The organism is Robertkochia sediminum (assembly GCF_016786255.1).
Lineage (GTDB): Bacteria > Bacteroidota > Bacteroidia > Flavobacteriales > Flavobacteriaceae > Robertkochia > Robertkochia sediminum.
In genome coordinates, this window is the sequence record NZ_JADMKT010000069.1 from 57,672 (window position 1) to 115,342 (window position 57,671).

Here is a 57,671-nt window from a genome sequence, read left to right on the forward strand (position 1 = left end):
CATAAACAATCCGCGTGTATATATGCGAAGCCTGGCCACCCGGCAATCGAATCTCGCCCTTTCCAGACATGTGGCCGAAGCCGTAGAGGTGTTAAAAGCTGCGGGTTATGACCTGATCATCCTGGAGACTTCGGGTATCGGACAAAGCGATACGGAGATCCTGGATCACTCTGATGTATCCCTTTATGTCATGACCCCTGAATTTGGGGCTGCTACCCAGCTCGAAAAGATCGATATGCTTGATTTTGCCGATCTCGTAGCTATCAATAAGTTTGATAAAAGAGGTGCGCTTGACGCCCTGAGAGATGTGAAAAAGCAATACCAGCGCAATCATAACCTATGGGATGCAGCTGCAGACGATATGCCTGTTTACGGAACCATAGCTTCTCAGTTTAACGATCCGGGAATGAACAGCCTGTACAAGGCGATCATGGAGGTGTTGGCGACAAAGACCAATACACCACTGGAGTCGCATTATCGCCTGGGCGACGGGATGAGCGAAAAGGTATTCGTGATCCCGCCAAACAGAACCCGATACCTTTCGGAGATTGCAGAGAATAACCGTGCTTATGACCGGGAGTCTGAAAAGCAAAAAGAGGTGGCTCAAAAGCTCTATGGGGTATACACGACCCTCTGTTCGGTTTGTGATAAGAAAGTGCGTCTCGATGCCTATGGTATTGACCGGGATGATATAACGGCTGCCGAAGGCGAGAAGGCCGATTTCATCAAGCTCTTATTGGGTGAATTCGACCGCGTTAAAATGGATCTTCACCCCAGAAACTGGGAGCTTATCTTGCAGTGGAATACAAAGGTGCAGGCCTATAAGGATCCTATATACAGCTTCAAGGTTCGCGGTAAGGAGATACGTATCGAGACTCATACAGAATCCCTGTCCCACAGCCGGATCCCGAAGGTGGTACTTCCGGGATATGAGGCCTGGGGAGATATCTTATACTGGACATTACAGGAGAATGTTCCCGGGGAATTTCCTTATACAGCCGGACTTTATCCGTTTAAACGCACAGGAGAAGATCCTACCCGTATGTTTGCGGGAGAAGGTGGACCGGAACGTACCAATCGCAGGTTTCATTATGTGAGTCAGGGTATGCCTGCCAAACGTCTTTCTACGGCTTTCGATTCGGTAACCCTTTATGGTAACGATCCGGATTATCGTCCGGATATTTACGGAAAGATCGGAAATGCCGGCGTATCCGTATGTTGCCTGGATGATGCTAAAAAATTGTATTCAGGATTTGACCTTGCCGATGCCCTTACCTCAGTGAGTATGACCATTAACGGTCCGGCACCCATGTTATTGGGCTTTTTTATGAACGCGGCTATCGATCAGCAATGTGAGAAGTATATTCTCGAACACGGGCTCGAAGAAGAGGTGGAAAAAAAGATCGATGCCATTTATAAGAAAAAAAGGGTGGAGCGTCCTGTTTATCACGGGTATGCCAAGGATGGAACCACAGGAGTCAATGTGCTTCCGGAGGGGAATAACGGACTCGGACTTATGCTTCTCGGGGTTACCGGCGATCAGGTATTGCCCGAAGAGGTGTACCGTGAGATCAGGGAGAAGACCCTGGCCCAGGTGAGAGGTACGGTGCAGGCAGATATTCTCAAAGAAGATCAGGCACAGAATACCTGTATCTTCTCTACAGAATTTGCCCTGCGTCTTATGGGTGATGTTCAGGAGTACTTTATAAACAATAATGTAAGAAACTTCTATTCTGTGTCTATTTCGGGGTATCATATTGCCGAAGCAGGGGCCAACCCGATCACCCAGCTGGCGTTTACCCTGGCTAACGGATTTACCTATGTGGAGTATTACCTGAGTCGTGGGATGGATATCAACCAGTTTGGTCCAAACCTGTCGTTCTTCTTCTCGAATGGGGTAGATCCTGAATATGCGGTTATTGGCCGTGTAGCCAGAAGGATCTGGGCCAAGGCACTAAAGCATAAGTATGGAGCTAATGATCGTGCGCAAATGCTCAAGTACCACATACAAACTTCCGGTAGGTCCCTGCACGCTCAGGAGATCGATTTTAATGATATTCGTACTACGCTACAGGCACTGTACGCCATCTATGACAACTGTAATTCGTTGCATACCAATGCCTATGATGAGGCGATCACCACGCCGACAGAAGATTCAGTGCGCAGGGCTATGGCGATACAGTTGATCATCAATAAGGAGCTTGGATTGGCAAAGAACGAGAATCCGCTACAGGGAAGCTTTATCATTGAAACCCTTACCGACCTGGTCGAAGAAGCCGTGTTGACCGAGTTCGATCGTATCACCGAAAGAGGAGGCGTACTGGGGGCAATGGAGACCATGTATCAGCGTTCGAAGATCCAGGAAGAAAGCCTGCATTATGAAACGCTCAAGCATACCGGTGAATATCCTATTATCGGGGTAAATACCTTCCTTAGCAGTAAAGGCTCTCCAACAGTGATCCCGGAGGAGGTAATACGTGCCACACCGCAGGAAAAGGAACAGCAAATAGGAACCCTTAAGCGTTTGCACACGGCCTATGAAGAAGAGGCGGCAATTGCCCTGAAGAACATTCAGGAGGCAGCGCTTCACAATGAGAATATGTTCGAGCAGCTTATGGCGGCAACCAAGGTTTGCTCCCTGGGGCAGATCACCAAGGCCCTGTTCGAGGTTGGTGGTCAGTATCGCAGAAATATGTGATGTTCGCCTTTATGACCATAAAAAAAAAGCTGCTCCATTTTGGGAGCAGCTTTTTTTATTGTGTAGCGATAGCTAATGCTTTATTAATTCAGTTCACATAACCTGCCAGCCCAACGACTTTGCAGGTTTCGGAAATGGTCGATCTCTGTACGGAGCTTAGCTAAAAGCGTACCCGATGAAGAATTTCTGCTTTCCAGGTGATCACAGTATTGTTTTAAACTGCCTGTGGCATGCTGTATGGCGCGTAGACTATCTATACGAACTCTCGGGTCTTTAGTGCTTTCAACCATGGCAATGCGTGGAGCAAGACCCAGGGAGGTTGAAAGCATATGAGCAGATAATTTTTCCAACCGGTCCTTAGAACGACCCAGTTCAAGAATGCCCTTGTCTTCGGCGATCTTGTGTACCAGCTCACGGCTAAGTGTAAAGAGCTCTATGGCCTTTTTATAGACCGCCAACTCGTTAACCGGCTTGCGTTTAATTTGATATGTGGGGTATACTTTTTTCATCAGCGCAATTTTCTATTTCAAAATTACGGTAGAAAAAGCCATCATGAATTTAATAATAAAGGCAAAATTATTATTTTAGTTTAAATTGTAATGAAATATTCACACAAAGACTTAATATATGAGGCTTGATAAGCTTAATTGGGAAATTCTCGATCTCCTGCAGAAAAATGCGCGTGCATCTAATGCGGAGATCGGAAGAAAAGTGGGGCTATCCTCTCCGGCAGTAGCCGAGCGCATAAAAAAAATGGAAGACCTCGGGGTGATCAACGGCTACAGAACCGATGTGAATTATACGGCCGGGGGATACCAGTTACGGGCGATCATTACCGTACGTGCCTTTATGGGTAAATTAAAGCCATTCCTGGATAAGGTGTCTGATTTTAAGGAAGTGCTTAACTGTTATCGTATCACGGGCAACGAGAATATTATTATGGAAGTGGTCTTTCACGATCAAAAGCATTTGGAAGGGTTTATCGATACCTTGATCACCTATGGTGAGACCCGAACACATATTGTGCTATCTGATGTGATCAGTAATAATCCTATTCCCAGAAAGATGGCATAATACTTGTAAGTTTTTTTTTAAAACGTTGCTCAATTTGGTTAATTTTATGATAATGAGATTAAAGAAAGAATTACACAGCATTTTTTGGTCGGTCTTGATGTTATTTCCTTTGGTACTTCCTGCTCAGGATGGTGCCGCTCAGGCGGGGGAGATCAGGACTGCACCCCTTGATTCCTTGTTTACCATGACGTATTACCTGCCTTCTCAATACGATAGTTCAGCCTCGTGGCCTGTGATCTTCGTATTCGATCCTTCGGGGCGGGGAGATGTTGCAGTAGACCGGTTTCGGACTGCAGCCGAGAAGTACGGCTATATCGTAGCCGCCTCAGACGGCATTATGAATGGTAGCTACCAAAGAAATTACCAAAGGGCACGGACGCTTTTTGAAAAGGCCAAAACCAAGTTTCATTTAGACAGCATCAACCAGTTTACTGCCGGCTTTTCCGGTGGGGCGCGATTAGCCTCTGCTATTGCCGGTCTTTCTAAGAATATTCGTGGTGTTCTTTCTGCAGGTGCCGGGGTCAACTCGAGATATCTGGCCGTAGATCAGATCGAACCTTTTGTTTTTATTGGCATGGCTGGTGATAAGGATTTTAATTTTGCCGAAGTGAAGGCCAGTGAGGTGCTGTTGCGCTCTATTAAATATCCGCATGAGATGATCTGGTTCGAGGGAGAGCATGATTGGCCTCCTTATGAGGTTATCGAAAAGGCGGTACGAGACCTTTCGGTAAGGATGCATAGCCGTGGTCAGCAGAAGCGAAGTGCAGAAGAATTGAACGTTATGTACAATGAAGAAATTGCCTATAATCAGAAGCTACGACAGGAAGGGAATATGGTTTGGGCCTATGAGAATCTGGAAAAGATGAGGAGTTGGTACGGATTTTTGGATAAAGACCGGGATTTGAAAGATGAGATGAAGGAGGTAAAGCGCTTGAAGGGCTTCAGGTCGCAGCGCAGTGATCTGGACTATATCGATGAGATCGAACAGTTGTACCTCCAGGAGTATCTCAAATTTTTGATGGACGATATTGGAGTGGGTGAGTTGGAAGCTTTAGGGTACTGGGACCAGGAACTCAAGCATATTGAGAAATCGTTCGTTGATCATAAGGAAGAGGCCTATCGTAAAATGGCCTTCAGGATCATTGCAATGCTAAGGCTTGTGGGAGATAAGGCGAATAAAGAGTTAAAAGAGCCTGAACATTTTAAGCAACTACTGTTTACCAATATCTTTCTCACCCTCACCGATAAAAAGGATTACGATGCTTACCTGGAGTCTGTTCGTTTTGCGGTAGCATTGGGAGAATATGAAATAGCACTGTACTATACCGATAAATTATTGGAAAACGAATTTAAGGATATTGAACGCCTGAGAAACTATCCCGGGATTACCTTATTGAGGATCCAACCGGAGTTTGGAGAGGTGCTTGAAAAGTACGGATTTGACCCTCGGTTTTAGTTCCTTCTGATCTCGTAAAACGAATTCACTTAATCGATTTTTTTAACTAAACACCTTTAAAATGTTTCATATGTAACAATTGCAACTACTTTCACCCTAGTATTTTTGTTATTAGAATTGTTTAGTTAGTAAGGTTTGTTAAAAGGGAAGAACGTGTTTCTTCCTTTTTTTTTGCTCCGTGCTAACAAGGTGTTCATCTATTCCGGGTAGATCACCTCTGTTGCTGGAATCCGGGTAGGCAAAGTAGAAGAGGGGATAGCCTTTTGGGGGCGATCAAATAGCTTCTGCGGGAATTTCTATTTCCTGTACTTCACTTTCGTATTTCTCAAGGGTAAAGAAAAAGCTACTTCCCAGGCCGACGGCCGATTCGATATGGAAATCTCCGCCGCTTTTGGTGATCATTTCGCGACATAGATTTAATCCGATCCCGGTCCCTTTTTCATTATTGGTGCCGTAAGTAGACTCCATATGTGAGTTTTGATTCAAGATCTTATTGATGGTCATATCATCCATGCCGATCCCGCTATCTTTGACCTCAACTTCCCAGGATCCATCTTTTTCTTTCGCTCTAAGAATGATCGCGCCGTCGCTTTCGGTGAATTTAATAGCGTTAGAGATAAGGTTTCTGAAAATGATCATGATCTGGTCTGCATCGCCATAGATCTCTGCCTTTTGGGAGATCTCGTTTCGAATGGTAATTTTTTTACTGCTGGCTTGATGCATGAGCAGATCTATGGATTGATCAGCTAGCCATATTAATTGATGTCTTTTAGGGTTGTTTCTAGCGCCCTTCATTTGTTGTTGCGACCATAAAAGAAGGTTGTTAAGCGTAAAGGAAACATTCTTTACCTGGTTGCTTAGTTCCGGGGCGTAGTTGGTAAATTCCTCAGGGTCTATCTGTTTGTCGTTAAGGAGGTCTATGAGATTGTTAAGCGATGCGATCGGGGCCCGAAGGTCGTGGCTAATGATCGAAAACAATTTTATTTTGGTCTCGTTCATTCGTTTTAACTGAACCTCTCTTATTCCTAAGATCTTATTCTTTTTACTTAGCAGGTCGTTAAGCTTGCGTTCCAGGTTACGATTCTTTTGAGTTAGGAAGAGTACCGAAAGCAAAATAAGGATCCCACCGAAAGAAAGGAATATAAGCAGACGTTGCTTGCTAATGGCCTTTTGTGATTCTAATTGACTTTTGGCTTCCTTGCGCTCATGTTCCATCTGGATCTCCTGAATGGCCAGACTCTTTATATTCTTTTCATTGAACAAACTGTCGTTGTACTTTTTGTTCAGCTTGTGGTAGAAAAGAGCAGAGGCAAGGTCTCCTGCCTCTTCGTAAGTTTGTGATAAGACCTCTGTACTTTCTGTGATTACGGTGAATTCATCAAGATTTTCTCCCTTTTTGAAGGCTTTTAGGGCATACTGTTTGGCTTTGTTATGATCGCCCCTGGCGAAATATACCTTCGCCATGGCGTTTTCTAAAAAGGCTTTTTCCCTGGAATCATCCAGCTGTTCTTGCAATACCATGGCGTTGTTATACGCTTCTAAAGCCTGGTAGTGGAAACCTTGTTCGTAAAAAATGTCCCCTTTTACCCGTTGGGCGAATGCCAGCCAATCAGGGGTGTCCTTTTCAATGAAGAGATCAATACTTTCACTGATATGTACAAGGGCGTCTTCAAAACGATCCATATTGAGCAGGATCTCGGCCTTGTTGGCAAGCGTTTGGCCTGTGAGCAGATCGTTCCCTATTTTCACATTCAGGCTGTCTGCTCTATTGATATAGTCAAGGGCTTGCTGGTGAAAGTTCAGGGTAAAATAGTTTAACGCTAGTCCTTCGTAAGCCAGAGATAGGCGGTATGTGTTCTTCTTACCATCTTTTTCCCGCTGGCTGAACATGGTAGCGCTCTTCTTTTCACCCAGAGTAATGACTTTGTTGAGGTACTCGTTAGATGTTTTGATATTGCCATTATAGGAGTGCAGGTCACCCATATTGAGGTAGGTGATCATGAGCAGACCTTTACTGTTGAAACCTAGTGCTATGCGCTCTGATTCATTAACTAGTCTTATGGCTTCTTTTAGTCTTCCCGTTTCTGAAAGGTATATGGCACGGAGGTATCTGGCATTTATTTGTCCTTCTTCGTATCCCAGTCTATCGGCCAGGGCTATGGCCTGAAGCGAATAGACTCCTACACTGTCCATATTTCGGTAGAGGTACTTCTCGGCCTGTTGGGTGAGGTGGTCTGCCCGCAAAGTATCACCCTGACGAGGCACCGTAGGTAACTTTTCATTCTTTACCCGGTAGGCAAGAGAAAATTCATTCTGAGGCTCCTGGGTATATCCTATGCTGCACATCAATAGCAGTATGTAGAGGTACTTTAGGTTCATTCATAGCGGATAGGGTACTCAAATTTAGTAAATAATTTCACTTAACCTAACACTGGTCGAAATTTCCTTACCTTTTAACGAGCAAAACCCGACAGTGTCGGGCTTTGCATGCATTATTTGGTAATGATCTTGTGCTTAAATCGCTTTGATCTCCTTTAGCTTGGCCTTCCAGATGGCAAGATCGTCCTTATGTATCTGAATGTTTTTTCTAACCTCCTTCACGATCGGATTATTATCGTCTGCATTGATAAATTGAAGGTTGTTTTCCAGCTGTCGGATCTCATTTTTTACTTCATCGATCTTTTTGCGAATAAAGATCCTTTCGTTTCTGATGAGTTTCTCATTATCGGCATCGGCAAGTGACTGAAGCTTGTTGCCGTATTTGATCATTTCGGCCTCTTTGCGGTCCATGTTCATTTTTCGGAAGAGTGCATCGAGGATCTTGTTGAACTTGGTCTCGATGTTCTTCTTGTTGAAGGGAACTCTTCCTATAGCTTTCCAGTTTTCGATAAAGGTTTTTACCTGTTCGAGGTCTTTAGGCTGATCTCCGGAAAGTTCGAAGACCTTGATATCTTCCATGTATTCCTTTTTCTTTTCGTAAGCCTGGTTCTCTGCTTCGAAGTCTTTGTTCTTGCGGGCGTGAAGCCTGTCGAAATAGTGGTTACAGGCAGCCTTGAAATCGGCCCATACCCTATCGGAATGCTTTCTTGGCACATGACCGATCTTTTTCCAGTCTGACTGGATCTTTTTCATGATCGGTGTGGTTTCATTCCAGTCTTCACTGTCTTTTAGCGATTCGGCTAAGGCTACGAGTTCCAGCTTCTTTTCCAGGTTTTTGTGTTGTTCCTTTTTGAGGCTTTTATAGAAGGTGTTCTTGTTTCTGTTGAAACGTCTTACGGCATTCTTAAAGCGAGACCATACTTCTTCATTTACCTTATATGGCACTTTTCCTGCCTGAAAAAATTCTTCGCGGAGACCTTCGATCTCTTTGATCTGTTTTTGCCAGAGGTTGTGATTTCTAACCGGCTTGTCGGCAATGGCATCGATCTTTGAAATAATCTCCTGCTTTACCTTCAGGTTGTCTTCGTAAATAGCGTCTTGATTCTTAAAGAACTCCTGACGCTTTTTGTGAATGGTCTTGGTAGCCGCACTAAAACGATTCCAAACATCTTCACGATGTTCACGATCTACCGGGCCTATTTCTTCTTTCCAGATCTTGTGAAGTATCTGTAGCTCTCTAAAGGCCTTCTGTATGTCTTTTTCTGCTGTAAGGGCCTCTGCACGCTCGATAAGCTTTTGCTTCTCTTCGAGGTTGTGTTTGAAATCCAGGTCTCTCAGGTCGCGGTTCAGGTCAAGAAAATCGTAAAAGATCTCTACATGGTGGTGATAAGTTCTCCAGACGTCGTTATAGTTCACCCTTGGAACAGGTCCGGCATTTCGCCATTTGTCCTGCAGATCCTTAAAATGTTTGTAGGTCTCATTAATGTTCTCCTCTACATTGATGAGGCTTTTGAGCTCTTCTATGATCTCGAGGCGCTTCTGCAAATTATCCTGTAAGCGGTGCTCGAGGTTCTTGTAGTAATCGTTACGTTTTGATTTATATGAAGCATAGGCTTCGTTAAAACGGCGTTTAACAGGGGTGGTAAAGTGAAAATCGATCTCATTTCCTCCACCTTCGAGAAATTCTTCCTTCTTCTCTTCCAGAAGCTCCTGGAATTTCAGATCGAACTCCGATTTGATGGCGTCCACATGGGCTTTGATAGCCTGGATCTTTTTATCTGTAATAAGCTGATCTAATTCCTCGACCAGGGCCTCCATACTCATGGAGTGGTAGTCGAGCATAGGAATTTCATGACGGTCTTTATGACCTTCATCCTCGGCGTCTTCGGCATTAGATGCGTCGATCTCATTGAGCGTTTGCTCGTGATCGTCGTCATCTTCTTCTTTCGGGGCTTCAGGTGCCGGAGCAGCCTTTGCTTCTTCGCCTTGTTGTTCCTGTAGATTTTGATCTTGTTCCTTTCCATCTGCATCTTCATGCAGGTTATCACTTTTATTTTCCAACATTCTAAAAATGTTTAAGGTTCATCACTGCTTTTAGACTTGAAATATACTAACAAGAAAGAAATTAGCCAAGACTTTTTAGCAGTGGTTACCACCAGTGCAGACGGGAGTTGAGCAAGAATTAACTATTCCAGATCTCCCAGGATTTTTCGGCCTGTTCCACAAGCATCCGGTATCCGTTAGCGATACGTGCCTTGCGCGTCTTACCTTCTTTTAAAAATGCGGTCTCTTCGGGATTGTAGATCAGGTCGTAAAGGAGGTGTTTTTCGGTGATCAGATCATAGGGGAGGTCCGGTTTTTGGGAAACTTCCGGGAAGGTCCCCAGGGGGGTGCAATTTACGATGAGCAGATGAGCGTCTATGATCTCTTTGTTTAGCGCGCTGTAGGCGATCTGTCCGGGGTGTGGGTTTCGGCTTACAGAAACGGCCTCGATCCCCAGTTTGTTCAGCGTATGCATCACTGCCTTTGAAGCGCCACCTGTGCCCAATACCAAGGCCTTTTTGATCCCTGTATGGAGGTGCGGTACCAAGGAAACTTCAAAGCCATGGGCGTCGGTGTTATAGCCGTGCAGTTTGCCGTTGTTTACTTTGATGGTATTTACTGCTCCTATGGCCTCTGCTACGGGGTCGATGGCGTCCAGTTGTGCAATAATCGCTTCCTTATAGGGTATGGTCACATTCAAACCGCAAAGGCCCGGCGTGTTCAGCGCCATTGCTTTGAAGCCCTGAAGATCGGAAAGATCAAAGTTTTCATAGGAATACCCTTGTAATCCCTGTGTCTTGAACTTTTCAGCAAAATACCCCCGTGAAAAGGAGTAAGCGATGTTTCGACCTACGAGTCCGAATTTCTTATCCATGCCTTTTATTTCTTTTACCATACCATTCCAGTACTAATAAAATACCGATACCTACCAGGATGAAGCCCGTTGCGATCCAGGTTTCAGGAGATGCCGGGTCGGGCAGGTAGCGTTCGTAGTTCCTGATGATGGGGTTTCCGGCAGAGTCAATGAGTATGGCTCCGCTCTCTGATGTACGGTATATGGTTTTTTTCCATGGCCAAACCACACCCAGGGATCCTGCAATGAATCCGATAATGGTTGCCAGTGTTATATTCTTGTAATGCTTGAGTACATAGCTAAGTAAGTGGCTAAGGGTTACCAGGCCCGTAGCCGAGCCCAGAGTGAATACCGCAAGGATCTTCAAGGTGTGTAATCGTCGGGTATTATCGATAAAGCTCAGGTCACCGCGCATAACTTCGGCCATGGTGTCGTATAGGGCATTTACACTGTCTACAAGTAAAAGTACATAGTTGCCCAAAAGGATCAGGATAAAAGAGCCCGAAAGACCGGGAAGGGTCATTCCTGAAACACTGATGATCCCGCAGAAGAAAACAAAGATAAGATTGTCGTTCTCCCTGGCCGGACTCAAAAAGCTTATGGAGATACCTGCTATGGTTCCCATGACCAGGAAGGATAGCGTTTTTCGGTTCCAGTGATGAAAATCTTTGGCGATATAGTAGATCGACCCGATGATCATACCAAAGAAAGCCGCCCAAACGTAGAGTTCCTTTTTTTCGATAAAGTAGTCGAGTAATTTAGAAACACTAAAATAGCTCACCACCATCCCGGATAAGAGGAGTACGAGAAACTTCCCGTTTATGTATTGGTAAAATACGTTGAAGCCTCGTTTTACAAGAAGCATGAAGGCTTTGGCATTGACCTTTTGTAGCGAATAGATAAATTCTTCGTAGAATCCGGTAACAAAGGCAACCACACCTCCTGAAACTCCGGGAACCTTATTGGCTGCTCCCATGGCAAGCCCTTTAATGAAAAGGAAGAGCTTGTCTGAAAAGTTTCTGGTGGGTTGATACATGTGTTATGACTGTTTTGCTGCGAAACGCTCCAGAATGTAAATAAATAAAAATCCGCCTATCGCCAAAATACAGGCAGTAAGGAGTTGCGGATTTCCGTCAAACTGAAATGGTGATATGCTTTGTTCTACAGTAATGGTTTTTTCGCCAATTGTCCTGCTGCTTATCACTTCTTTCCAGGGCCATATCTTATTCAGGGATCCGAAGATGAAACCGGTAAGTACGGCCAGGGTGATGTTCTTATAGTGCTGGAACAGGTATTTAAGGAGGCGCGAAAAGCTCAGGAGTCCGAAAACAGCCCCAACAGCTACAATAGCCAGGGTCTTCAGGTCTTTGTCGTTAATAGCGCCCAGTACGGTCTCATAAGCACCCAACAACACCAGGATGAATGCTCCGGAAATACCGGGAAGGATCATGGCACAAATGGCCAGGGCTCCTGCGAGAAACAAAAAGGGAATGCTGCCGTTGTCATGCATCGGGGGTAGGGTGGTGATATACCAGGCTGTGGCTGCCCCGATAACGAAGCCTGCAATAGTAGCTATTCTCCATCTGTCGATCTGTTTTGCTACGAGAATAACACTGGCGAGAACGAGTCCGAAGAAAAAGCTCCAGAGTAAGATAGGTTCATTTTCCAGAAGCCATTTAAGCAGGCGGGCCAGGGACAATACACTAATGGCGATCCCCGTGAGCAAAGCCAAAAGGAAGTTCCCGTTAATATGGCGCCATGCCGGCCGAAGGCCTTCTTTGCGAAGCACCTGAAGTGCTTCCAGGTTGACCCTGCTTATGGTGTCTATAAGTTCTTCATAGATCCCGGAAATAAAGGCGATGGTTCCTCCGGAAACGCCGGGAACCACATCGGCAGCTCCCATGGCCATACCCTTAAGGGTAATGATGAAATAATCGGTAAGGCTTCTTTGCATACAGTATTCTTGAGCGAACAAAAGTATGCATTTTTTTTAAGGCTGAACGTTGCGAAAACTGGAGATCAGTTTTCGGATCTTAGGCCGTTTGAAAACCGATGGGAACAATACTTCAATGGTCTGATGATCTTCGTAATTGTGCTTCAGTGCCTTAGTTAAATGGTGATCTCCCTTAATGCTGTCGCCAATGGTGTAATACATCCCTGCGAGCCTGTATTCCAGGTCTGAATTTTCGGGATAGAATTCGAGAGCTTGCAGCAACGAATGGATGGCACTCTCGTATTCTCCGGTCTTAAGGAGCACATCGGCCCATGACAGCCAGGTTTGCAACTCGTAATTTCCGAGTTCAACCGTCTTGCGATACGCCATGTCGGCCTCCTCGTAAAAGTGCAGGAGTTCGTTAATACGGGCACAACGCTTCCAGTATTGCACGTTCTCACCGTCTATATTAATGGCTTTGTTAATGTAGTACAAGGCCTTCTGGTAGTTCTTATGTTTGAAATAAAAGTCGGTAATGGCCAGCCATCCTTTGTCCAGTAACGGATCTTCGTGAACGGTTCTATAGAAATATTTCTTGGCAAGTTCGTCGTTACCGAGCTTGTCGTGGCATATGCCGATACGCAGATAGGCATAGGAGGTAGGATCGTCCAGGTTAAGGGTGATCTCGTAGTTCTCAATGGCCTCGTTATATCTTTTTAATTTTTCGAGGACCCTTCCTTTTTCGAGGTAGGCTCCGATAAAGGTGTCGTCAGAAAAGGTGGCGAACTCGAAAGACGCCAGGGCCTCCTTGTACATCTTTTTGGTCATGAATTGTTTTCCCAGCTGGTGCCATGCCACCTCGCAATACGGATTGTCATTGAGGTAGTCGTTCAAAAATTCGATGGCTCCATCAAAATCTTCCAGAAACTCATAACAGTAGATGGCGTTATAAAGGGCCGAGTAATCTTCCGGATCTTCTTCCAGGCAACGCAGGAAGGCGTCTTTTGCGGCTTCATAGTCGTCCAGAAACAGGTATTCCATTCCGAGGAGGGAATTGATATCGGCCTTTTCATCGCTCATACTCAGCGCGATCTGCAGGCATTCTACGGCCTTGTGGTGCTTGTCTCTTTTAGAATAGATATTGGCCTTTTGAATAAAGACCTCTTCGTTAGACGACTCGATGAGCTCGATCTCCTGAAGCAACTCTTCTGCGGCGTCGAACTGATTTTCAAAAACCAGGACTTCGACACTTAGCAGTTTGAGGTCGGCCGAACTGGGGTGCTGTCCCAATCCTATCTTAATGGCCTTTTTCGCGAGGGCGATCTTTCCGGAATTCAAGTAGTGATGTATGATCTCCTGAAAGTCTTCTGTATCAAAGAAATACACATCATTGGTCTTGAGCATGGATTCAAACTTCTCTAGCGGCAGGTTTCGGTCATCATGAGCACTGTAAGGCATAGGCGGTGCTTTTTTTAGATTGCTTGATAATAAATTTAGGATTTGAGTGGGTAAATCCGGATTCGATGTTCTATTCTTATCAACAAATTAATTAACATCTTGGTCGTTGTAGCTGTCTAATACTTTCAGAATGAGCTCACAACCTTTCCTGATCTCTAGGGTGGTAATGGTTAATGGTGGCGTAATGCGAACCGCTCTGGTTTCGTAAAGAAGCCAGAACAGGATCAGGTTATTTTTAAGGCCTTCCAGCACCAGGTGGTTGGCTATGGCAGCGTCTTTAAGGATCACCGCGAGCATGAGTCCTCTGCCGCGTACCTCCCCGATCAGTGGGTGAACCAGCAGGGATCTGAAAAGGGCTTCCTTTTCGAGGGCTTCCTCCATGAGGTTACTTTCCATAAGTTCTTTCAGGGTGGCCAGGGCAGCAGCTGCGATCACGGGATTTCCTCCAAAGGTGGTTACGTGACCCAATTTCGGATTCTTCTGGAGGGTGGCCATCATTTTTGATGATGCAGTAAAAGCTCCCACAGGCATTCCTGAGGCCATGCCTTTGCCCATGACCAGAATATCCGGTACGATATGGTAATTCATAAACCCGAAGAGTTTTCCGGTGCGGCCAAAGCCTGGTTGTATCTCATCGAGAATGAGCAGGGCTCCGGTTTCTTCACATCGGGCCTTGACCTTCTCAAGGTAATGGTTCTTGGGTTCTATAAATCCGGCCCCACCTTGAATGGTCTCTAAAATGACCCCGGCGGTCTCTTCGGTGATCTTCTCCAGGTCTTCTTCTTTATTGAACTCGATGAAGCTTATTCCCGGTAACAGGGGCCTGAAGGCACCTTTGCGCTCTTCATACCCCATGAGGCTCATAGATCCCTGGGTATTTCCGTGGTAGGCGTGTTTTGCGGCAACCAGCTTACCGCGACCGGTTACCCGTTTGGCGAGTTTCATAGCTCCCTCGATAGCTTCTGTTCCCGAGTTTACGAGGTAGGTGGTCTCCAGGGGTGCAGGCAGGTGTTTTGCCAGCAATTCGGTGAGTTCAACGGCCGGGCGAAGCGCAAATTCACCATAGACCATGACGTGTAAATATTTTTCTGCCTGTTCCTTGATCGCATTCACGATCTTCGGGTGGCTGTGTCCCAGGGTATTTGCAGATACTCCTGCGACCAGGTCGAGGTAGGCCGCCCCGTTAGCATCATAGAGATAGCTGCCCGATGCCCGTACGATCTCCAGGGCAAGCGGGTGCGGGGAGGTTTGGGCCTGGTATTTTAAAAATTTATCTTTCACCAACCTTATTGTTCTTCATGAGGTAGAGATCCCTTGCCCACCTTTGTAGTGTCTTTAGCGGCAGGCATTGGCTTCACAGGTTGTAAGCCTGCAGGCGAATTGGTCTCTTCCGGTTCTTCTTCATCATCTTCAACATCCTCCGGAGTGAGGTCGGGGTTGTCAGGGTCGATCGGGGCAGAAATTCCAAGTATAGGAACAAGCCCTTCATTCATATCTTCTTCACTAAAGAGGTCTTGCACACCGTTGATCATCTCATCGCCCCTCCAGTAAAATCCTTTATACCTTCTGTCGGGGATGGGAAGGGCACCTTCAGGAAAAATATTACCATCTACGTTGTTGAACGAGGTTACTTCATCTATGGCGTTTTCGATGAGGGTGAAATTGATCCTTCCACATTTACGCTTGTCAATACCAATAAACTCACCGTTGTCGTCCCAGAGGTAGTAAATAAGCTCTGCGTTCTTGATCATGTCAATATACTTGAGCTCGTTGTTCTCAAAATGACCGTAGAGGTTCTTGGCTTTTATCTGGTTAAAGCCTTGTTTCAGGCTGTCTTTATATTTTGCGTGACTTACGGAGTCCAGCTGAATGATAAAGGCGTCGCCGAGAACTTTCAGGGAATCCAGCTTCTCTGTTTTCGGATTTGATAGCAGAACGATACTGTCTCCTGTCATCTGTGATCTGGCGCTCCATATTACCGGTCTGTATTTTCCGGCCAGCTTTTCTGATACACCTGCCGGTCGTTTGGTGATAAAGCGGGTGATCCCCGATCTCTGATCAGAATGGATCGAATCGCAACGACCACTCATATCGCTTTTGTAAAAGCGGGCATCTTTGAAGGCGCGAATAATACGGCCGTCTTCCGGACCTGTAACCATCAGAGTGTCTCCGTGAATATAGAGGGAGTCCTTTTCAAATACCGAGATCGCAAGGGCCTTACGGGTTACGAAAACCGAATCTTCGGCCTTGAACACCTCGGCATAGTTTCCTTTGATCACCCCCTGGTTAATGGTATCTATGACCTTGATGTTATTGGTGGCCGAAGCAAATTGTCTCGCTTTGTCAAAAAAGAGGCTGTCGCCGTAAATGATCCTGTCGTTATAGTCTATGCGGGTGTTTTTAACCCCGTAGCCTGTCTCTCCAACCGTACTGTAATAGCCTTTTTCGCAGTAGATCTTATAGTCTTTCCCGGTAATGGTGGAGGGTCCGTACATGAAGGCATTTCTGGATTTGGTGTAATAATCCAGGCGGGAACTTTCTATATGATATTCCGGATTGGTGATCTGTACGTCACTACTGAATTCGTATTTACTGAGTTCCAGGTAGTATTTTCCCCGGTTCGAGGTGAGGGTGTTTTCGCTGTCGCGAACGGTCCCTTCTGTTTTGTAATATGCCTGTTGCTTATTTCTGTCAAATTCTACCTCTTCGGTCGAGAGGCTCATGGAGTTATTGCGAAGGTTTACCTTACCCCGGGCAATAGCGATCTTGGTATTGGCGTCGTATTCGGCCTCCTCGCTGCGCATACGTATCGAGTCGCCCTGTTGGAAAAACACATTTCCAAAGGCCTCGATCCTGTTGTCTTGTCTCCAGAATACCGCCACATCACACCAGAGCTCAATGCCATCGTGTTCGAACTTTACCTGCTGGTTGTCCTTACTCATGATATCGGCACCTGGATATTTCACTTCGTCTTTGGTGAAATCACCAGGGTGGGTAATGTTGACCTTTTTCTTTTCCTGTGCCTGGAGTGTATTTACGCCACACAGGACGAAAAGCATCAATAGTATTTGTATCGTTCGTTTCAAGGTCCTTCTCGTTTGGAGTTCAAAAATAATGCTTTTTCACTAAGAGCGGGAAATGCTATCCATTTTAGGAAAACAAAAAACGCATTACCACGGGGTAATGCGTTGTATGTTTGGGTAGGACGCGCTGCTTAACGGTGAATGGTTTGTGTCCTGTCGGGACCAACCGATACGATCTTCACCGGCACTTCCAGTTCTTTTTCAAGGAAGCTGATATATTCGTTGAGTTCCAGAGGGAATTCTGTTTCCGATTTGATACCGGTAAGGTCTTTACTCCATCCTTTCATCTCGGTATACACCGGCTCTACATGATCACTTTCGATGTTGTAAGGCAGGTGTTCGATCTCTTCACCGCGGTATTTGTAGGCGGTACAAACCTTCAGGCTTTCAAATCCGCTCAATACATCGGCTTTCATCATCATGAGCTGGGTAACACCATTAACACGCACGGCGTATTTAAGGGCAACCAGGTCAAGCCATCCGCAACGACGCTTTCTTCCGGTGGTAGCACCGAATTCGTTACCTACGCGGCCCATGGTATCTCCGATCTCGTCAAAGAGTTCGGTAGGGAAGGGACCACTACCCACACGGGTGGTGTATGCCTTGAAGATCCCCAGAACTTCCCCGATCTTTCCGGGAGCAACTCCCAGTCCGGTACATGCTCCGGCGGCGGTGGTGTTCGATGAGGTTACAAAAGGATAGGTTCCAAAGTCAATATCCAACAGAGACCCTTGCGCTCCTTCCGCGAGAATGGTGCGGCCGGCCTTGATAGCATCGTGCATATAGGCCTCACTGTCGATAAAGGTGAGTTCCTTTAATTTTTCGATGGCAGTAAAGAATTCTGCTTCCAGTTCATCGAGGTTGTATTGAACATCGACATCGTAGAACTTGATTATTGCTTCGTGTTTATCTGCCAGGTTGCGGTATTTTTCCTGCCAGTCGGGCATTTCCAGGTCTCCAACGCGAATACCGTTACGTCCGGTCTTATCCATATACGTAGGACCAATACCTTTTAGGGTCGAACCGATCTTGGCCTTTCCCTTTGCGGCTTCAGAAGCTGCATCCAGTAAACGGTGAGTAGGCAGGATCAGGTGGGCCTTTCTGGAAATAAGGAGCTTTGATTTGATATCGAGATCGAATTGCTCGAGATTATCGAGCTCTTTTCTGAAGATCACAGGATCGATCACAACCCCGTTCCCAACGATATTGATGGCATTTTCGTGAAAAATACCGGAAGGGATCGTGTGTAAAACGTGCTTGATCCCATCGAATTCAAGGGTGTGACCTGCATTGGGACCCCCCTGAAAACGAGCGATAATGTCGTAATTTCGGGTGAGTACATCAACGATCTTTCCTTTTCCTTCGTCGCCCCATTGGAGCCCTAGTAGTAAATCTACTGCCATTGTATTGTGATGTAATTATTGGTTTTCTTTGTTTTTTGTGCCGTAAAAATAGAGGGAGTGGTTTTGTATCTTGATATCAAAAACCTCTTCGATGGTCTTCTTGATGCTTTCGATCCTGGGGTCGCAGAACTCCATGACCTCACCTGTGTCGGTAAGGATCACGTGATCGTGTTGCTTGTCAAAATACGATTTTTCATAGTGGGCCTGGTTCTGGCCGAACTGGTGTTTACGTACCAGGTTGCATTCCAAAAGCAGTTCTATGGTGTTGTATAGGGTGGCACGACTTACCCTGTAATTCTTGTTCTTCATATTGATATAGAGCGACTCTATATCAAAGTGATCGTCGTTGTCGTAAATTTCCTGGAGTATGGCATAGCGTTCCGGGGTTTTCCGGTGGCCGTGTTCTTCAAGGAACTTGGTGAACACATTTTTAACGATCTCCTGGTTATTTTGATCTGCCATTTAGACAAAAGAATTTAGGGTACAAATGTAGTATTAAAAATTAAATTCGAACGACTTTATTCATGCCGTTGATCTTCTTCAGATTGTCCATGAGCTTTTTCAGGATATTCTTGTTCTTTACCTCCACGGTGATCTTCCCGGAAAAGAGTCCTCCTTCGGTATCAAAGCTTATGTTTTTCATGTTTACGTGCATGTTGGTGGAGATCACTTTGGTCACATCGCTCAGTAATCCAAGGTTGTCCAGACCTTCAAGCCTGATGAGGGCTGTAAATTCCTGCTGACTCGAATCGATCCATTTTGCCGGGATAATCCGATAAGCGTAATTCGATTGTAGGGTAATGGCATTAGGGCAATCCTTTTTATGCACCTTGATCCCGTCGTTCACGGTTATGAATCCGAACACATCATCTCCCGGGATCGGGCTGCAACAAGGTGAGAACTTATAGTCGAGCTTTTCTTCTTCCTTACCAAAAACAAGGAGATCGTATTTGTTGGTGATCTCTTCCTTGTGAATATCTTCGGGCTTGGTAGGCTTGCGCATTTTTGATTTGAAGAAATTGAGCAGTGTATTGCTTCGCGCTGCGGCAAAATTCTTCAGCATTTTATTGTCTATGGTACCTATGCCCACGCGATAAAAGAGGTCAAGGCTGGTCTTGAGCTTAAAGAATACCACAAGGTCATTCACTACACGCTCATCCATGGAGATCTTGAGCTGACGCAGTTTTCTGCGCAGGATCTCTTTTCCTTCTTCCCCGATCTTTTTACGCTCTTCTTTCAGAGACGATTTGATCTTGGCCCTGGCTCTTGCCGTGGTGGCGTAGTCGAGCCAGTTGGCATTGGGCTTGGTGCTTTCTGAGGTGATGATCTCTACCTGGTCGCCACTTTTGAGCTGTCTGTTCAGGGGTACGAGCTTTCCATTTACTTTGGCACCCCTTGTTTTAAGGCCTACCTCGGTATGAATGCTAAAGGCAAAGTCGAGTGGGGTAGCCCGTTTTGGCAGTGATTTTAACTCGCCGGTAGGGGTAAAGACAAAGATCTCCTGGGAGTAGAGATTGAGCTTGAACTCTTCTACGAAATCTACAGCATTGCCATCGGCATTCTCCAGGGCTTCCTGCAGCCTGTTGAGCCAAACCTCGATCCCCTGTTCTTTGGCGTCACCGTGCTTGTATTTAAAGTGGGCCGCATATCCTTTTTCTGCGATCTCGTGCATGCGCTCTGAACGTATCTGCACTTCGACCCAGCGTCCCTTGGGCCCCATGACCGTAATGTGCAGGGCTTCGTACCCTGTGGTCTTCGGGGAGGAGATCCAGTCGCGCAGGCGCACCGGATTGGGACGGAAGTGATCGGTAACGATCGAATAGATCTTCCAGGCGAGGAATTTTTCGTTCGCCGTATCGCTTTTGTAAATGATACGTATTGCGAACTTATCGTAGACCTCATCAAAACTCACATTCTGAGCTTTCATCTTTCGGCGTATCGAAAAGATACTTTTCGGACGTCCCTGTATGGAGTAATTAAGCCCTTCCTTATCCAGACTTTCCCTGATCACATCAGAAAAGGTCTCTATATAGGCTTTTTGCTCTTCTTCACTTTCCCTGATCTTTTGCTTGATATCGTCATAGACATCGGGTTCGGTATACTTAAGACCGAGATCCTCCAGTTCTGTCTTAATGTTGTAGAGTCCGATACGATGCGCCAGGGGGGCATAGATGTAAAGGGTTTCAGAAGCGATCTTCACCTGTTTGTTATCCGCCATAGAATCCATGGTCTGCATATTGTGAAGGCGGTCGGCGATCTTGATCAGGATCACCCTTACATCGTCATTCAGGGTGAGCAGCATCTTTCTGAAATTCTCTGCCTGCAGTGATATGTCCTGCTCTGAACTCAATTGGGAGATCTTGGTGAGTCCGTCAACAATACGGGCCACCGTTTCTCCGAAGAGTTTTTCTATATCTTCAAGGGTGTATGAGGTATCTTCTACCACATCGTGAAGGAGTGCCGCAGCAATGGCCGTAGCGTCCAGCCCGATCTGTTGGGCCACGATCTTGGCCACCGCGATGGGGTGGAAGATATAAGCCTCTCCACTTTTTCTGCGCTGATCCTTATGGGCATCGACAGCCGTATCAAAAGCACTCCTGATCAGTTTTTTATCGTCATCAGAAAGGGCCTGATAACTGATACGGAGCAGCTTCTTGTACTGTTTTGCGATCTCCTTGTTTTCTTTTTCTACATCTATTACCGTCATATGCTAAAAATAAGATAATATCCCCGAACTATCAATAAAAACTAAGCCCTTAGCGCCCTTACCCGGTCAAATAGCGCGGGGTGGGAGTAGTGCATAAAAACATAGGCGGGATGGGGTGTAAGGTTACTCAGGCTGTTTCGCGATAATTTTTTCAGGGCACTTACCAGAGGTTCAGGTTGGTAGGTGTTCTTTGCAAAATTGTCGGCCTGGTATTCGAAGGTTCTCGAAAGGTAGTTCATAACGATCCCGGTAAGTTGGGAAATGGGACTATACAGCAGCCCAAATGCGAGAAGTCCCGTGTGAAAACCGGGCTCTGAAACGCCCAGCCCCATAGCCAGTTCCGGAATGCGGAGGAACAGGGACAGCAGGTAGAGGGTGAATCCTGTGATCACCACAGAAATGAGCAGGTTGTATATGATGTGGTGCTTTTTGTAATGGCCTACCTCGTGAGCCAGTACAGCCACCACTTCTTCTTTATCCAGGTCGTTGATGAGGGTGTCGTAGAGGGTAACCCTTTTTTCTTTTCCAAAACCGGAAAAATAGGCATTGGCCTTGGTAGATCGCCTGGAGCCGTCGATCACGAAGATGTTGTTAAGTCTGAAGCCTTCTTTTTGGGCGTAGGTTTCTATTTGTTCCCGGAGGGCTCCTGCCTCCAGTGGGGTTTGTTTGTTGAAGAGGGGTACGATAAGTTTGCTGTAGAGCATATTGGTAAGAACGCTAACGACCGTGATCAAAGCCCAGGCATAGATCCAGAAGGTCGAGCCGGTGTGCTCATAAAAAACGATGAATAAGGCCAGTATGCCTCCGCCCAGAAATGCACCCAGAAATGCACCTTTGATCTTATCGGTGATAAAGGTCTTTAGGGAGGTCTTGTTAAAACCGAACTTTTCTTCGATCACAAAGGTGTGGTACCATGAAAAGGGGAGGTTCAATATACTGCTGGCAGTGGTAAGAAGTCCGAAGAACAACAAGGCCTGCCAGACCGGGACCTCGGAAATATTTTTAGCACATTGGTCTGCCCATTCAAATCCGCCGGCCCATAAAAAGGCCATAAGCGCGGCAAAGGAAATAACCGATCTGAGCAGGGAGAAACGGTAGTTGGTGATCTTATACTTTTGGGAGCGGCGGTAAGCCTCAGGGTCATAGACGTCTTCCAGGCCTTCGGGTACCGGTTCGCTAAAGCGCGTATAGTTGAGGTAATCGAGCGTTTGCTCAATGATAAAGTCTGCGATCAGGATCGCAGTGATCACGTAAAAAACGGTCTGGGGATCCATAAAGTATGATTACTGAAAATTGCGTTGGCGTTTGGCTTCAAAAATAATAATTGCTGCCGATACCGAAACGTTCATAGAGTCGATCTCGCCCTGCATGGGGATAATGATGTTCTGTGTTGAGGCTTCCAGCCAGGTGTCGGTGAGGCCGGTAGCTTCGGTGCCTACGACGATGGCCGAAGGTCCTGTGAAGTCGGTACGATGGTACGCTTCTGAGGCTGTCAGGGCTGCGCAATACATGGCGATCCCTTTTTCCCTGAGCCATGCGATGATCTCTTCTGTAGTGCCTGTAGCCACCTGGGTGGTGAAGAGGCATCCAACTCCAGAGCGTATGATATTGGGATTGTAAAGGTCGGTTCTGGGATTGGCAATGATCACGGCATCGAGGTTGGCAGCATCGGCGGTACGGAGCAGGGCGCCAATATTACCGGGTTTTTCGGGAGCTTCTGCTACCAGAATAAGGGGGGCGTCACGTTCAAATGCCAGTTGATCAAGGTGGTGTTCCTTACTTTTTACGACCGCGATCACTCCTTCTGTACTGGCTCGGTAGGCCATTTTCTCATATACAGCGCTGCTTACCTCTATGCGTTCAAGAGTAGTGGGGAGGGTATTTAGCAAGTCTTCAAGTTCGGTGAGGTTGGCAATGTCTGCACAAATAAATACGGTTTCGATGGTATACCCTCCTTTGATGAGGAGCTCCAGCTCGCGTACTCCTTCGGTAATGAAGCGTCCTGTCTTTTTACGGTGACGCGATTTTTCACGAATAAGGAGTACATCCTTTATAAGCTTGTTCTGTGTGCTGGAAATGTATTTCAATGCCTGAATTTTATTCAAAAATACCACAAATGGCCGTTTAAAAAGAAAGCACCCCTAAAAAAGGAGTGCTTTTACTTCTTGTGTTATTTTACAGGACGGTTATTTTCCTGAGTATTTCTCAGAATAACGATCCCATAGTTCGGTCTGATGGGTCTCGAGGCTTATGTCGCGTCCCTGGATAAATGCTTTACTAAGCTGGTTGGTTCTCATATCAAGGGCATCTCCTTCACTGATAAAGAGTGTGGCATCTTTCCCTGTTTCGAGTGTGCCGGTAAAATCGTCGATCCCGAGAATACGGGCCGCATTACCGGTAATAAGCGCTACGGCTTTCTCCTTATCCATTCCGTAAGCAGCAACCGTACCGGCGTAGAATGGCAGGTTACGGGTGTTCATACGCTCCATCTGTCCGCTTACATCGATACCTACCAGAACGCCTTTTTTCGCCAGCTCTGAAGCCAGGGTAAAAGGTTTCTTGATCGGGGCATCGTCTGTTTCAGGAAGCCTGTGCGGTCTGGAAACGATCACCGGGATCTTCTTTTCGGCCAGGAGTCCGGCTACGGCATCGGCCTGCTCTCCACCTACGATCACCACATTACTAATGGCGTGAGCCTCCATAAAACGTACCATGTCTGTGATCTCCTTGGCGCCGTTCACGTTAACAAAAAGTTTCTGGCTGCCGTCAAAGATGCCTTTCATGGCTTCCAGGGCCAGGTTTCTTGGAGACTGTACGCCTTTTAAATAGGCTTTGGCCTGATCGATGAAGGCTCCGACCTCTTCAACCTCCGTGGCGTATTTGTCGTTAGGCTTGAATCCGCGTCCTTCACCCATCCACCATCGTTTTCTGGTGAGGCTGTTAGGCCAGGTCATATGAATGGCATCGTCTGTTTTGATAGCGGCGTCTTCCCAGTTCCAGGCATCGAGCTGTACCACCGATGAGGTTCCGGAGATGCGTCCTTCTCTGGGGGTGATCTGTGCCTGAAGCACCCCGTTCGGGCGCATGGATTCTACCACCTGCGACTCGGCGTTATAGGCAATGATCGAGCGGATATTCGGTAGAAAGTGGCCTACCTCTTCAATGTCGTTAGAGGCGCGAACCGCATCGATCTCCACCAGACCAAGGGTGGCGTTAAGGGCGATAAATCCGGGGTAAACATGTTTTCCGTCAGCATCGATCACCCGGGTATATTCAGAAGCGTTGGCTCCGTCGGCAGGACCTACATAAACGATCTTTCCTTCGGCAAATCCTACGGCGCTGTTCTCGATAACTTCCCCGTTACCGATGTGTGCCGTGGCACCGGTAATAAGCACCGGACCGTCCTGTGCCGGTGCCGGAGTTTGTTGCGCCTGCACGAGCCCCAATCCGGCCGTGAGCAGGGCGGCAATTGTATATTTAAGTTTTAACATCGTCTTTTATTTTTGATAGATTTCAGAATCACAGTGAAGGTGTATCTTCTCTTTCTTTTCAGGCGCTTTGGTGCGCATGCCTTTGTTCTTGGCGGCAAGCATCATATTGATGAGTCTGTTGCGCTCTTCCTGGTTCTTTTGGTACATCGCTTCCATGGTCTCGTGATCGTAATACACGGTTCCTTCGATCATGGTCTTCTCTGCAATGGCGTAGATAGACATTGGGTGGTCGCTCCACAGCACGAGGTCGGCATCTTTTCCTTCCTTGATACTTCCTGTTCTGTTGTCAATGTGTAACAGTTTCGCAGGATTCAGGGTAACGAACTTCCATGCTTCTTCTTCGCTCATGCCACCGTACTTAACGGTTTTGGCAGCTTCCTGGTTGAGGCGTCTAGACATCTCTGCATCGTCTGAATTAATGGCCACCGTTACACCCTGATTGTGCATGATGGCGGCATTGTATGGTATAGCGTCTTTAACCTCGTATTTGTAGGCCCACCAGTCGGAGAAGGTAGATCCTCCCACACCGTGCTCAGCCATCTTGTCGGCTACCTTATATCCCTCAAGGATGTGGGTAAAGGTGTTTACGCGGAAACCGAATTTTTCGGCCACCTTCATGAGCATATTGATCTCACTCTGAACGTAGGAGTGGCATGAGATAAAACGCTCTCCGTTGATGATCTCGGCCAGAGTTTCCATTTCCTCGTCGTAACGTGGTGCCTTGGTGCGTGATCTTTGTTTTTTGGACAGGGCGTTGTATGCCTTCCAGGCCTCATCGTATTCTTTGGCTCTCTGGAAATAGTCGGTAAATACCTGTTCTACTCCCATTCGCGATTGTGGGAAACGAACGGTCTGATAAGCTCCCCAGTTGGATTGCTTCACATTTTCTCCCAGTGCGAACTTGATGAATTTCGGACTCTGGTCGAGGATCATGTCATCGGCATCCTCACCCCACTTGAGTTTGATCAGGGCCGAACGACCACCAATAGGGTTGGCAGAACCGTGAAGGATCTGGATGGTGGTTACCCCACCGGAAAGGTTTCTGTAGATGTCGATATCCTCAGGGTCTACGACATCTTCGATCTTTACTTCTGCCGAACTGTTATGTCCGCCTTCGTTGATCGATGCGGCAGCAATATGTGAGTGCTCGTCGATGATCCCTGCTGTAAGGTGTTTTCCTGTGGCGTCGATCACGCGGGCGTTCCCTGCTTCCAGGTCTTTTCCTATGGCTGCGATCTTACCGTCTTTTACCAGAACGTCGGTATTTTCCAGGATCCCGGCCTCTTCACTCGTCCACACTGTAGCATTCTTAAAGAGTACATCTTCCTTTTTGGCAGCTTCGGTAAGTCCGTAAGCCATGTTCGGATAGGTAAGTGGAAGGATCTCCGGTTTAGCGGCCTCTTTTCCGTTCCCTGAGCCTTTTTCTTCAGTAGCTTCTTGCTTCTTAGCGGTCCATGCTACCTGCTTTCCGTTGGTAAGGACACCCTGACCACTGAGGTCATTCCCTTCTCCGGCAGCAGCATTCAGGCGTACGAATTGGGTTTCTCCTTCGCCCTCGGGGGTGTAGAAGATGTTTACCCATCCGTTGGTGTAATTGATCTTAGAGGCGATCACAGTACTGTCTTTTTTAAGTTCCGTTTTTAATTTATTCAGGTCACCGCTAATATTCAGGTCGTAAGAAGTTCCGTTTACCGTAAGCGTATAGGCACCGCGGATATCCTTAATGTTCATATCGCTAATGGTATAGGGGTTTCCCTGTACCCAGTTCTCGTATATAGAGGTCCCGTTGTCAAAAAGGTCTCCCGATGTGATCAGGAAGTTGGCCTGGTATCCCTTATTAAGGGTCCCCAGGGTATTTTGCATTCCGATAAGTCGTGCCGGAATGGTCGTAAGGGCGGCCAGGGCTTGTTCTTTGTTCAGTCCGTAAGTAACGGCCTTTCGGATATTAGGGAGAAATTCGTTCTTTTTTTTAAGGTCGGCAGTGGTAAAACTAAACTCAACGCCTTTAGAGGCGAGAACGGCAGGGTTTGATGGCGCCTGGTTCCACATACGCATATCGGCAAGGCTAATGATGTCTGTCTGGTAAGGATCGGAAACATCATAGGCATCGGGGTAGTTTACCGGGATGATGAAGGCTGCACCTGTAGCTGCAATAGCATCGGCACGTTCAAATTCATCACCACCCCCTTTTAGGATGAAATTTAAACCGAACTGGTCTGCGATCTTATCGGCGCGCAGGGCATTGAGCTTGTCGTTGGCTTCAAAGATCACCGGAAGTTGTCTGTTTGCCAAGAGGGCTTCCAGGGCGAGGTCTGTTTGCGTCTTGTCCTCTTGCTCGTACCATTTGGCATCGTGATATACCTGGCGTATCAATGCCAGGGATCCCATCAGGGAAGAAGGGTAAGACTGGTTGGTGGCAACACTGCGGGAAAGCGACATATGCTGTGCTGCATCCTGCTTTAAGATACGCTCGTTATTATCGCCTTCGTGGTTGAGGGCTACCAGTACGCTGGTTCCTCTCATGATCCCGTCTGCCTTATGGGCATTGAGCACGCCAAACCCTGACTTGAGGTAGGCTTCTGCTTTTTTCTTGTCGTAGCTAAAGTGCTCTACCGCCTTTTGGTCGGGAATAATATGGTCATTCCAATAGTAACCCTCACGGGCGGCATCGTATTGTGGTCTGTTGTTTTGTTTGGCACGTTGAGGCTGTGCAACACCGAAATCACTATAAAGGTCGATAAAAGAAGGGTAGATATGCTTACCGTCTACCTTTTTTACGATGGCGTTTTCCGGGATGTTCACCTGGGTGCCGGTGGCAACGATCGTACCGTCTTTGATAAGCAGGGTTCCGTTTTCAATGATTTCTGTGGGAGAAACGTGAATTACTGCTCCGGTAAATGCGGTATAGCTGCTTTTTTTATTGCTGACACCATCATTCTTAGGAAAGTATTCCTGAGCGTGAAGGGTCATTCCAAGGCACAGCCATGCCAGCAGGAAGGATCTCAATTTCATAAAGTAAGAAAATTAGTTAATGGTTAAAGCCCCCTAAAATAAGGTTTGCCTTAGGAAACGTTGGGGGTTTTAGTTTTTTTTAACGTTTACAGCGGAGTGTCTTTGTGGTAATTTACCAACAGGGCAACCACGTAGCTATAGCTTTTGATCCCGTCCTTTTGGTTGTTGGCTTTAAGGTAGGTGTTAAAGGTGCTTTTAAAAACAGGTTCGGCGGGATTCTGGTATTTCCTCCAAAAGTCTGAGACCTCGATAAAATTCTTGAGTATCCCCTTATTAATGGTTCGGTTAAAGTGTTCAAAAGCGGTAGGATCACGCCTTTTGACTTCTCCCAGGCAATAGCGCAGTACGTAGATATACGCCGAATATTGAAAGTAAAGATCTTTATTATTTACTGCCGCCAGGTAACCAATGAAATTGGCTTCATTCTCTGCCGAGTATCCCAACTGGTGCGCGATCTCATGGCAGGATACTACCGGGTATTTAAAGTCGGTCTGCATGCCGTTAACCTGGGCTTCCTGGGTAAAGGGATTCAGATAGCCACTATAGCCCATATAGGTGAGAGGCAGACTATAAAGGCTGGTTTTAAGGCTGGAGGGCGTGTAGTCCAGATGGGGAAATTCTGCAGCCAGGGTCTTATAGCCTTCGCTGCTCATGTTATAGATCTCCTTATGGCTGTAGGGAATAGTTACTTTAAGGGTGTCGTGATTGGCCACCTTAGCGTGCGCGTTGTTGGCCTTTTCGATAAGCTTTTCTGTAAAAGCGAAAAGTTCTTCTGTGGTATAGGTGTTGTCCAGGTGGAGCTTTTCATTAAGGGGCAGCCGGTAATAGTTGAGGCCCCAAAAAAGGTGAAAGGTAAAATACAGCATGGAGATCCCCATGAACAACTGTCTGAAGAATTCCCGGGTACTGCGAATAAAAAGCGGCCCTTTTAGTATGAGAAATCGAATGACCAGGATCCCTAGCAGGGTGTAAAAAATGTCACCTACAGAGAAGGGTAACCATCCGAAGGTATATCGAAATGCAGTAGATATCGCCCTGAAAAATCCCTGGCTATACCATTTTTCGACAAGTTCGGGCCTGCCTGAAAGCCAATGTACCAAAAGGATCTGGGGAAAGATGGAAAGGGCGAATATGGTCTTAAGGGTTTTCGACATACGGTCAAAAATAATAAAGCGATTCTAATTTGCATGTATTACTTTTGTTGAAGACTGAAAAAAATACAACAAATGAATCAAGAAATTCGCACCCTTGCCCCTGTAGCAGTATGGCGCAATTTTGCCGACCTGAACGCAGTTCCAAGGGCATCGAAAAAGGAGGAAAGAGTGATCGATTTTATGCTCGCTTTCGGGAAAAAATTAGGCCTGGAAACCTTTGCCGATGAAGTAGGAAATGTGATCATCAGGAAACCGGCAACCCCGGGAATGGAAAACCGTAAACCGGTAGTGATGCAATCGCATCTGGATATGGTGCATCAGAAGAATAATGACACCGATTTTGATTTCGACACCCAGGGAATCGAAATGTATGTAGATAACGGTTGGGTGCGCGCCAAAGGGACTACCCTTGGGGCCGATAATGGTTTGGGTGTTGCAGCGATCATGGCTGTACTTGAAAGTACCGATATCGCTCACCCTGATCTCGAAGCCTTGTTTACTATCGATGAAGAAACAGGTATGACCGGAGCCCAAGGGCTTCAGGGAGGTGTTTTAAAAGGAGAGATCCTGTTGAATCTTGATACCGAAGAAGATGATGAGATCGATATAGGATGTGCAGGAGGTGTTGATATTACGGCAACCCGTGAATACAAACAAGAAGGCGTTCCGGAACACGTGACGGCTTATAAGATTACGGTTAAAGGACTGCAGGGAGGTCATAGCGGTATGGATATTCATCGCGGATTTGCCAATGCCAATAAGCTCATGAACCGCTTGCTCATGGATGGGTATGAAAATTTTGGACTGCGAATTTCGAGTATAGATGGCGGAGGGTTGCGTAATGCCATCCCAAGAGAGAGTAATGCCATAGTCGTGGTAGACGATATTTATCACGATGCCTTTGCCTTTGAGTTCAATCAGCTGGCTGCAGCCATCAAGAAGGAGTTTCGCAGTGTTGAGCCTAATATGGTGATCACTGCCGAGGTAACCGAATTGCCGAAGACCGTGATGGAGCTCGGGGTGCAGGAAGGGCTTACCCGTTCGGTCTATAGTGCTCTAAACGGGGTATATTGTATGAGTCCGGATATGGAGGGGCTGGTGCAAACTTCCAATAATATCGCCAGAGTAGCTGTTGCCAAAGGGAAGGCTGCTGTTTCCTGTTTAACGCGATCGTCTGTAGAGAGTTCGAAGGTCGACCTCGCCAACAGTCTGAGGGCGGCATTTGAGCTTAGCGGATTTGATGTGGAGTTGAGTGGGAGTTACCCCGGATGGACGCCCAATCCGAAAAGTGCTATTTTGGAAGTGCTCAAAGAAAAATACGAGGAATTGTTTGGCGATAAGCCCGATGTGGTGGCCTGTCATGCCGGTCTCGAATGTGGGATCCTGGGACAGAATTATCCGGGAATGGATATGATCAGTTACGGACCTACCATTAAAGGGGCACATTCGCCCGATGAGAGGGCCAATATTGCTTCGGTGGCGAAGTTTTGGAAATATACTAAAGAGATCCTGCAGAACATACCTGAGAAGGAGTAAGAAAAAAGCGGCTGAGGCCGCTTTTTTTGGCTCTTTGTTCTTTGCTCTTGAATCTTGACTCTTAACTGATGGATATCAGATTGTAAATATTTGGTTTTCAGTATATTGACATGGTAAAATCCAGCCAATATGAAAACATTGATTCACTCCGTATCCCTGATGCTTGCCATGCTCATTACAGTGCCTCTTGTTGCTCAGGTTTTTCCTGAAGTAAAAGATAAAGATGAGGTTACCTATTCTCCCTATCCCGAACAGAATTATCCCAACCAGGTGTTCTTTGGAGATACCCACGTGCACACCTCTTATTCTACAGATGCAGGTATGTTCGGGAATGTCCTCGGTCCGGAAGCGGCATATAAGTTCGCTAAAGGCGAAACGGTGGTTTCCAGTAATGGTGTAAAAACGAGACTCGCCAGGCCCCTTGATTTTATTGTGGTTGCCGACCATTCTGAGAATCTTGGTCTCGCGCCTATGATCGCAGAATCTAATCCGGAATTGCTTAAAAGTGAATGGGGTAAGATGGTGCACGATCTGGTGAAGGCAGGAAAATATGATGAAGCCTATGCGCAATGGGGCTCCGGCATAAGTGAGAATATAGATCCTTTAAAAGATCACACCTCGCTTAACAGATCCATGTGGCAGCGCATTACCTCCTTTGCAGAAGAATACAATGCTCCGGGAAGTTTTACAGCTTTTATCGGATTTGAATGGACATCTTCTCCGGGTGGGAGTAATCTGCATCGCAACGTGATCTTCAGAGATGGGAAGCAAAGGGCAGACATGGTGGTTCCGATATCGGGTTACGATTCACAGGACCCTGAAGAGCTGTGGGAGTGGATGAAGGATTATGAGGCGACCGCCGGAGGAAAGCTTTTAGCGATTCCTCATAATGGAAACCTTTCTAACGGACTTATGTTCGACGATGTGACGCTGACCGACAAAAAGCCTCTTGATAGTGATTATGCCACCCGAAGAATGAAGTGGGAGCCGATATATGAGGTTACCCAAATGAAGGGTGATGGGGAGGCACACCCCATGTTGTCGCCGAAAGATGAATTTGCCGATTTTGAAACCTGGGATAAAGGGAGTTTTGCTGCTGCCAAGGAACCTGAAATGATCCCGAAGGAATATGCCAGAGAAGCCCTTAAAAGAGGGTTGTACTATACAACCACCCTTGGGGTAAATCCGTTCAAATTTGGTTTGATAGGTAGTACAGATACCCACACCTCACTGGCTACCACTACAGAAGACAATTATTTTGGAAAAGCCACTCCGGGTGAGCCTAGCGCCCACAACATGAGGTTTGATGAAAAGATCACCGGGTTCTTGCCGGATCCGCAAGGCCGGGATTATTCCATGCTGCATTACAAGACCAGTGCCTCCGGACTGGCAGCCGTTTGGGCCCGTGAAAATACCAGGGAAGCGATCTGGGATGCCATGGCACGCAAGGAAACCTATGCCACTACCGGAACCCGTTTGCGGGTAAGGGTTTTTGCAGGATATGGTTTTAGTGAAAAGGATCTGTCGCGTTCTGATTTTGCTGATTTTGGTTATACCAATGGTGTGCCTATGGGAGGAGATCTGAGTGCGTCTTCCGGCAACGCTCCAGGATTTCTGGTACGTGCACTTCGTGATCCTGATGGTGCCAATCTGGATCGAATCCAAATGGTTAAAGGTTGGGTAGATGTCACAGGTAAAACACATGAACGTATTTATGATATAGCCGTCTCGGGAGACAGACAAGTAAATGACGAGGGAAGGGCGACGCAGGCGGTTGGAAATACCGTAGACGTTAAAAATGCCACTTTTGATAATTCCATAGGGGAGCCGTTTTTACAGGCCTTTTGGCAGGATCCTGATTTTGATGCCTCGCAACATGCGTTCTATTATGTGCGGGTGATCGAGATCCCTACTCCTCGATGGACTACCTATGATGCGAAGATCTTTGGCGTGGAACTCCCGGAAGATGTGCCTCCCAGTATTCAGGAGCGTGCATATACCAGTCCGATATGGTATACTCCTGTGAAATAGCCGGTTTGCGGTGGAGTTACGCGGGTATGCCGTGATACAGTGAAGCGGTGACACGGTGATGCGGTTATACGGTTATGCCCTCCTTCGCTAAAGCTTCGGAAGGTAAGACAGTGAAGCGGTAATAAAGGTAATAAGGGTAACAGGGGTGACACTTAGCGCTTAACTCTTCACTCTTCACTTTTAACTCCTAACCCTAAACCGTCTTTACTCATTACTCTTTGTTCTTTGCTCTTCACTCTTCACCGGTTATAGCCTCCATTATAAAATAAAAAAGCCTTCTGAATTTCCAGAAGGCTTTTTTTTATGCTATTCCTGAACAATCTCCAGATCGAAGACCAGGTTGGCGCTTGGTGGGATCACCGGTGGCATTCCTGCATCACCATATCCGAGGTGTGGTGGAATGAACACTCGGATCATCTCGCCTTCCTTGATCAGGGTAAGGGCTTCACGGAATCCGGGGATGAGACGGGCCTGAGGGTCGATCTGCATCGGGATTGGCCTGTAGGCTCCGGCATCTCTCTTTCCGGGATTCACTTTTCCTTGCTTTTCGGCAACTTCCATAATACTTGTGTCGAAGAGGTTTCCATCTTCGAAGTACCCGGCGTAATTCACCAATACGGTTTCTCCAACCCCAGGTTTTTTACCATCAGTCTCTTTCAGCAGGATGTATTTTAATCCTGATGCCGTAGAGTCGGCTTTGGCTTTCTGTGCTGCGAATTCGGCTGCAGTATCTTCAATATACTTTTTGAAAGCGGCAGCGCGCTCTTCAGCTTCTTTGAAATAGGCCGTCATTACAGCCGGGGCATCAAATCCTTTGGCGTCTTTCCCTTTTCTTACGATCTCTACCTTTTCGATCACAACGTCTTTGATCGGACGGTTTTGAGTAGCCGGATCTTTAGAGGTCGCGACATTGGCGATAGAATCTACCACTTCAAGTCCTTTAACCACCTTCCCGAATACGGTGTGTTTACCGTTAAGCCATGGGGTGCTGTCGTGGGTGATGAAGAACTGACTTCCGTTAGTTCCGGGACCGGCATTGGCCATAGATAAGATCCCTTTACCTTCGTGTTTCAGGCTGTCTACGATCTCATCTTTGAATTTGTATCCCGGGCCACCTTGTCCGGTACCCAAAGGATCACCACCCTGGATCATAAAGTCTTTGATCACCCGGTGAAAGATGATGCCATCATAAAAGGGTTTTCCTTTAAATTCCTCTTTGACGAAGTCGTTCTTGCCTTCTGCCAGGCTAATGAAGTTGGCAGCGGTTAATGGAGTTTGCTCGTAGAAGAGCTCGATCACCATGTCGCCTTCGGTGGTTTGGATGTCGGCATAGATGCCGTCTTCCAGGTCAGCGTATTTTGTGCTGGAACAGGCTGATATGATCAGTCCGAGTAAAAGAATTAAGCTGGTTCTTTTCATGTGATAAAACAGTTAGATTTATTGTTGTTCTTGTTTTGAAACTTTTTCCGGAGTAAGTGTGTCCCGGTATTTTTCAACCACCTCAAGCAGGGTGACCGATGCTTTTAAAGGCACGTTCGTGCCTATCTTGTTCTCATCGCCGTGGTATCCGTAAGCAAGGGATGAAGGAAAGAAAAAGATCCCTGTTTCACCCTGGCGCAGGAGTTTGATCCCGGTGCGTATTCCGGGGAACAGGGCTTCCTTATCGACCTTAAACTCGATCACACCGGTTTCTTCCCTGGTGTATATGGGGTTGCCTTCGAGGTCTTCGAGTTCGTAGGTAATACGAACAATGTCTTCTTCGACAGGACGGTATTGATCGGTAGTATCTACGGTTTCAATAGCATACCAGTATCCGTTTGCAGAGCGCTCGAATTTCAGTAGGCTGTCGGCTTCGATCAATGATGTGATAAGTTCTTCTTCGGCTTCGAGAAGCTGTTTGTTGCGCTCTACCGATTCTTTGATAAAACTACCCGTGCGAACACTAACAGGTCTGCGAGGTTCCGGGTTCTTGCATCCTGCGATCATAAGCAGGAGCATTAATGCGGGGAGAAGGTAGGTTTTCATTTGGTAAGCTGATCTTTGTATTGGGGTAATAGGTTTACAAACTTTTCTATGGTTGCCTGCATATTCATCTCGCTGCGGCCACCGGCTGCATTAATGTGACCACCGCCGCTGAAGTGGCTTCTGGCAAAATCGTTCACCGAGAAATCCCCCTTAGATCGCAGCGAGATCTTAATGATGCCTTCCTGGGCATTTTCAATAAAGATCACCGCAAAGCGAATGCCTTTAAGGCTGAGTCCGTAATTTACGAATCCTTCGGTATCACCCTTTTTGAACTTGTGTTTTTCCAGTTCTTCAGAGGTGAGGGTAATATACGCCGTATGGTATTCTTCCAGAGCGGTGAGGTTGCTCAGGGCGCGCCCTAAAAGCTGGAGTCGCTCCGGTGAGTTGGCATCGTATACCCGATTGTGAATGTCTGAATTCGCAGCACCTTTATCCATCAGGCTGGCCACGACCCTGTGGGTGGTGCTTGTGGTAGACGGGAAGCGGAAAGAACCGGTGTCGGTCATGATCCCTGTATACAGACAATTGGCGGTATTTTCACTAATGAGGTCTTCATGACCCAGGGCATCTATAAAGTGATACACCATTTCGCAGGTACTGCTCATGGTGACATCAGAATAGGTGATCAACGCATAATCGGCAGGTTGCTGATGGTGGTCGATCATGATATGGTCGCCATTAAAGTGTTTCTGTATGGCAGGACCCAGGTCTCCAATACGGTCCATGGCATTAAAATCCAGGGAGAAACACAGGTCTGCTGCTCCTATTTTTTCGGTGCTCAGCTCCTTTTGGTTCTCGTAAATAAGTACCTGCTCCGTGCCGGGAAGCCATTTTAGAAAATCCGGGTAATCATTGGGGGCGATCACCAGTGCCTGGTGCCCCTGAGATTCGAGGTAATGCGCGAGTCCAAGGCAGGAGCCCATGGCGTCACCATCGGGATTTTTATGAGGGATGATAAGAATTTTCTTTGGGGAGGAAAGCAACTTCTTTGCTACCTTTATATCTTCATTTTTCATTGCGTGCAATATACGTTATAAATGGAACAGTTTAAAAACTAGTGCTACATTTGTAGGACGATACCAAACTAATGCAGAGAATATATTTTGTAGTGATCGCCTGCCTTTTTATGGCGGGATGTTCTTCGACCGCACCGGCAACGACCTATAGTTTACAGGGCGATGAATTTGTGATGGCCTTCGGGTCTTGTAACAAGCAGGAAATGGATAACGTGCTTTGGGACGATATCCTGGCTTTAAATCCGTCGGTATGGGTATGGGGTGGCGATAACGTCTATGCCGATACCGATGACAAGCGCGAAAAACGAAGGGCTTACGAGGAGCAGCGGTACCAGGATGGATATCGCGAGCTAAAAAAGCAGGTGCACGTTACCGGAACCTGGGATGACCACGATTACGGGAAAGGCGACGGCGGCGGCGATTACGCTTACAAGGAGGATGCTCAGGAGCTCTTCCTGGATTTTATGGATGTGCCTAAGAATCACCCCCGAAGATCACGGGAAGGCATCTATCACGCCGAAGAATTTATGACCAGATTAGGTAAGGTGCGTCTTATCATGTTGGATACCCGTTATTTCAGGAGTCCGCTTACCCGTAATTTTGGATCTGGAGACAAACGCTACCTGCCCAACAAATCGCCGGGGAGTACCGTATTGGGAGAGGCTCAGTGGAAGTGGCTTGAGACCCAGTTGTACAATTCGAACGCCGATTTTAATATTATCGTAAGTAGCATCCAGGTGCTGTCTGATAAGCACGGATTTGAGACCTGGGGAAACTTTCCGCTGGAAGTCGAAAAACTGCTGAATATGATCAAAGACAGCAAGGCGCGTGGGGTTATGGTGCTTTCGGGAGATCGCCATATATCTGAATTCTCCCGCATCAATGTGGAGGGAATGGCCTATCCGCTTATCGATTTCACCTCTAGTGGGATGACCCATACCTACGAGCAGTTCACTACCGAAGAGAATGCCTTCAGGGTGGGGGGAGTGGTTAAGGAAAAGAGTTTCGGACTTTTACGCCTTAATCTGGCCGATAAAACGGCGAGACTGCTTATGGTTGGAGATGGTGGTAAGGTGCTTCAGGAGTTGAAGCAGGGGTATTAATCTTGCATTTATGATTTAAAGTCTTACTTTTGCGCCGAAATCAATACAAAAAAATGGCGACAAACAGAACATTTACCATGATCAAGCCCGATGCCGTAGAGAACGGACATATCGGAGCTATACTCGATAAGATCACTGCTGCCGGATTCAAGATCGTAGCGATGAAGTTTACCCAGCTTAGTAAGCGTGACGCTGAAGAATTCTATGCAATTCACAAAGAGCGTCCATTCTTCGGAGAGCTTGTTGAGTTCATGACCAGAGGACCTATCGTTGCGGCGATCCTTGAAAAGGAGAATGCTGTTGAGGATTTCAGAGCTCTTATCGGAGCGACTAATCCTGCTGAAGCAGCCGAAGGTACGATCAGAAAATTATATGCTACCTCTATTGGAGAGAATGCTGTTCACGGTTCTGATAGCGATGAGAATGCTGCTATCGAAGGTGCTTTCCACTTTGCCGGAAGAGAGATCTTCTAATACGAAAGTATATACGAACAAAACGTAAAGACCCCGGAATTGCAACAGCAGTACCGGGGTTTTTTTATGGGTTAACGCAGGATGATCTTTTGTATCACTTCCCGCCCCAGTTCTTCGTTGAGCATGGTCTTGATCTTTTCCTTGCCGTAACTGAGTTCTTCCCGCAGTACAGAAGAGCTTAGCGAAACGTAGAGGGTATCTCCCTTAAGCTGAATATCGGTCGTATAGTTGTTAATGCCGTTCCCCATGAGGTTGATCCACGCATCACGGGCATCGATCTTTTCCAGTCCTTTCTCAAGCTTGTTCTCGTTGATGAAATCTTTAAGCGCATCGCTCAGAGAGCGGTATTCGTTGTTGCGTTTAGCCATTATTCCAGGTTCATTTTTTCATATCGTTTGTACGTATACCTCATTCCGGCCTCGTTGGTGAGAATAAGTTGTTGCTCTTTGAGCAGGATCACGGTCTCGGTATGGTTGCTGAAAGGGGTGGTAAAATGTAGCTTTAACCCGTTTTTACCTTTTTCTACTTTAAATGCTTCCCGGTCTCCCGTAGTGAGAAACGAGCCGTCAAATTGCGGGGTTAGCCGGGTCTTGAATCCCGTACTGTCTGTTTCCAGTTGGTAGTGGTCTACCGATGTGTTCACTTTGTAATTCCGCGTTTCTCCGTCGGGCGATTCGGCCTTTTCGATCTCCCAATAACCGGCGATAGGAGCGATCTGCTCGGGTTGTTGGTTGCAGCTCATGATGGTGAGTGCAAGGATCAGGGCGCCTAGGTGTAACAGCTGCTTCATCGTATCAGGAATTGGAAAGGTTGATCATCTTATAGGTTTGGTGAGTTGCTTTGACCACCGCTTCGGTACGTTCGGGATGGGTGTCGCTAATAAAGATCTGTCCGAATTCGTCTTTATTTACCAGGGCTACGATCTGCCCGACACGATCTTCATCAAGCTTGTCGAAAATATCATCTAAAAGCAATAACGGGGTTACGCCTGCTTTTGATTTCAGGAAGTCGAACTGCGCGAGTTTTAAGGCGATCAGGAATGACTTTTGCTGGCCCTGGCTTCCGAATTTCTTCACCGGGTGGCCACCGATCTCAAATTTGAGATCGTCCTTGTGGATCCCCCTGGAGGTGTATTGCAACGCCCGGTCTTTAGAAAAGGATTCGGCCAGAAGGGCGGTCAATGGTTTCTCAAAAAGCTGACTCTCATAGGTGAGGTCGATACCTTCTTCTTTGCCTGCTATAGCCAGGTAGCGCTCCCTGAAGATAGGAATAAAGGTTTCCAGGAATTGTTTTCTCGCTTCGAAAATGGCGGTAGCCAGTTCGTTCATCTGCAGGTCGTAAACGTCCAGGGTGTCCTTGTCAAAGGTGTTGTTAAGTGCAAAGTACTTGAGCAGGGAATTGCGCTGTGTGAGCAGCTTGTTGTAGGAGAGGAGCTGGTGCAAATAACCGGAGTTACTTTGGGAGATCACCCCATCTATGAACTTGCGTCTTGTTTCGCTGCCTTCTACAATAAGATCACGGTCGGCAGGAGAGATGATCACCAGCGGAAGAAACCCGATATGGTCCGAGAGTTTGTCGTAGATCTTACCGTTTCTTTTGATCACCTTTTTTTGCCCCTTCTTAAGGCTTAAGACCACCTTTTCTTCCTTTTCGTTCTTTTCGAATAGTCCTTCTACGACCATGAAGTCTTCTCCATGCCTGATATTTTGAGAGGCTATAGGATTAAAATAGCTCTTTCCGAAGGCCAGGGTGTACACGGCATCCAGGGCATTGGTCTTTCCGATCCCGTTATTTCCGACAAAACAATTGATCTTATTGTCGAGCTCAAAATTTTTTGAGTCGAAATTCTTGAAATTGATAAGTGATAACTGTTTCAGGACCATGTGGATAGGGGGTTCTTCAGGGTGTTTTTACGCCTTGGCCGAAGGTCGCAAAATATCTAAAATAAACAAATATAAAGGCTTTCCTATTTCATAATATATTTTATTTTTGCGGGGCATAACCAAATTGAATCCAATGGCAACGTATAAGAAAAGAGGCTACAAGCCTGCTAAAAAGAACGAGGAAACACATACTCACGAAGAGCACAGTGCAACAGCAGAAGTATTTAATACACTTGATGAAGGTGCAGGAAGAACTGAAGAATGGGTAATTAGTAACCAGAAGTATATTCTTGCCGGTATCGGTATCGTTGTAGTGGCAGTTCTTGGTTTCCTGGGCTATCAGCAATTTATACAGCAGCCTAAAGAAGTAGAAGCTTCTAACGAAATGTTCTTTGCGCAGCAGTATTTTGACGCTGCCGTGAACAGCACCGAAAAGGATTCCCTTTACAATCTTGCCCTTAACGGAGCGGCAGGGAAGTACGGACTTCTCGATATCATGGATAACTACGCCGGTACCCAGGCAGCTAATCTGGCCCACTACAGCGCAGGAATGGCATATCTAAACATTCAAAAGTACCAGGAAGCGATCAATTACCTCGAAGGATTCAAGAGTGATGATCCGATCCTTGGAGCTTTAGCAAAAGGAAACATCGGAGATGCTTTCGTTCAGCTTAATCAGCCAGAAGATGCTATGGAGTTTTACGAAAAAGCGATCGCTCATAGTGATAACAGCTTTACAGCACCTAAATTTTTGTACAAGGCAGGGACCCTGGCTATGCAAATGGGTGATAAAGAAAGTGCTCTTAAATACTTCGAGCGTATTAAATCTGAGTTCCCTGAGACTGAAGAAGCCAGAACAATTGATATCTTTATAGGGAAAGCACAAACCCTTGAATAATGGCAACTGAAAATAAAAATTTATCACAGTACGATAAAGCAACGATCCCAAACGCGAAGCCCTTTCGGTTTGGGATCGTTGTTTCTGAATGGAATCATGAGATCACCGAAGCTCTTTACAAAGGGGCGGAAGAGGCGCTGCTCGATTGCGGAGCCTTGCTGGAGAATATCACCCGATGGGATGTTCCCGGGAGCTTTGAATTGACCTATGGGGCCAAGAAGCTCATCGAAAAGACCAGGCCCGATGCGGTTATCGCTATCGGAAGTGTGATCCAGGGAGAGACCAAACACTTCGATTTTGTATGCCAGGCTACGGCCCAGGGTATCATGGATCTCAATACGCAAACCGATACTCCCGTGATCTTTTGCGTGCTTACCGATAATACCTTACAGCAGGCATTGGACCGCAGCGGAGGTAAACACGGTAATAAGGGAACCGAGGCGGCTATTGCGGCCATCAAGATGGCGGTACTCTCTCAGTAGCACATGGTCTGTATCGTACAGAAGAATTAAAGACAGGAACCTCCTGTCTTTTTTTGTCTTTATACCTCAGGTAGATAGCGTGAATAAGGTGTTTTTTCGCAGTCTTATCTGGTGTTGCCTTAACAATTTTTAGGATGAAGAAGGTGGCATTGTAGGTCATTTTAAGTAATTTTGAGATTATGAAGCTCCCAACACTTTTTAAACAACGCGGAAATAAAACATATGGCTATACGCCAAGATACTACGATGAACGCAAGGAGCGCTTGGAGGAATTAAAGAAGAAGAATCAGCCACGCTCAGATGAAGACTATTTTAACGGCTATCGCCGCAAGAGTTTTCGTGAAGACTGGAAGACACAACGCAAGAGTTCAACTTCGATGAACAGCAGGATCCGCTTTATCGTGATCCTTGTCTTTCTTATCATGTTCGCATACGTTGCCCTCAGGACGATCAACCTAGACAATATATTTTAATGGCAGATATTATTCAGCTCTTACCGGACCATGTCGCGAATCAGATAGCAGCAGGAGAGGTGGTCCAAAGGCCTGCCTCTGTTGTGAAAGAACTTCTGGAGAACGCCATAGATGCAGGAGCTACCCATATTCAACTTATAGTAAAAGACGCAGGGAAAACCCTGATCCAGGTTGTGGATAACGGAAAGGGGATGAGTGAGACCGATGCGCGGTTGTCGTTCTCGAGACATGCCACTTCCAAAATACGTGCAGCCGAAGATCTCTTTCAGCTCGATACCAAAGGGTTCCGGGGAGAGGCACTGGCTTCTATAGGGGCTATTGCCCATGTAGAAATGAATACCAGCGATAACGACGATATGGTGGGTACGCAGATCCGCATGGAAGGCGGAAAGTTGGTGTCCCAGGAAGTAACCGCTACCAAACGCGGTACGTCCATGCAGGTAAAGAACCTGTTCTTTAATATTCCTGCCCGTCGTAACTTCCTGAAATCAAATGCCGTTGAGCTTCGTCACATCATTGATGAATTTCATAGGGTCGTACTGGCGCATCCTGCGATCGCCTTTGATTTTTACAATAACGGCAGTGAGCTTTTTAAGCTTCCCACCGCCAATATCCGCCAGCGCATTGTTCATGTGTTCGGCAATAAGACCAATGAGCGCCTCGTACCCGTTTCTGAAGAGACCGGGGTGGTGAACATTAGCGGATTCGTATTTAAGCCCGAGTTTTCAAAGAAAACGCGCGGCGAGCAGTTCTTTTTTGTCAACGACCGGTTTATTAAAAGTTCCTACTTGCATCACGCAGTAGGGGCGGCTTTTGAAGGGTTGATCAAAGAGCAAACCCATCCGGGGTATTTCCTCTTTTTGGAGGTCGATCCGTCCAAGTTGGATATCAATATCCACCCTACCAAGACAGAGATCAAGTTCGACGATGAGCATACCATCTACGCCATTATACGATCTGCGGTAAAACATAGTCTCGGGCAGTTCAATGTGGCTCCTGTCCTTGATTTTGACAGGGATGCGAATCTCGATACGCCCTATCAGTACAATAAGATGAGTACGGCGACAACGCCCACCATTGAAGTTGATAGTAGTTTTAATCCTTTTGAAGATGAGCCAAAGGTTACAGGCAATGCTTCATCATCATCTTCCGGCGGTTCTTCGTCCTATTCAGGAGGTGGAGCTTCAGGTCATGCTTACCCAAAGAGGGAGCGTTCGGGTTCATGGGAGAGTCTCTATGTAGGTCTGGATGAAGAGAAGGAATCGTTCAGCTCTATAGAAGTGGAGTCAGAGCAGGTAACCGGGTCTCTGTTCGAGGAAGATAGCGAATCGGCATCGACAACGACCTATCAGTTGCATAAAAAATACATCGTAACCACCATAAAATCCGGACTGGTGATCATTGATCAGCGCCGTGCGCACCAGCGGGTGCTTTATGAAGAGTTCTTAAAGAACATGACTGTACAGAGCGGGGCAAGTCAGCAATTGTTGTTCCCGATAAAGCTGAGTCTCAATCCTACCGAAATGAGCTTATTGCTCGAATTGCAACAAAGCCTGGAAAGTACCGGCTTCGTGTTTTCGGCCCTCGACGGGGAAGCGGTAGAGATCTCAGGAGTACCGGTCAATGTTTCAGAAGGCGATGCGGCCGTGGTCCTGGACCAGCTGCTTTCTGACCTGCAGGAAGAATTGCCGGAGCATGCTTTCTCTCAGTCTGATATGCTGGCCAGAACCTTGTGTAAAAGCCTGGCGGTGCGTTCAGGAGAGTATCTTAATCAGGCGTCAATGCAGGCCCTGGTAAACAACCTTTTTGCGACCAAACAACCCGATATTTCACCTTTTAATAAGCCTACCTATATTACAATGACGGTAGACGAAATCGATAAACGCTTTTTATAAATGGGAAGACTTACCGAAGCGATCAAGCATTTGCTTATCATCAATGTACTTTTCTTTATCGCAGCCCAACTGTTGAGCGATGAGTTTTATTACGCCATGGCCCTGTGGTTCCCTGAAAACCAGAATTTCGGATTCTGGCAGTTTATTACCCACATGTTCATGCATGATAAGCGAAGTATTTTTCATATTCTGTTCAATATGTATGCTTTGTGGGCTTTCGGTTCGCCTCTCGAGCAGATGTGGGGGCGCAATAAGTTTCTGTTCTTTTATTTTTCGGCCGGTATCGGCGCTGCGATCATCCATACCCTGGTAAACTATTACCATTTTCAGGAAGGGTATCAGGCGCTGTTAGAGATCGGGTATACCCCGGACAGGATCCAGGCGTTATTGCCACAGATCCCTCCCGGGCAATATATGCAGGTAGAAGGGGTGGCCAATGAGGTGATGCAGCAATTCGCCATGGCCTACAATATCCCGGCAGTAGGGGCATCGGGTGCTATCTATGGTATTTTGGTGGCCTTTGGTATGATGTTCCCAAATGCCGAACTTATGTTGATCTTCCTCCCGATTCCTATAAAGGCAAAATATTTTATTCCTATATTGATAGCGTTAGACCTTTTCTCAGGTGTTACCGGAATGTCTATCTTCGGGTCTGGTATCGCGCATTTCGCCCACGTTGGTGGTGCGTTGTTCGGCTTTATTATGACCTGGTACTGGAAAAGAAATCAGTTTAACAGCAATCGTTGGAATTAATGAGTGTTACTAAAGATCTGCAATACCGATTTTCAAGGCTCAATATAGCCGAGAAGCTCATTGCTGTTAATGTGGCGATCTATATCATCAATGGCCTGGTCACCTTTTTATTCCGTATGAATAAAGGGGCGATCATGGACTGGTTCGAATTGCCCAAGCAATTTGGAGATTTTATTGTTCAGCCCTGGTCTTTGGTAACCTATGCATTTTTCCATGCCAATTTCATGCATATTTTCTGGAATATGCTTCTGTTGTATTTTGCGGGGAGGATCTTTCTCAACCTATTTAATCACAAGACCTTTATCAATGTTTACTTCCTGGGCGCAATTGCCGGTGGGGTATTGTTCCTCCTGAGCTATAACATATTTCCCGTATTCTCCGGTATTGATTCGTCTTTGATAGGGGCCTCGGCTGCGGTGATGGCTGTACTCATTTTTGTGTGTACCTACCTGCCTAACCAGGAGGTCAGGGTGATCTTCTTTAATGTCAAACTGTGGTATATCGGTGTTTTTGTGGTGCTTTTAGATCTGATACAGCTTCCAATGGGCAATTCCGGAGGGCATCTTGCGCATCTCGGTGGGGAACTACTAGGTTTTCTCTATGCCCGAAATCTCATGGATGGGAAAGATATCGGAGAAGGATTCGGAGGTATGTTGGATAAGCTCGGGAACGTCTTTAAAAAGAAAAAAAGGAGTCCGCTTAAAACCGTTCATCGCAGTAAGAAGATGAATCGCTATGAAGATTCAAATAAAAAAGAATATCAGAAACACATCGATGAGATCCTTGATAAGATCAGTAAGAGCGGCTACGAAAGCCTGACCAAAGAAGAAAAAGACTTTCTTTTCAAAGCGGGGAAGGAAGATTAATAACGTCCCATGAAAAACCTTAACTGGCTGCAAAAAGGTGTTTACCTCATTAACATTGTCCTGGCACTTGCTTTGGTCTTTGGTTTGCTCATTCCCTATATTCCAATAGAACTCTCACCAAAACTATCCATTTTCAGCCTGGCCGTACCACCTTTAGTATTGCTCAATCTGGCTTTCATGTTGTATTGGCTTTTTTCCCTAAAAAGGCAATGGCTTTTGTCGTTCCTGGTCCTGCTGGCGGGATATTCGAGTGTTTTGTCCCTTTACAAATTCGGGGGTACTCCCAGGGTGATCACTTCTTCTGCCATTAAGGTAATGACCTATAATGTACGGTTGTTCAATAAGTACAACTGGATCCCTGAAGAAAATGTCGAAACGCGTATTGCGGAGATGGTTCGGGAAGAAGACCCCGATATTCTCTGTTTGCAGGAATTTCATAAGGATGAGGAAGGGTTGTTTTCCGGTTATCCGCATCGGTATGTGGAGTATAAGACCGGAAGAATGGGGCAGGTGATCTACTCGCGTTATCCTATCGTCGGTAAGGGATCTCTGGATTTTCCGAATTCCGGGAACAATGCGATCTACGCCGATCTGGAGATCGGAAGGGATACGGTAAGGGTGTACAATGTGCACTTACAATCGTTTAAAATTAACCCGGAAGCAGAAGAGATCAGCCAGGAGAACTCCAATCGTATTGCGAACAGGATGGGAAAGGCTTTTGCCCGGCAGAAGGAGCAAGCCGATATCTTTGAGCAACACCGGGATTCGAGTGCTTATCCTGTGATCATCTGTGGAGACCTTAATAACACCCAGTTTTCTGCCGTCTACAAACAAATTCGCGGTGAGGCTGCAGATACCTTCGAAGAAGAAGGTCAAGGCACCGGGAAGACCTATTACTTCAGGTATTATCCGCTGCGTATCGACTTTATTTTTGCGGGTTCAGATATCGAGGTGGTCTCTCATAAGAACCGCTATGACTTCTATTCAGATCACTATCCGGTGATCTCTCAGTTAAAGATCCATTAGAAAGCAGTCGGATAGATCGGCTGCGATATGAATGAGCAGGGCAATGCCTGCAAGCCTGGTTCTTGGCCATAGGGCCAGAAGGAGGTATAGGGCTACATAGGGCCACTGATGCAGGGAATGGAAACCTATAGAGCATCGGTTCGGATCAAAGAGGGGGGTAGCCCAAAGGTGGTCGATATCGATAAGGATCCCACTTAAAAGTATGATAAGTGCAATTTTGAAGTTGCTTCTGTAGATCGTTGCAGCAATGATCAAGGGAACCCCAAAATGGATCCCGTAGTGCACAAAGTGGCGAAGTGTCTCGATCATTAAAGAGATTGGCTTTCCAGGTAGCTCAGGGCGTTTGGACCTTCGTTAAAGAGTAGGTCCAGAATACTGAGGTTGGGTATGAATCCGTGACGGTCACCAAATACCTGGGTGTAGCTTGAAAATCCGTGATCGACACCCGACTTGGCGTTGATGAGCGGCCGTTGGTCTGCAGTCTCAGAAGGTGTCTTCTCGAAACTCCCCGTATATTCAAATTCCAGGTCCATTTGCATGATCTCTGCAAGCAGTTCGATACTTTCTAAATTCATATCGTAAAGCCTGTGATGCTTTTTTTCGAAGAAGGGAATAAGTTCGTCTTCGTAATATTCGAAGAAGGGGGAGGTGCGATAGGCCGTTTGTATGGTTTTCCAATGTTGTTTTTTCCAGTCGAAATTATCTTCCAGGATCACATCCTTATACTTTTGATGCCCTTGCGGATTCCCGCTGTGCTTGATGGGTACAGAAAGCATCTGTACGCCGTTCGCACTGTAGATATATGTTCTGTTACGGTAGGTTTGCTTCTGGTAGTTGTCTTCTTTTTCGAATACAAAAGGACCCTTGGCCATAGCCACAAAATGGGCGACGTTGGCGAAAAAAGCAGGGTGTAACAGATGCCTCATACCTTATGAATTACGAGGTTTTATTTTTGCGTTTTCTCCATTGTGACCACCCCAAATAAAGTGCCAGGGCTCCCAGGAACCAGTACAGGTATGATTTTGGTTTTCCTTCACCGCCTACGGTGGTGAAGACGCGATCCCATCGGATCTCCCAGTTCTTCATGCCTTGGGTAAAGTTTTCAATGCTCATCCAAATGAACACAGGTTTTCCTACTACGTGATCATAAGGGACAAATCCCCAATAGCGGCTATCTTCTGAACGGTGGCGGTTGTCTCCCATCATCCAATAGTAATCCTGTTTAAAGGTGTATTCACTTGCAGGTTCACCATTAATAAGGATAGTGCCGTTCTTCATGTCTAGCTCGTTGCCTTCATACTCCCTGATGATCTTTTTGTAGAGCGGCAGGTTTCGCGGGGTCAGAGTGATCGTTTTCCCGGCTTCGGGAATGTACACAGGTCCCATATTATCAAGATTCCAGGTATACGAAGCGTCATTAGGGAAAAACAAGGTATTGGTAAGCTCTTTTGGCATTACGTAGCGTATCACGCTGTCTATGGCCGGGTTGTTCTTTAATTTCTCGGCGCCTTCCAGGGTAAGGGTCGCTTCTCTTTCGTAGTTGGCGATCTCCTTGAGGTTGAGGTTGTACTTTCTGGCTACCTTCACCGGGATGCCGGTGCGTCCTGTTTGCAGGATGATACCGCCTTGAGGAGATTTCTGCGGATTGGTAACCAGGTAGGGGATCAGGGCATTGAGTTGTTGCTGGTTCACACTACTGGCTACATATACGCGATTGAGCTCTCTGGCTCCCGCTTCGAGCAGGGCAGCAGAGGTGACGCCTTTTGCCGACTTGATCTGGTACGAGTACTGTGGTTTGGCTCTGTCCGGAAGCACGGTCTTTTCTCCGTCGATATATACAAATCCGTCTTTGATCTCCAGGGTGTCTCCGGCAATGGCAACCGCTCTTTTTACGTAATTGGATTTTTTATCGATAGGCTTTCTGATGCGCTTATCTGTTTTTACAAAGAATTGTTCAACGGTATCTGCGGGCCAGCTGAAAACCACGATATCATTTCGCTTGATATTCTGGAAACCCGGTAATCTGAAATAGGGTAGTTGTGGCTTTTTGAGGTACGACTTGCCTTTAACTACAGGCAGGGTGTCGTGAACCATAGGGAAGGCTACAGTGGTCATAGGGGTTCTGGCTCCGTAATGGAATTTACTAACAAAGAGAAAATCTCCAACCAGGAGGCTTTGTTCCAGGGAAGAGGTCGGGATAACATATGGTTGTATAAAGTACGTGTGTACCAGGGTCGCAGCCACTACGGCAAAAAGGATCGAGCTAACCCACTCGCCCAGAGCAGTTCTGGGTTGCAGGGAGCGGTCCTGAATGTATTCCACATCCAGCATATAGTTTACGTAGTAGATGTAAAAGCCCAGGGAAAGCAATACCAGGGCAGTGTCTGCGGTGCTGTTGCGGCCGAAGCTTCTTATGGTTTCTACCCAGACCACCGGGATCATGATCAGGTTGATGATGGGTAAGAATAACAGGATAACCCACCACCACGGACGGCGAATGATCTTCATCAGGACCACGGCGTTGTATACCGGGATCAGGGCTTCCCAGGCCTGCCTTCCGGCTTTTTTATAAAGTTTCCATGTTCCCAGAAAGTGGATTACCTGGATAAGGAAGAAAAATAAGATCCATTGTGTAGCTGTCATCTCTGCGTAATTGGTTTAGTGCATATGCCTTTGGGGCAAATTATTTCGTGTTGTGGTAGTAAAAATAAAGGATTTATTCAAAACCGCGATGATTACCCTGAGAAAGGGTGATCAGAGGCTGAGAACGTCTTTCATGGTAAAGACTCCCGTCTTGTCCTTAAGCCATTCGGCGGCCATGACCGCGCCCAGAGCAAAGCCTTCCCTGTTGTGTGCGGTGTGAGAAATATCGATGCGATCTACAGGGCTGTTCCAGGACACGTGGTGGGTTCCGGGGACTTCCCCTTTACGTTTTGCCATTACCGGAATGCTCATGTCTTTGGCATTTTCACTTTCATTGCTAAGGTGCCAGGTCTTGTGTTCGGTGTGTTCCATGATCCCCTCGGCCAGGGTGATGGCGGTGCCACTGGGTGCGTCAAGCTTATGCGTGTGGTGGATCTCTTCCATGCTAACCTCGTAATCGTCAAGGCGCGCCATGATCTTGGCGAGGTGACGGTTGAGTTCAAAAAAGATATTCACCCCCAGGCTAAAGTTCGAGGCATAAATAAAAGCACCTTGTTTTTCCTTGCAAATGGCGATGGCCTCTTCGTAGCGATCGAGCCATCCTGTTGTTCCGCAGATCACTGGTACGCCTTGTTCAAAGCAATGGGTGATGTTTTCGAAGGCCGATTCCGGGATGCTGAAATCTATGGCTACATCGGCATTATTAAGATCTGTGTTATCTCCTTTATTGATAATGGATACGATCTCATGACCTCTTTTAACGGCAATGGCTTCGATCATTTTTCCCATTTTTCCATATCCGAGAAGTGCGATTTTCATGAGCGCTGATTTAAATGATTTTACGGGATCTAGAACCTCATATTAAGGCTTAGTCCGAAATTGGCATCCAGGCTATTGGGGTTTTGCTCCAAATAAGGCTGGAAGGTGAGGTCGTCGCTAATGTTGTATTGCTTGAGGTGTGCATCTACATTGGCGTCGATAATGTTAAGCACGTAAAGTCCTACGGTTATAAGCAGGGAGAGGTCGCGGTTACGCTGGTAGAATTCCTGGGCATTACGCAGTGACTCGTCACTTACGTCCGGACTTCCGGGGATGATCCCGCTGCCGTTGATGTCGTAAAACTCATCGTTTTGAAATCCCGCCAACCTACTTTTATAGGCATCGCGATACCTGTTGTATTGGTTAGAGTTGTTGATGTAGAAATACATACCTGTACCAATGGCACCATAAACAATAGGAAGCTTCCAATAGCTGCGGTTGTAGATCTGTCCGAGTCCGGGGATCATGGCCGAATAAAAGGCGGCTCTGGCCGGGGTAAGGGGATCTTTTTGGCGGGCCAGACGTTTATTTTGTTTTTCCAGCTTACGCTCGATACGTCGTATCTCTTTAGCGGTAAGGGCTCCTTCCTGTTGGGTTTGGCTGAGCTGCAGGGAATCTGCCGGCTCTAATGGCGCAGGAATTTCCTGTGCATTGGCATGAAAAACACCAACCCACATCAAAAGGACTGCTAGGTATTTGAACTGCACTACTTCAGGAGTTTGGCAAGACGTAAAAAGTCTTCCTTGGAATGGAAAGGAATAATAAGCTTACCCTTGCCATTTTTCGCGACTTTAACATCTACTTTAGACGATAAATACTCAGTAAGGCTATCCATATTTTCCGAAACGTATTCGGGCATTTCCGGAGTAGCAGGCTTTTTGGTGTCTTTGGTTTCCTTCTTTAGTTGGTAATCTCTAACGAGCTTTTCGGTTTCGCGAACCGAAAGGGATTGGGAAATGACCTTTTCGTAGATCATGATCTGGTCTTCCTTACTGTCTATATTGATCAGTGCGCGACCGTGTCCCATACTCACGAATCCGTCTCTCATTCCGGTTTGAATGATCGGGTCGAGTTTGAGCAGACGCAGGTAATTGGTAATGGTCGAACGTTTTTTACCTACGCGATCACTGAGTTGTTCCTGGGTGATCTCGATCTCATCGAGCAAACGCTGATAAGAGAGGGCAACCTCGATAGGGTCGAGGTCCTGACGTTGGATATTTTCAACCAGGGCCATTTCCAGGGATTCCTGGTCATTGGCGATCCTGATATAGGCCGGTACGGTTTGGAGTCCTGCGATCTTCGAGGCGCGAAGTCTTCGTTCTCCCGATACCAGCTGGTATTTGTTGAATTCGAGTTTACGAACGGTAATGGGCTGAATAACGCCAAGCTCTTTAATGGAAATAGCGAGTTCCTGCAGGGTTTCTTCATTGAAGTTCGTACGGGGCTGAAACGGATTCACCTCGATGGTGTCCAGTTCCAGTTCTACAATGCTCCCTACCACCTTGTCGGCATTTTTATCTTCAGCCGATTTGATGTCATTCTCCGGATCCTTTAACAGGGCCGAGAGTCCTCTTCCTAAAGCTTGTTTCTTCGTTGCTTTTGCCATTAATTATACCGCTTGCTTGTTCTTTTCAATAATTTCGTGGGCCAAATTTAGATAATTTGTGGCTCCTTTACTCGTTGCATCGTAATTAATTATGGTTTCACCGTAACTTGGCGCTTCGCTCAAGCGCACATTACGCTGAATAATAGTTTCGAAGACCATATCGCTGAAGTGCTTTTGAACTTCTTCGACCACCTGGTTGGAAAGTCTTAATCTGGAGTCGTACATGGTAAGTAACATACCCTCGATATCGAGATTCGGATTGTGGATCTTCTGAACACTCTTAATGGTATTCAACAGTTTTCCAAGTCCTTCAAGGGCGAAGTACTCGCATTGGATAGGAATGATCACTGAGTCTGATGCCGTAAGGGCGTTAAGTGTCAATAACCCAAGAGAAGGGGCACAGTCTATAAGAATATAGTCGTAGTGATCCCGCACCTCTGCGATCGCTTTTTTAAGCATGTACTCGCGCTGGTCCTGGTCTACCAGTTCGATCTCGATAGCCACCAGGTCGATGTGTGCAGGGATAAGGTCTACGTTAGGCGATTCGGTCGTTATTATGGTGTCTTTAACCGGTAGCGAATGCTCGAGCACCTGGTATGAACCGTGCTCTACAGCCTCTACATCGATACCCAGTCCCGAAGTCGCATTGGCCTGGGGATCAGCATCGATAAGCAATACCTTTTTTTCCAGGACACCTAGTGAAGCTGCCAGGTTAACAGAGGTGGTGGTTTTGCCCACGCCTCCCTTTTGATTCGCAACAGCAATAATTTTACCCATAACAATAAATAGAATTTACCTCGTAAAAATACGATTATTTGTGAGTATTAAAAATGAATTTTTTCAACAACGGAAGAGGAGACTTTTAAGAGAAAACCCACAACATAGGATAAACAGCTGAGCCCTATTCGGTTTGCGAAAAGGGCTCAGAAAATTCAGCTGAAATTGTTAATAACTAAGGTTGTTTCAGTATTAACAATTAGCTTGTGATTATTTGCTTTTACGAGCGCGGATCATAGCTTCCAGCATGTCCCACATCTCTTCAGGTACGGCTTCCAGCAGATTGAACTGTCCGGCGCCTTTCAGCCATTCGCCACCATCGATGGTGATCACTTCGCCGTTGACATAGGCACTGAAGTCAGAAACCAGGTAAGCTGCCAGGTTGGCGAGTTCCTGGTGGTCTCCCACACGCTTGAGGGGGACTTTTTTGGCCAGATCGAACTTTTCTTTCAGGTCTCCGGGAAGGAGGCGGTCCCAGGCACCTTTTGTCGGGAAAGGCCCGGGAGCAATGGCGTTGAATCGCATACCGTACTTTGCCCATTCTACCGCCAGGCTACGGGTCATGGCGAGAACGCCGGCCTTAGCTGTAGCAGAAGGTACTACATAGGCAGAACCGGTCCAGGCGTAGGTGGTAACGATATTGAGTACATTGGTGTTCTCTTGTTTTTGGTCTATCCAGTGTTTACCGAAGGCCAGGGTACAATTCTTGGTGCCTTTTAATACGATATCGATAATGGTATCGAAGGCATTGGCCGAAAGTCGCTCTGTGGGAGAGATAAAGTTTCCTGCTGCATTGTTCAGGAGGATGTCTACTTTTCCAAAATGGGCGATAACCTGGTCTCTCATGGTTTCCACCTGATCGTAATGACGTACGTCGCAGGCCAGGGCCAGGCATTCTCCACCTGTTTCTGCGCTCAGTTCTTTGGCGGTGTTCTCCAATTTCTCAAGATTCCTGGAGGTGATGGCCACGCGGGCTCCGAGTTCAAGGAAATACCGGGTCATCGATTTTCCCAGTCCGCTACCTCCACCGGTAACTACTATGGTCTTTCCTTTGAGCGCATCGTCGCGCAACATTTTTTCTTTAAGGTTCATACAGGTTGATTAATGTTATGTTATTCTTCGTCGTTAAGGATCTCGAGAATTCGTATAGCCGTTTCGCTTACCGGGGTTCCGGGGCCGAATACGGCCGTGGCGCCGGCGTCAAAAAGGTCCTGGTAATCCTGGCGTGGGATCACCCCGCCCACGATCACCATGATGTCTTCTCGCCCGTAGCCCTTGAGGGCTTCGACCACGCGTGGCACCAGCGTTTTATGTCCGCCTGCCAGGGAGGAGACCCCAAGCACGTGAACATCGTTCTCTACTGCTTGTCGGGCAGCTTCTTCCGGTGTTTGGAACAGCGGACCAATATCTACATCAAAGCCTACGTCGGCATAACCTGTGGAGACTACTTTGGCTCCTCTGTCGTGACCGTCCTGTCCCATTTTGGCGACCATGATACGGGGACGGCGTCCTTCTTTTTCTTCAAATTTTCCGGCCATTTCCCTGGCCTTCGCAAAACTGCTATCGTCTTTCACTTCTTTAGAATATACTCCGCTAAATGTTTGGATCCTGGCCTTATAGCGACCGTAGACCTCTTCGAGGGCCATGGAGATCTCTCCCAGGGTAGCCCGGTTTCTTGCTGCGTATACGGCCAGGGCGAGCAAATTGCCTTCTCCTGATGCTGCAGCTTTGGTCAGCGCCTCGAGGGCGGCGTTCACCTTTTCCGGGTTGCGTTCTTTTCTAACCTTCTCCAGGCGCTCCAGTTGTTGCTTGCGCACCTGCTGGTTGTCTACTTCGAGAACATCCAGAGCTTCTTCCTGCTCCAGTTTGTATTTATTAACCCCCACAATAATATCTCTTCCGCTATCGATGCGTGCCTGCTTTCTCGCTGCGGCCTCTTCGATACGCATTTTCGGGATCCCGGCTTCGATCGCCTTGGTCATTCCGCCCAGTTCTTCGACCTCTTCAATAAGCTTCCATGCTTTTTCTGCGATCTCTGCTGTAAGTTTTTCAACGTAATAACTACCGGCCCAAGGGTCGGTGGTCTTGGTGATCATGGTCTCCTCCTGCAGGAATAACTGCGTGTTTCTGGCAATACGCGCCGAGAAGTCAGTAGGCAGGGCGATGGCTTCATCCAGGGCGTTGGTGTGGAGCGACTGGGTGCCTCCAAAGGCTGCTGCTGCCGCTTCTATACAGGTACGGGCCACATTGTTAAAAGGATCTTGTTCGGTGAGGCTCCATCCGCTGGTCTGACTATGCGTTCTCAGGGCCAGGGATTTCGGATTAACCGGGTTGAACTGGTTTACGAGTTTGGTCCAGAGCATACGTCCGGCCCGCATTTTGGCGATCTCCATAAAGTGGTTCATGCCTATGGCCCAGAAAAAAGATAATCTTGGAGCGAAACTATCGATATCCATCCCTGCTTTTAGTCCGGTACGTATGTATTCCAGTCCGTCAGCCAGGGTATACGCCAGCTCGATATCGGCAGAAGCTCCGGCCTCATGCATATGGTATCCGGAAATACTTATGCTGTTAAACCGGGGCATATGCTTACTGGTATACTCAAAGATATCGGCAATGATCTTCATGGAAGGCGTTGGTGGATAGATGTACGTATTTCGCACCATGAACTCTTTGAGAATATCGTTCTGGATGGTTCCTGAGAGTTGCTCGGGGGAAACGCCCTGCTCCTCGGCAGTAACGATATAAAAGGCCATGATGGGGAGTACCGCTCCGTTCATGGTCATGGATACCGACATTTTATCGAGGGGGATCTGATCGAACAGGATCTTCATGTCTTCGATGCTGTCGATGGCTACTCCGGCTTTTCCAACATCACCAACCACGCGTTCGTGGTCTGAGTCATAGCCGCGGTGGGTGGGCAGGTCAAAGGCTACGGAGAGTCCTTTCTGGCCTGCTGCCAGGTTACGGCGATAAAAAGCGTTGCTTTCTTCGGCAGTGGAGAATCCGGCGTATTGCCTTATGGTCCACGGGCGCCTTACGTACATGGTACTGTAAGGGCCGCGAAGGTAGGGGGGGATTCCGGCTGCAAAATCCAGGTGGCTGAGGTCCTTTAGATCGGCCTCAGCATACTGTGTTTTTATTTCAATGCCTTCGGCGGTGGTCTTTCCCTTTTCGGGAGAAGAAGAACGTGGTGCCGAAGCCTTAAGTTGCAAGTCCTGAAGTGATTTTCTGCTCATGGCTTATTCTTCTTTTAAGCGGTTTTGCTCCAATATCTCGGAGAGGCGTTTTTCGATGATGGGTTCGATCAGGGTCTTTTTTTCTTCCCTTTTAAGGAACGGATCCAGTTCTAGGTTGTCTTTCATACGGTCTTCCGGGTTCACGAACTTATTGGTGCCTACCAGTACCCTTTCCTTTTTATTGAAAGCTTCCTGTTCTTCCCTGGCGGTTTCACGAATTTTCTTTTGGATGGTATGATCCATGAGTTGTTGCAGGTATCCGCCTCCCGCTTCGATCTGTTTAAAGATATCCAGTGCTTTTTCGGCCATTTCCCCGGTTACCGATTCGATGTAATAGCTGCCATCAGCAGGATTGGAAACAGCGTCAAAATAGCTTTCTTCTTTTAATATGAGTAACTGATTCCTTGCAATACGGGAGCCAAACTCATTGTCTTTATGGTAGAGGGCGTCATAAGGGGTGGCGCATATGGTGTTGGCACCACCAAGTACTGCGCTCATGTATTCTGTCGTGGTACGCAGCATGTTGACGTTGTAGTCGTAAAGGGTTTTATTGCGTTTGCCCGGAGTGGCCAGAATATGTGCTTCCTGTGTATTGTCATAGGCCGCGGCAAGGGTACTCCATAGAATGCGAAGCGCCCTGAACTTGGCGATCTCAAAAAAGTAATGATGACCAATAGCAGCATAGAACAGCGGACGAAAGGTACCGGTCTTCATGTTGTTGGTCTCCATAAGGTGGAGGTATTCGTTGGCGTGTGCCATGGCGTAAGCCAGTTGCTGCACTGCAGACGCTCCCGAGTTGAGGTAGCGCCCGAGATTTATACTCAGGTGGTTCTTGATATAAGGGGTACCCGGGTGGTCACTGTTGAGCAGTTTGAGGATCTCAGCGGTGAGCTGGGTGTCTTTTTTGGTGTTGTAATGCCAGTTCCCCGTAGCGTTAAGATCACCTATGGGATCCAGTAGCAGGTAAATTTCCCTTTTTGCCTCAGAAGCTGCCTGGAGTAAGGAGGTTGTAAAATCTACATCTAAAAAATGTAATTCCAGGTAAACGGGGATCTTACTTTCCTTGAGGCCCTCTAATAGTGCCGCCATATCGATCTTTTTGTTATGGAGTACAAAATGGATGCTTTCTGCTCCTCTATCGATTACGTAATTAGCTTTTAAAAGAGCCTTTTCTACCTGGCTCACATAAATGCGTTCGCAGATGTTCCAGTGATCGGGGGTGTTAGTGGTGAGTGTTCCCTCGGTCTTTTCCAGGTCTTCAGCGTGGTAGAAGGGTTTTATGGTAATGTGTTCCGGGGTGTTGGTGAGCAGGGTTTGGTTGTAATCCTGTCCTTTGAGGTCAAACTGTATCTTTTGCTTCCACTGTTTGACGCTTACCCCTTCGAAATCTTCAAATAAGGGTTTAGTCATTTTGGTTGGTATTTAAGCTGTCTTCATATTCGATAATGAAGATCTCTTCGTTCTCTTTTTTGTAATAATAGGCCTCCCTCGCGTATTTTTCGAGTTCCTTAGGGTCTTTGAGGGCATTCAGGGATCTTTTATCTCTGGCGATCTCTTTTTCGAGGTGTTCTTTTTGCAGTTCGAGCTTTTCGATCTCGCCATTGAGTTCACGATGGGTAAACCACCATGAATTGGTGTCGAAGAACAACATCCATACGATGAATACTACAGAAACCAGCAGGTAGATATTGCTTCCTATGCGGAACCATTTGTTATTGTTCAGGGCTTTCCAGTTCATTTAGATCAGGCGTTCATTGATAATGGTTTTAACGATATTGATCGCTACTGTATTGTATTTGTTGTTAGGTATAATGATGTCTGCATACTCTTTGGTAGGCTCAATAAATTGCTGATGCATGGGCTTAAGTGTGGTTTGGTAACGGGTAAGCACTTCTTCGATATCGCGACCTCTTTCGTCAACATCCCTCTTGATACGTCTTATGAGGCGCTCATCAGAATCGGCATGCACATAGATCTTAATGTCAAAAAGATCCCTTACCTCAGGGTGGGTGAGGATGAGGATCCCTTCTACGATCATCACCTTTCTGGGGGTGGTAGGCTCGGTCTCTCCGGTGCGGTTGTGCTCTTTAAAAGAGTAAACCGGTTGATCGATCGTCTTTCCGGCCTTCAGGTCGATCAGGTGCTTGCAAAGCAATTCAAAGTCGATGGCGGCTGGGTGATCAAAATTCACCTTCCTACGCTCGTCCATGGTCATATGCGACAGGTCGTTGTAATACGAGTCCTGGGAGATGATGCCTACTTCGTTAGGGGGCAGTTCATTGATGATCTGGTTAACTACTGTGGTTTTACCGCAACCTGTTCCTCCTGCAATTCCGATAATAAGCATGATCAGTGATTTATTTACAAAAATAGCCATTTGGATCGAAGTTTTTAAGGGAAATGTTTTTTAAAGGGTGAAGGGTTATGAGTAAAGATTAAAGAGAAAAGACGCAAGGTGAGAAGTTCTGAGAAATTGGCGGAAATTGAAATTAGTATTTGATTTCTCTTAACCCGTAACCCCATAACTGTATCACCGTTTTACTGACCTACTGTCTTCGCGAGCGAACATTGTGAGCGCGGCGATCTGCTGAAGGGGTAGGTAGGTAGGTAGGTAGGTAGGTAGGTAGGTAGGTAGGTAGGTAGGTAGGTAGGTAGGTAGGTAGGTAGGTAGGTAGGTAGGTAGGTAGGTAGGAGCGGGATAGGATTTAGGCTTCCCTACGGTATCTACTATTGCTACTCCAAATGGAGTTTCCTTTCCGGTATCTCCATAAAAAAAAGCCCTTCGATCTGCATCAAAGGGCTTTTTATTGGTGTTATGTAATATTTTGGATTATTCCCAAACAAGAACGTACTCTGTACGTCTGTTCTCACGGTGTTGCTCTGCAGTACAAGGCGTACCTTCTGTACATCTGTTCACGAGCTTATTCTCCCCGAATCCGATTGGACGAAGTCTGTTGGCGTCAATTCCTTTGCTTATTGCATAGTCAACGATACGCTTAGCTCTGCGCTCAGACAACCATAAGTTGTACTGCTCTGTTCCTCTGCTGTCGGCATGGGCCTGTACTTCGAGGATGGCATTAGGATATTTCTCCATGAATCCAACCAGGTTATCAACGGTTTGCTTGTCCTGTTCTGTCATATACGATGAATCAAAAGCGTAGTATACTCTTGGAATGTCTGCAAGTTCCTGAGCCATTTTCTCTCTAAGGATCTCGGCTTCTGTTTTTTGAGGAACAGCAGGCTCTTCAACTACAGGCGCCGGAGGAGCTACAGGAGCAACTTCTTCCTTAACAGGTTCCGGTGCAGGCTCTGGCATTGGAGCTGGTTTTGCTTTCTTCTTAAAAATGTTCGGACGGAATACCACTCCTAAACTGTGCTGAATG

Annotated in this window: 50 protein-coding genes (2 of these 50 cut by a window edge); 14 read left to right on the forward strand and 36 right to left on the reverse strand. The window is 46.8% G+C overall.

What is annotated here, in order from left to right; genetic code table 11:
- Window positions 1-2,698, forward strand: the 3' portion of a protein-coding gene (locus IS446_RS04925) for a methylmalonyl-CoA mutase family protein (RefSeq protein WP_203058896.1). 761 nt of this gene lie to the left of the window's left edge; 2,698 of the gene's 3,459 nt are visible here — the last part of the coding sequence; its start codon lies off the left edge, out of view; it ends in the stop codon at window positions 2,696-2,698.
- An 83-nt stretch (window positions 2,699-2,781) separates the two neighbouring features.
- Here the strand turns inward: IS446_RS04925 and IS446_RS04930 are convergent, their stop codons facing one another.
- Window positions 2,782-3,207, reverse strand: a complete 426-nt coding sequence (locus IS446_RS04930; protein WP_203058897.1) for a hypothetical protein — start codon at window positions 3,205-3,207, stop codon at window positions 2,782-2,784.
- Between the two features lie 118 nt (window positions 3,208-3,325).
- On the opposite strand from IS446_RS04930, the gene IS446_RS04935 reads away from it, so the two are divergent.
- Together IS446_RS04935 and IS446_RS04940 are read left to right on the forward strand one after the other, a co-directional pair.
- Window positions 3,326-3,772, forward strand: coding sequence for an Lrp/AsnC family transcriptional regulator (locus IS446_RS04935; protein ID WP_203058898.1), 447 nt, complete (start codon window positions 3,326-3,328; stop codon window positions 3,770-3,772).
- A gap of 52 nt (window positions 3,773-3,824) precedes the next feature.
- Entirely contained in the window at window positions 3,825-5,228 is a 1,404-nt protein-coding gene (locus IS446_RS04940; RefSeq protein ID WP_203058899.1) for an alpha/beta hydrolase, read from the forward strand.
- A gap of 273 nt (window positions 5,229-5,501) precedes the next feature.
- On the opposite strand, the gene IS446_RS04945 is transcribed toward IS446_RS04940, so the two are convergent.
- From IS446_RS04945 to IS446_RS05020, 16 genes are all read right to left on the reverse strand, one after another.
- A complete protein-coding gene (locus IS446_RS04945; RefSeq protein WP_203058900.1) occupies window positions 5,502-7,607 on the reverse strand; it encodes a tetratricopeptide repeat-containing sensor histidine kinase in 2,106 nt (701 codons plus the stop codon).
- 135 nt (window positions 7,608-7,742) lie between these two features.
- Window positions 7,743-9,671, reverse strand: coding sequence for a DUF349 domain-containing protein (locus IS446_RS04950; protein WP_203058901.1), 1,929 nt, complete (start codon window positions 9,669-9,671; stop codon window positions 7,743-7,745).
- A 118-nt stretch (window positions 9,672-9,789) separates the two neighbouring features.
- Window positions 9,790-10,524 carry a shikimate dehydrogenase family protein gene (locus IS446_RS04955; RefSeq protein ID WP_235996406.1) on the reverse strand — a complete coding sequence of 245 codons (735 nt, stop codon included), beginning with the start codon at window positions 10,522-10,524 and terminating at the stop codon, window positions 9,790-9,792.
- Entirely contained in the window at window positions 10,517-11,539 is a 1,023-nt protein-coding gene (locus tag IS446_RS04960; RefSeq protein ID WP_203058903.1) for a DUF368 domain-containing protein, read from the reverse strand. The genes IS446_RS04955 and IS446_RS04960 overlap by 8 nt, the downstream gene beginning before the upstream one ends.
- Before the next feature lie 3 nt (window positions 11,540-11,542).
- Window positions 11,543-12,457 carry a DUF368 domain-containing protein gene (locus IS446_RS04965; protein ID WP_203058904.1) on the reverse strand — a complete coding sequence of 305 codons (915 nt, stop codon included), beginning with the start codon at window positions 12,455-12,457 and terminating at the stop codon, window positions 11,543-11,545.
- Window positions 12,458-12,493: 36 nt separating this feature from the next.
- The gene (locus tag IS446_RS04970; protein WP_203058905.1) at window positions 12,494-13,894 is read right to left on the reverse strand and encodes a tetratricopeptide repeat protein; all 1,401 of its coding nucleotides are present in this window, start codon (window positions 13,892-13,894) and stop codon (window positions 12,494-12,496) included.
- Window positions 13,895-13,981: 87 nt separating this feature from the next.
- Complete coding sequence (locus tag IS446_RS04975) at window positions 13,982-15,175, reverse strand: aspartate aminotransferase family protein (RefSeq protein ID WP_203058906.1); 1,194 nt, start codon at window positions 15,173-15,175, stop codon at window positions 13,982-13,984.
- Between the two features lie 5 nt (window positions 15,176-15,180).
- Window positions 15,181-16,953, reverse strand: a complete 1,773-nt coding sequence (locus IS446_RS04980) for an OstA-like protein (RefSeq protein WP_203058907.1) — start codon at window positions 16,951-16,953, stop codon at window positions 15,181-15,183.
- Window positions 16,954-17,108: 155 nt separating this feature from the next.
- Window positions 17,109-18,380, reverse strand: coding sequence for an adenylosuccinate synthase (locus IS446_RS04985; protein ID WP_203058908.1), 1,272 nt, complete (start codon window positions 18,378-18,380; stop codon window positions 17,109-17,111).
- 15 nt (window positions 18,381-18,395) lie between these two features.
- Window positions 18,396-18,842, reverse strand: coding sequence for a Fur family transcriptional regulator (locus IS446_RS04990; protein WP_203058909.1), 447 nt, complete (start codon window positions 18,840-18,842; stop codon window positions 18,396-18,398).
- Between the two features lie 40 nt (window positions 18,843-18,882).
- Window positions 18,883-21,087: a RelA/SpoT family protein gene (locus IS446_RS04995; protein WP_203058910.1), complete on the reverse strand. Its 2,205-nt coding sequence runs from the start codon at window positions 21,085-21,087 to the stop codon at window positions 18,883-18,885.
- A 41-nt stretch (window positions 21,088-21,128) separates the two neighbouring features.
- A complete protein-coding gene (locus IS446_RS05000) occupies window positions 21,129-22,361 on the reverse strand; it encodes a M48 family metallopeptidase (RefSeq protein WP_203058911.1) in 1,233 nt (410 codons plus the stop codon).
- Window positions 22,362-22,370: 9 nt separating this feature from the next.
- Entirely contained in the window at window positions 22,371-23,174 is an 804-nt protein-coding gene (locus IS446_RS05005; RefSeq protein WP_203058912.1) for a TrmH family RNA methyltransferase, read from the reverse strand.
- 99 nt (window positions 23,175-23,273) lie between these two features.
- The gene (locus tag IS446_RS05010; protein ID WP_203058913.1) at window positions 23,274-24,578 is read right to left on the reverse strand and encodes an amidohydrolase family protein; all 1,305 of its coding nucleotides are present in this window, start codon (window positions 24,576-24,578) and stop codon (window positions 23,274-23,276) included.
- A gap of 6 nt (window positions 24,579-24,584) precedes the next feature.
- Window positions 24,585-27,590 carry an amidohydrolase family protein gene (locus IS446_RS05015; protein WP_203058914.1) on the reverse strand — a complete coding sequence of 1,002 codons (3,006 nt, stop codon included), beginning with the start codon at window positions 27,588-27,590 and terminating at the stop codon, window positions 24,585-24,587.
- Between the two features lie 86 nt (window positions 27,591-27,676).
- Window positions 27,677-28,744: a DUF3810 domain-containing protein gene (locus IS446_RS05020; RefSeq protein ID WP_203058915.1), complete on the reverse strand. Its 1,068-nt coding sequence runs from the start codon at window positions 28,742-28,744 to the stop codon at window positions 27,677-27,679.
- Between the two features lie 72 nt (window positions 28,745-28,816).
- On the opposite strand from IS446_RS05020, the gene IS446_RS05025 reads away from it, so the two are divergent.
- On the forward strand, window positions 28,817-30,280 hold the full coding sequence (locus IS446_RS05025; RefSeq protein ID WP_203058916.1) for an aminoacyl-histidine dipeptidase: 1,464 nt from the start codon (window positions 28,817-28,819) through the stop codon (window positions 30,278-30,280).
- Window positions 30,281-30,409: 129 nt separating this feature from the next.
- Window positions 30,410-32,311, forward strand: a complete 1,902-nt coding sequence (locus IS446_RS05030; RefSeq protein ID WP_203058917.1) for a DUF3604 domain-containing protein — start codon at window positions 30,410-30,412, stop codon at window positions 32,309-32,311.
- A gap of 306 nt (window positions 32,312-32,617) precedes the next feature.
- On the opposite strand, the gene IS446_RS05035 is transcribed toward IS446_RS05030, so the two are convergent.
- From IS446_RS05035 to IS446_RS05045, 3 genes are read right to left on the reverse strand one after another with little or no spacing between them, the layout of a single operon-like run.
- Window positions 32,618-33,730, reverse strand: a complete 1,113-nt coding sequence (locus tag IS446_RS05035; protein WP_203058918.1) for a peptidylprolyl isomerase — start codon at window positions 33,728-33,730, stop codon at window positions 32,618-32,620.
- Between the two features lie 18 nt (window positions 33,731-33,748).
- Window positions 33,749-34,336 carry a gliding motility-associated peptidyl-prolyl isomerase GldI gene (gldI, locus tag IS446_RS05040; protein WP_203058919.1) on the reverse strand — a complete coding sequence of 196 codons (588 nt, stop codon included), beginning with the start codon at window positions 34,334-34,336 and terminating at the stop codon, window positions 33,749-33,751.
- The gene (locus IS446_RS05045) at window positions 34,333-35,352 is read right to left on the reverse strand and encodes a DHH family phosphoesterase (RefSeq protein ID WP_203058920.1); all 1,020 of its coding nucleotides are present in this window, start codon (window positions 35,350-35,352) and stop codon (window positions 34,333-34,335) included. Before IS446_RS05045 ends, gldI begins: the two co-directional genes overlap by 4 nt.
- Before the next feature lie 71 nt (window positions 35,353-35,423).
- Here IS446_RS05045 and IS446_RS05050 point away from each other — a divergent pair, with 71 nt between their 5' ends.
- The gene (locus tag IS446_RS05050) at window positions 35,424-36,455 is read left to right on the forward strand and encodes an alkaline phosphatase D family protein (RefSeq protein WP_203058921.1); all 1,032 of its coding nucleotides are present in this window, start codon (window positions 35,424-35,426) and stop codon (window positions 36,453-36,455) included.
- A 53-nt stretch (window positions 36,456-36,508) separates the two neighbouring features.
- Window positions 36,509-36,928: a nucleoside-diphosphate kinase gene (locus tag IS446_RS05055; RefSeq protein WP_203058922.1), complete on the forward strand. Its 420-nt coding sequence runs from the start codon at window positions 36,509-36,511 to the stop codon at window positions 36,926-36,928.
- A 71-nt stretch (window positions 36,929-36,999) separates the two neighbouring features.
- Here IS446_RS05055 and IS446_RS05060 read toward each other — a convergent pair whose 3' ends face one another.
- The 3 genes from IS446_RS05060 to recF are packed head-to-tail and all read right to left on the reverse strand — an operon-like array spanning window position 37,000 to window position 38,811.
- A complete protein-coding gene (locus IS446_RS05060) occupies window positions 37,000-37,296 on the reverse strand; it encodes a DUF721 domain-containing protein (protein ID WP_203058923.1) in 297 nt (98 codons plus the stop codon).
- Window positions 37,296-37,718, reverse strand: coding sequence for a hypothetical protein (locus tag IS446_RS05065; protein WP_203058924.1), 423 nt, complete (start codon window positions 37,716-37,718; stop codon window positions 37,296-37,298). The genes IS446_RS05060 and IS446_RS05065 overlap by 1 nt, the downstream gene beginning before the upstream one ends.
- 4 nt (window positions 37,719-37,722) lie before the next feature.
- Window positions 37,723-38,811, reverse strand: coding sequence for a DNA replication/repair protein RecF (gene recF, locus IS446_RS05070; protein ID WP_203058925.1), 1,089 nt, complete (start codon window positions 38,809-38,811; stop codon window positions 37,723-37,725).
- Between the two features lie 133 nt (window positions 38,812-38,944).
- Between recF and IS446_RS05075 the strand changes: the two genes are divergently transcribed.
- The 7 genes from IS446_RS05075 to IS446_RS05105 all read left to right on the forward strand — a co-directional run bounded on the left by IS446_RS05075 (window position 38,945) and on the right by IS446_RS05105 (window position 45,204).
- Window positions 38,945-39,709: a tetratricopeptide repeat protein gene (locus IS446_RS05075; protein WP_203058926.1), complete on the forward strand. Its 765-nt coding sequence runs from the start codon at window positions 38,945-38,947 to the stop codon at window positions 39,707-39,709.
- A complete protein-coding gene (gene ribH / locus IS446_RS05080; protein ID WP_203058927.1) occupies window positions 39,709-40,191 on the forward strand; it encodes a 6,7-dimethyl-8-ribityllumazine synthase in 483 nt (160 codons plus the stop codon). The genes IS446_RS05075 and ribH overlap by 1 nt, the downstream gene beginning before the upstream one ends.
- A gap of 179 nt (window positions 40,192-40,370) precedes the next feature.
- On the forward strand, window positions 40,371-40,664 hold the full coding sequence (locus IS446_RS05085; RefSeq protein WP_203058928.1) for a hypothetical protein: 294 nt from the start codon (window positions 40,371-40,373) through the stop codon (window positions 40,662-40,664).
- On the forward strand, window positions 40,664-42,559 hold the full coding sequence (gene mutL, locus IS446_RS05090) for a DNA mismatch repair endonuclease MutL (protein ID WP_203058929.1): 1,896 nt from the start codon (window positions 40,664-40,666) through the stop codon (window positions 42,557-42,559). The genes IS446_RS05085 and mutL overlap by 1 nt, the downstream gene beginning before the upstream one ends.
- Window positions 42,560-43,312 carry a rhomboid family intramembrane serine protease gene (locus IS446_RS05095; RefSeq protein ID WP_203058930.1) on the forward strand — a complete coding sequence of 251 codons (753 nt, stop codon included), beginning with the start codon at window positions 42,560-42,562 and terminating at the stop codon, window positions 43,310-43,312.
- Window positions 43,312-44,178 (forward strand): rhomboid family protein, encoded by an 867-nt coding sequence (locus IS446_RS05100; RefSeq protein WP_203058931.1) that lies wholly within the window; start codon window positions 43,312-43,314, stop codon window positions 44,176-44,178. The genes IS446_RS05095 and IS446_RS05100 overlap by 1 nt, the downstream gene beginning before the upstream one ends.
- Window positions 44,179-44,187: 9 nt before the next feature.
- Window positions 44,188-45,204, forward strand: coding sequence for an endonuclease/exonuclease/phosphatase family protein (locus IS446_RS05105; RefSeq protein WP_203058932.1), 1,017 nt, complete (start codon window positions 44,188-44,190; stop codon window positions 45,202-45,204).
- Here IS446_RS05105 and IS446_RS05110 read toward each other — a convergent pair.
- The 13 genes from IS446_RS05110 to IS446_RS15500 form a co-directional block, all read right to left on the reverse strand.
- The gene (locus IS446_RS05110) at window positions 45,190-45,513 is read right to left on the reverse strand and encodes a DUF6122 family protein (protein ID WP_203058933.1); all 324 of its coding nucleotides are present in this window, start codon (window positions 45,511-45,513) and stop codon (window positions 45,190-45,192) included. The genes IS446_RS05105 and IS446_RS05110 overlap by 15 nt on opposite strands.
- Window positions 45,513-46,130 carry a WbqC family protein gene (locus tag IS446_RS05115; protein WP_203058934.1) on the reverse strand — a complete coding sequence of 206 codons (618 nt, stop codon included), beginning with the start codon at window positions 46,128-46,130 and terminating at the stop codon, window positions 45,513-45,515. The genes IS446_RS05110 and IS446_RS05115 overlap by 1 nt, the downstream gene beginning before the upstream one ends.
- A 10-nt stretch (window positions 46,131-46,140) precedes the next feature.
- On the reverse strand, window positions 46,141-47,847 hold the full coding sequence (lepB, locus tag IS446_RS05120) for a signal peptidase I (RefSeq protein ID WP_203058935.1): 1,707 nt from the start codon (window positions 47,845-47,847) through the stop codon (window positions 46,141-46,143).
- 111 nt (window positions 47,848-47,958) lie between these two features.
- Window positions 47,959-48,666 carry a 4-hydroxy-tetrahydrodipicolinate reductase gene (gene dapB, locus IS446_RS05125; RefSeq protein ID WP_203058936.1) on the reverse strand — a complete coding sequence of 236 codons (708 nt, stop codon included), beginning with the start codon at window positions 48,664-48,666 and terminating at the stop codon, window positions 47,959-47,961.
- Window positions 48,667-48,695: 29 nt separating this feature from the next.
- Window positions 48,696-49,343: a DUF5683 domain-containing protein gene (locus IS446_RS05130; protein WP_203058937.1), complete on the reverse strand. Its 648-nt coding sequence runs from the start codon at window positions 49,341-49,343 to the stop codon at window positions 48,696-48,698.
- Between the two features lie 29 nt (window positions 49,344-49,372).
- A complete protein-coding gene (locus tag IS446_RS05135; RefSeq protein WP_203058938.1) occupies window positions 49,373-50,272 on the reverse strand; it encodes a ParB/RepB/Spo0J family partition protein in 900 nt (299 codons plus the stop codon).
- Between the two features lie 3 nt (window positions 50,273-50,275).
- Window positions 50,276-51,049 carry a ParA family protein gene (locus tag IS446_RS05140; RefSeq protein ID WP_203058939.1) on the reverse strand — a complete coding sequence of 258 codons (774 nt, stop codon included), beginning with the start codon at window positions 51,047-51,049 and terminating at the stop codon, window positions 50,276-50,278.
- A 210-nt stretch (window positions 51,050-51,259) separates the two neighbouring features.
- Window positions 51,260-52,141 carry an SDR family oxidoreductase gene (locus tag IS446_RS05145; protein ID WP_203058940.1) on the reverse strand — a complete coding sequence of 294 codons (882 nt, stop codon included), beginning with the start codon at window positions 52,139-52,141 and terminating at the stop codon, window positions 51,260-51,262.
- A 20-nt stretch (window positions 52,142-52,161) separates the two neighbouring features.
- Window positions 52,162-54,288 carry a methylmalonyl-CoA mutase gene (gene scpA, locus IS446_RS05150; RefSeq protein WP_203058941.1) on the reverse strand — a complete coding sequence of 709 codons (2,127 nt, stop codon included), beginning with the start codon at window positions 54,286-54,288 and terminating at the stop codon, window positions 52,162-52,164.
- Between the two features lie 3 nt (window positions 54,289-54,291).
- Window positions 54,292-55,698: a methylmalonyl-CoA mutase subunit beta gene (locus IS446_RS05155; RefSeq protein WP_203058942.1), complete on the reverse strand. Its 1,407-nt coding sequence runs from the start codon at window positions 55,696-55,698 to the stop codon at window positions 54,292-54,294.
- Entirely contained in the window at window positions 55,691-56,026 is a 336-nt protein-coding gene (locus IS446_RS05160) for an FtsB family cell division protein (protein WP_203058943.1), read from the reverse strand. Before IS446_RS05160 ends, IS446_RS05155 begins: the two co-directional genes overlap by 8 nt.
- On the reverse strand, window positions 56,027-56,635 hold the full coding sequence (udk, locus tag IS446_RS05165; RefSeq protein WP_203058983.1) for a uridine kinase: 609 nt from the start codon (window positions 56,633-56,635) through the stop codon (window positions 56,027-56,029).
- 483 nt (window positions 56,636-57,118) lie between these two features.
- Window positions 57,119-57,671: the 3' portion of an OmpA family protein gene (locus tag IS446_RS15500; RefSeq protein WP_203058944.1), read on the reverse strand. The gene runs 530 nt beyond the window's last position; 553 of the gene's 1,083 nt are visible here — the last part of the coding sequence; its start codon lies off the right edge, out of view — the gene reads right to left on this strand; its stop codon occupies window positions 57,119-57,121.

Excerpts from the sequence above, each read along its gene's own strand:
- IS446_RS05105 (WP_203058932.1), top strand. The coding sequence starts at position 44,188 with ATGAAAAACCTTAACTGGCTGCAAAAAGGTGTTTACCTCATTAACATT.
- IS446_RS05075 (WP_203058926.1), top strand. The coding sequence starts at position 38,945 with ATGGCAACGTATAAGAAAAGAGGCTACAAGCCTGCTAAAAAGAACGAG.
- IS446_RS05140 (WP_203058939.1), bottom strand. The coding sequence starts at position 51,049 with ATGGGTAAAATTATTGCTGTTGCGAATCAAAAGGGAGGCGTGGGCAAA.
- dapB (WP_203058936.1), bottom strand. The coding sequence starts at position 48,666 with ATGAAAATCGCACTTCTCGGATATGGAAAAATGGGAAAAATGATCGAA.
- IS446_RS05135 (WP_203058938.1), bottom strand. The coding sequence starts at position 50,272 with ATGGCAAAAGCAACGAAGAAACAAGCTTTAGGAAGAGGACTCTCGGCC.
- IS446_RS05065 (WP_203058924.1), bottom strand. The coding sequence starts at position 37,718 with ATGAAGCAGCTGTTACACCTAGGCGCCCTGATCCTTGCACTCACCATC.
- IS446_RS05030 (WP_203058917.1), top strand. The coding sequence starts at position 30,410 with ATGAAAACATTGATTCACTCCGTATCCCTGATGCTTGCCATGCTCATT.
- IS446_RS04995 (WP_203058910.1), bottom strand. The coding sequence starts at position 21,087 with ATGACGGTAATAGATGTAGAAAAAGAAAACAAGGAGATCGCAAAACAG.
- IS446_RS04960 (WP_203058903.1), bottom strand. The coding sequence starts at position 11,539 with ATGTATCAACCCACCAGAAACTTTTCAGACAAGCTCTTCCTTTTCATT.
- IS446_RS05035 (WP_203058918.1), bottom strand. The coding sequence starts at position 33,730 with ATGAAAAGAACCAGCTTAATTCTTTTACTCGGACTGATCATATCAGCC.
- IS446_RS05000 (WP_203058911.1), bottom strand. The coding sequence starts at position 22,361 with ATGGATCCCCAGACCGTTTTTTACGTGATCACTGCGATCCTGATCGCA.
- gldI (WP_203058919.1), bottom strand. The coding sequence starts at position 34,336 with ATGAAAACCTACCTTCTCCCCGCATTAATGCTCCTGCTTATGATCGCA.
- IS446_RS04980 (WP_203058907.1), bottom strand. The coding sequence starts at position 16,953 with ATGCTTTTCGTCCTGTGTGGCGTAAATACACTCCAGGCACAGGAAAAG.
- IS446_RS04955 (WP_235996406.1), bottom strand. The coding sequence starts at position 10,524 with ATGGATAAGAAATTCGGACTCGTAGGTCGAAACATCGCTTACTCCTTT.
- IS446_RS05085 (WP_203058928.1), top strand. The coding sequence starts at position 40,371 with ATGAAGCTCCCAACACTTTTTAAACAACGCGGAAATAAAACATATGGC.
- IS446_RS05130 (WP_203058937.1), bottom strand. The coding sequence starts at position 49,343 with ATGTGGGTTGGTGTTTTTCATGCCAATGCACAGGAAATTCCTGCGCCA.
- IS446_RS05110 (WP_203058933.1), bottom strand. The coding sequence starts at position 45,513 with ATGATCGAGACACTTCGCCACTTTGTGCACTACGGGATCCATTTTGGG.
- IS446_RS04935 (WP_203058898.1), top strand. The coding sequence starts at position 3,326 with ATGAGGCTTGATAAGCTTAATTGGGAAATTCTCGATCTCCTGCAGAAA.
- IS446_RS04985 (WP_203058908.1), bottom strand. The coding sequence starts at position 18,380 with ATGGCAGTAGATTTACTACTAGGGCTCCAATGGGGCGACGAAGGAAAA.
- IS446_RS05010 (WP_203058913.1), bottom strand. The coding sequence starts at position 24,578 with ATGTTAAAACTTAAATATACAATTGCCGCCCTGCTCACGGCCGGATTG.
- IS446_RS04965 (WP_203058904.1), bottom strand. The coding sequence starts at position 12,457 with ATGCAAAGAAGCCTTACCGATTATTTCATCATTACCCTTAAGGGTATG.
- IS446_RS05045 (WP_203058920.1), bottom strand. The coding sequence starts at position 35,352 with ATGAAAAATGAAGATATAAAGGTAGCAAAGAAGTTGCTTTCCTCCCCA.
- IS446_RS04945 (WP_203058900.1), bottom strand. The coding sequence starts at position 7,607 with ATGAACCTAAAGTACCTCTACATACTGCTATTGATGTGCAGCATAGGA.
- IS446_RS04970 (WP_203058905.1), bottom strand. The coding sequence starts at position 13,894 with ATGCCTTACAGTGCTCATGATGACCGAAACCTGCCGCTAGAGAAGTTT.
- IS446_RS05050 (WP_203058921.1), top strand. The coding sequence starts at position 35,424 with ATGCAGAGAATATATTTTGTAGTGATCGCCTGCCTTTTTATGGCGGGA.
- mutL (WP_203058929.1), top strand. The coding sequence starts at position 40,664 with ATGGCAGATATTATTCAGCTCTTACCGGACCATGTCGCGAATCAGATA.
- IS446_RS05160 (WP_203058943.1), bottom strand. The coding sequence starts at position 56,026 with ATGAACTGGAAAGCCCTGAACAATAACAAATGGTTCCGCATAGGAAGC.
- ribH (WP_203058927.1), top strand. The coding sequence starts at position 39,709 with ATGGCAACTGAAAATAAAAATTTATCACAGTACGATAAAGCAACGATC.
- IS446_RS05015 (WP_203058914.1), bottom strand. The coding sequence starts at position 27,590 with ATGAAATTGAGATCCTTCCTGCTGGCATGGCTGTGCCTTGGAATGACC.
- IS446_RS05145 (WP_203058940.1), bottom strand. The coding sequence starts at position 52,141 with ATGAACCTTAAAGAAAAAATGTTGCGCGACGATGCGCTCAAAGGAAAG.
- IS446_RS05060 (WP_203058923.1), bottom strand. The coding sequence starts at position 37,296 with ATGGCTAAACGCAACAACGAATACCGCTCTCTGAGCGATGCGCTTAAA.
- IS446_RS05025 (WP_203058916.1), top strand. The coding sequence starts at position 28,817 with ATGAATCAAGAAATTCGCACCCTTGCCCCTGTAGCAGTATGGCGCAAT.
- IS446_RS05100 (WP_203058931.1), top strand. The coding sequence starts at position 43,312 with ATGAGTGTTACTAAAGATCTGCAATACCGATTTTCAAGGCTCAATATA.
- scpA (WP_203058941.1), bottom strand. The coding sequence starts at position 54,288 with ATGAGCAGAAAATCACTTCAGGACTTGCAACTTAAGGCTTCGGCACCA.
- IS446_RS05020 (WP_203058915.1), bottom strand. The coding sequence starts at position 28,744 with ATGTCGAAAACCCTTAAGACCATATTCGCCCTTTCCATCTTTCCCCAG.
- IS446_RS05095 (WP_203058930.1), top strand. The coding sequence starts at position 42,560 with ATGGGAAGACTTACCGAAGCGATCAAGCATTTGCTTATCATCAATGTA.
- IS446_RS04990 (WP_203058909.1), bottom strand. The coding sequence starts at position 18,842 with ATGGCAGATCAAAATAACCAGGAGATCGTTAAAAATGTGTTCACCAAG.
- recF (WP_203058925.1), bottom strand. The coding sequence starts at position 38,811 with ATGGTCCTGAAACAGTTATCACTTATCAATTTCAAGAATTTCGACTCA.
- IS446_RS05115 (WP_203058934.1), bottom strand. The coding sequence starts at position 46,130 with ATGAGGCATCTGTTACACCCTGCTTTTTTCGCCAACGTCGCCCATTTT.
- IS446_RS04950 (WP_203058901.1), bottom strand. The coding sequence starts at position 9,671 with ATGTTGGAAAATAAAAGTGATAACCTGCATGAAGATGCAGATGGAAAG.
- udk (WP_203058983.1), bottom strand. The coding sequence starts at position 56,635 with ATGCTTATTATCGGAATTGCAGGAGGAACAGGTTGCGGTAAAACCACA.
- IS446_RS04940 (WP_203058899.1), top strand. The coding sequence starts at position 3,825 with ATGAGATTAAAGAAAGAATTACACAGCATTTTTTGGTCGGTCTTGATG.
- lepB (WP_203058935.1), bottom strand. The coding sequence starts at position 47,847 with ATGACAGCTACACAATGGATCTTATTTTTCTTCCTTATCCAGGTAATC.
- IS446_RS04930 (WP_203058897.1), bottom strand. The coding sequence starts at position 3,207 with ATGAAAAAAGTATACCCCACATATCAAATTAAACGCAAGCCGGTTAAC.
- IS446_RS05155 (WP_203058942.1), bottom strand. The coding sequence starts at position 55,698 with ATGACTAAACCCTTATTTGAAGATTTCGAAGGGGTAAGCGTCAAACAG.
- IS446_RS05055 (WP_203058922.1), top strand. The coding sequence starts at position 36,509 with ATGGCGACAAACAGAACATTTACCATGATCAAGCCCGATGCCGTAGAG.